This is a genomic window from Aeromonas sp. CA23, assembly GCF_002587065.1.
In the GTDB taxonomy this organism is placed as follows: Bacteria; Pseudomonadota; Gammaproteobacteria; order Enterobacterales; family Aeromonadaceae; genus Aeromonas; species Aeromonas bestiarum.
In genome coordinates this window covers 670,836-726,824 of sequence record NZ_CP023818.1, presented here as the reverse complement: position 1 = coordinate 726,824, position 55,989 = coordinate 670,836, and the positions used below count along the sequence as shown (strand labels likewise).

General features: G+C 62.0%; 54 protein-coding genes (1 of these 54 cut by a window edge). 37 read left to right on the top strand and 17 right to left on the bottom strand.

Translation table 11 applies throughout. From position 1 onward, the window contains the following. Positions 1-581: 581 nt before the first annotated feature. The 5 genes from CK910_RS03350 to CK910_RS03330 form a co-directional block, all read right to left on the bottom strand. A complete protein-coding gene (locus tag CK910_RS03350; RefSeq protein WP_042868514.1) occupies positions 582-1,568 on the bottom strand; it encodes a helix-turn-helix transcriptional regulator in 987 nt (328 codons plus the stop codon). Between the two features lie 296 nt (positions 1,569-1,864). Continuing rightward, positions 1,865-2,251, bottom strand: coding sequence for a SirB2 family protein (locus tag CK910_RS03345; RefSeq protein ID WP_098981012.1), 387 nt, complete (start codon positions 2,249-2,251; stop codon positions 1,865-1,867). Beyond that, positions 2,248-4,104, bottom strand: coding sequence for a monovalent cation:proton antiporter-2 (CPA2) family protein (locus CK910_RS03340; RefSeq protein WP_098984975.1), 1,857 nt, complete (start codon positions 4,102-4,104; stop codon positions 2,248-2,250). The genes CK910_RS03345 and CK910_RS03340 overlap by 4 nt, the downstream gene beginning before the upstream one ends. 64 nt (positions 4,105-4,168) lie before the next feature. Then, the gene (kefF, locus tag CK910_RS03335) at positions 4,169-4,768 is read right to left on the bottom strand and encodes a glutathione-regulated potassium-efflux system oxidoreductase KefF (protein ID WP_098981011.1); all 600 of its coding nucleotides are present in this window, start codon (positions 4,766-4,768) and stop codon (positions 4,169-4,171) included. Positions 4,769-4,832: 64 nt separating this feature from the next. Then, complete coding sequence (locus tag CK910_RS03330; protein ID WP_172955229.1) at positions 4,833-5,675, bottom strand: LysR family transcriptional regulator; 843 nt, start codon at positions 5,673-5,675, stop codon at positions 4,833-4,835. A 142-nt stretch (positions 5,676-5,817) separates the two neighbouring features. Here CK910_RS03330 and CK910_RS03325 point away from each other — a divergent pair, with 142 nt between their 5' ends. The 6 genes from CK910_RS03325 (at position 5,818) to CK910_RS03300 (ending at position 13,862) form a co-directional block, all read left to right on the top strand. Further along, on the top strand, positions 5,818-6,540 hold the full coding sequence (locus CK910_RS03325) for an SDR family oxidoreductase (RefSeq protein ID WP_098981009.1): 723 nt from the start codon (positions 5,818-5,820) through the stop codon (positions 6,538-6,540). An 84-nt stretch (positions 6,541-6,624) separates the two neighbouring features. Next, positions 6,625-6,948: a hypothetical protein gene (locus CK910_RS03320; RefSeq protein ID WP_042868525.1), complete on the top strand. Its 324-nt coding sequence runs from the start codon at positions 6,625-6,627 to the stop codon at positions 6,946-6,948. A gap of 49 nt (positions 6,949-6,997) precedes the next feature. After that, entirely contained in the window at positions 6,998-7,429 is a 432-nt protein-coding gene (locus CK910_RS03315; RefSeq protein WP_098981008.1) for a DUF411 domain-containing protein, read from the top strand. Positions 7,430-7,665: 236 nt separating this feature from the next. Beyond that, complete coding sequence (locus CK910_RS03310) at positions 7,666-9,822, top strand: S9 family peptidase (protein ID WP_172955228.1); 2,157 nt, start codon at positions 7,666-7,668, stop codon at positions 9,820-9,822. 415 nt (positions 9,823-10,237) lie between these two features. Further along, positions 10,238-11,209 (top strand): TAXI family TRAP transporter solute-binding subunit, encoded by a 972-nt coding sequence (locus CK910_RS03305; RefSeq protein ID WP_172955227.1) that lies wholly within the window; start codon positions 10,238-10,240, stop codon positions 11,207-11,209. 100 nt (positions 11,210-11,309) lie between these two features. Then, positions 11,310-13,862, top strand: coding sequence for a TRAP transporter permease (locus CK910_RS03300; protein ID WP_098981005.1), 2,553 nt, complete (start codon positions 11,310-11,312; stop codon positions 13,860-13,862). 189 nt (positions 13,863-14,051) lie between these two features. On the opposite strand, the gene CK910_RS03290 is transcribed toward CK910_RS03300, so the two are convergent. Next, positions 14,052-14,204 carry a hypothetical protein gene (locus CK910_RS03290; RefSeq protein WP_098981004.1) on the bottom strand — a complete coding sequence of 51 codons (153 nt, stop codon included), beginning with the start codon at positions 14,202-14,204 and terminating at the stop codon, positions 14,052-14,054. A gap of 176 nt (positions 14,205-14,380) precedes the next feature. On the opposite strand from CK910_RS03290, the gene CK910_RS03285 reads away from it, so the two are divergent. Then, positions 14,381-15,007, top strand: coding sequence for a lysoplasmalogenase (locus CK910_RS03285; RefSeq protein ID WP_098981003.1), 627 nt, complete (start codon positions 14,381-14,383; stop codon positions 15,005-15,007). 120 nt (positions 15,008-15,127) lie between these two features. On the opposite strand, the gene CK910_RS03280 is transcribed toward CK910_RS03285, so the two are convergent. Both CK910_RS03280 and CK910_RS03275 read right to left on the bottom strand, forming a co-directional pair. Further along, positions 15,128-16,681, bottom strand: coding sequence for a DHA2 family efflux MFS transporter permease subunit (locus CK910_RS03280; protein ID WP_098981002.1), 1,554 nt, complete (start codon positions 16,679-16,681; stop codon positions 15,128-15,130). Further along, positions 16,681-17,733 (bottom strand): HlyD family secretion protein, encoded by a 1,053-nt coding sequence (locus CK910_RS03275; protein WP_043141368.1) that lies wholly within the window; start codon positions 17,731-17,733, stop codon positions 16,681-16,683. Before CK910_RS03275 ends, CK910_RS03280 begins: the two co-directional genes overlap by 1 nt. Positions 17,734-17,831: 98 nt before the next feature. On the opposite strand from CK910_RS03275, the gene CK910_RS03270 reads away from it, so the two are divergent. Next, the gene (locus tag CK910_RS03270; RefSeq protein ID WP_043557051.1) at positions 17,832-18,734 is read left to right on the top strand and encodes a LysR family transcriptional regulator; all 903 of its coding nucleotides are present in this window, start codon (positions 17,832-17,834) and stop codon (positions 18,732-18,734) included. A gap of 118 nt (positions 18,735-18,852) precedes the next feature. Beyond that, positions 18,853-19,167 (top strand): putative signal transducing protein, encoded by a 315-nt coding sequence (locus tag CK910_RS03265; RefSeq protein WP_043557072.1) that lies wholly within the window; start codon positions 18,853-18,855, stop codon positions 19,165-19,167. 14 nt (positions 19,168-19,181) lie between these two features. On the opposite strand, the gene CK910_RS03260 is transcribed toward CK910_RS03265, so the two are convergent. Beyond that, positions 19,182-20,465, bottom strand: coding sequence for a dicarboxylate/amino acid:cation symporter (locus CK910_RS03260; protein ID WP_172955226.1), 1,284 nt, complete (start codon positions 20,463-20,465; stop codon positions 19,182-19,184). Positions 20,466-20,673: 208 nt separating this feature from the next. Here CK910_RS03260 and CK910_RS23605 point away from each other — a divergent pair, with 208 nt between their 5' ends. The 3 genes from CK910_RS23605 to CK910_RS23600 all read left to right on the top strand — a co-directional run bounded on the left by CK910_RS23605 (position 20,674) and on the right by CK910_RS23600 (position 22,502). Beyond that, entirely contained in the window at positions 20,674-20,919 is a 246-nt protein-coding gene (locus CK910_RS23605) for a YecH family metal-binding protein (RefSeq protein WP_043141360.1), read from the top strand. 101 nt (positions 20,920-21,020) lie between these two features. Further along, positions 21,021-21,620 carry a YhgN family NAAT transporter gene (locus tag CK910_RS03250; RefSeq protein ID WP_042868544.1) on the top strand — a complete coding sequence of 200 codons (600 nt, stop codon included), beginning with the start codon at positions 21,021-21,023 and terminating at the stop codon, positions 21,618-21,620. 117 nt (positions 21,621-21,737) lie between these two features. Next, on the top strand, positions 21,738-22,502 hold the full coding sequence (locus tag CK910_RS23600; protein WP_157774590.1) for a hypothetical protein: 765 nt from the start codon (positions 21,738-21,740) through the stop codon (positions 22,500-22,502). On the opposite strand, the gene CK910_RS03240 is transcribed toward CK910_RS23600, so the two are convergent. Continuing rightward, positions 22,403-23,371: a LysR substrate-binding domain-containing protein gene (locus CK910_RS03240; protein ID WP_098980998.1), complete on the bottom strand. Its 969-nt coding sequence runs from the start codon at positions 23,369-23,371 to the stop codon at positions 22,403-22,405. The genes CK910_RS23600 and CK910_RS03240 overlap by 100 nt on opposite strands. Positions 23,372-23,644: 273 nt before the next feature. Between CK910_RS03240 and tatA the strand changes: the two genes are divergently transcribed. From tatA to CK910_RS03225, 3 genes are all read left to right on the top strand, one after another. Further along, a complete protein-coding gene (gene tatA, locus CK910_RS03235; RefSeq protein WP_043141356.1) occupies positions 23,645-23,806 on the top strand; it encodes a twin-arginine translocase TatA/TatE family subunit in 162 nt (53 codons plus the stop codon). A 14-nt stretch (positions 23,807-23,820) separates the two neighbouring features. After that, complete coding sequence (locus CK910_RS03230; protein WP_098980997.1) at positions 23,821-24,123, top strand: YfcZ/YiiS family protein; 303 nt, start codon at positions 23,821-23,823, stop codon at positions 24,121-24,123. 127 nt (positions 24,124-24,250) lie between these two features. Beyond that, positions 24,251-25,675: a lytic transglycosylase F gene (locus CK910_RS03225; RefSeq protein ID WP_098980996.1), complete on the top strand. Its 1,425-nt coding sequence runs from the start codon at positions 24,251-24,253 to the stop codon at positions 25,673-25,675. A 15-nt stretch (positions 25,676-25,690) separates the two neighbouring features. Here CK910_RS03225 and CK910_RS24020 read toward each other — a convergent pair whose 3' ends face one another. Beyond that, positions 25,691-25,837, bottom strand: coding sequence for a hypothetical protein (locus CK910_RS24020; RefSeq protein ID WP_167336115.1), 147 nt, complete (start codon positions 25,835-25,837; stop codon positions 25,691-25,693). Between the two features lie 78 nt (positions 25,838-25,915). On the opposite strand from CK910_RS24020, the gene CK910_RS03220 reads away from it, so the two are divergent. Beyond that, positions 25,916-27,169: a phospholipase D family protein gene (locus tag CK910_RS03220; protein WP_043557048.1), complete on the top strand. Its 1,254-nt coding sequence runs from the start codon at positions 25,916-25,918 to the stop codon at positions 27,167-27,169. Between the two features lie 483 nt (positions 27,170-27,652). Here the strand turns inward: CK910_RS03220 and CK910_RS03215 are convergent, their stop codons facing one another. After that, positions 27,653-28,771: a fatty acid desaturase gene (locus CK910_RS03215; protein ID WP_043557047.1), complete on the bottom strand. Its 1,119-nt coding sequence runs from the start codon at positions 28,769-28,771 to the stop codon at positions 27,653-27,655. 149 nt (positions 28,772-28,920) lie between these two features. Between CK910_RS03215 and fabR the strand changes: the two genes are divergently transcribed. Then, entirely contained in the window at positions 28,921-29,541 is a 621-nt protein-coding gene (gene fabR, locus CK910_RS03210; protein ID WP_042868558.1) for an HTH-type transcriptional repressor FabR, read from the top strand. Positions 29,542-29,560: 19 nt separating this feature from the next. Further along, the gene (locus CK910_RS03205) at positions 29,561-29,926 is read left to right on the top strand and encodes a YijD family membrane protein (protein WP_156140203.1); all 366 of its coding nucleotides are present in this window, start codon (positions 29,561-29,563) and stop codon (positions 29,924-29,926) included. Between the two features lie 38 nt (positions 29,927-29,964). Here CK910_RS03205 and CK910_RS03200 read toward each other — a convergent pair whose 3' ends face one another. Together CK910_RS03200 and rsmD are read right to left on the bottom strand one after the other, a co-directional pair. Next, positions 29,965-30,276 carry a DUF1145 domain-containing protein gene (locus CK910_RS03200; RefSeq protein WP_065401883.1) on the bottom strand — a complete coding sequence of 104 codons (312 nt, stop codon included), beginning with the start codon at positions 30,274-30,276 and terminating at the stop codon, positions 29,965-29,967. Positions 30,277-30,386: 110 nt separating this feature from the next. Further along, positions 30,387-31,016: a 16S rRNA (guanine(966)-N(2))-methyltransferase RsmD gene (rsmD, locus tag CK910_RS03195; RefSeq protein ID WP_098980995.1), complete on the bottom strand. Its 630-nt coding sequence runs from the start codon at positions 31,014-31,016 to the stop codon at positions 30,387-30,389. Between the two features lie 111 nt (positions 31,017-31,127). On the opposite strand from rsmD, the gene ftsY reads away from it, so the two are divergent. The 10 genes from ftsY to hutH all read left to right on the top strand — a co-directional run bounded on the left by ftsY (position 31,128) and on the right by hutH (position 43,125). Further along, on the top strand, positions 31,128-32,891 hold the full coding sequence (gene ftsY, locus CK910_RS03190; RefSeq protein ID WP_098980994.1) for a signal recognition particle-docking protein FtsY: 1,764 nt from the start codon (positions 31,128-31,130) through the stop codon (positions 32,889-32,891). A 69-nt stretch (positions 32,892-32,960) separates the two neighbouring features. Further along, positions 32,961-33,629: a cell division ATP-binding protein FtsE gene (gene ftsE / locus CK910_RS03185; protein WP_042868566.1), complete on the top strand. Its 669-nt coding sequence runs from the start codon at positions 32,961-32,963 to the stop codon at positions 33,627-33,629. Between the two features lie 109 nt (positions 33,630-33,738). Then, positions 33,739-34,692, top strand: a complete 954-nt coding sequence (gene ftsX, locus CK910_RS03180) for a permease-like cell division protein FtsX (protein WP_042868569.1) — start codon at positions 33,739-33,741, stop codon at positions 34,690-34,692. Between the two features lie 455 nt (positions 34,693-35,147). Continuing rightward, on the top strand, positions 35,148-36,002 hold the full coding sequence (gene rpoH, locus CK910_RS03175; RefSeq protein ID WP_011899178.1) for an RNA polymerase sigma factor RpoH: 855 nt from the start codon (positions 35,148-35,150) through the stop codon (positions 36,000-36,002). A 125-nt stretch (positions 36,003-36,127) separates the two neighbouring features. Further along, the gene (can, locus tag CK910_RS03170; protein WP_042868573.1) at positions 36,128-36,787 is read left to right on the top strand and encodes a carbonate dehydratase; all 660 of its coding nucleotides are present in this window, start codon (positions 36,128-36,130) and stop codon (positions 36,785-36,787) included. 11 nt (positions 36,788-36,798) lie between these two features. Next, complete coding sequence (gene hutC, locus CK910_RS03165) at positions 36,799-37,503, top strand: histidine utilization repressor (protein ID WP_098980993.1); 705 nt, start codon at positions 36,799-36,801, stop codon at positions 37,501-37,503. Positions 37,504-37,659: 156 nt separating this feature from the next. Beyond that, the gene (gene hutI / locus CK910_RS03160) at positions 37,660-38,895 is read left to right on the top strand and encodes an imidazolonepropionase (RefSeq protein WP_172955225.1); all 1,236 of its coding nucleotides are present in this window, start codon (positions 37,660-37,662) and stop codon (positions 38,893-38,895) included. Continuing rightward, the gene (hutG, locus tag CK910_RS03155) at positions 38,888-39,832 is read left to right on the top strand and encodes a formimidoylglutamase (RefSeq protein ID WP_098980991.1); all 945 of its coding nucleotides are present in this window, start codon (positions 38,888-38,890) and stop codon (positions 39,830-39,832) included. Before hutI ends, hutG begins: the two co-directional genes overlap by 8 nt. Before the next feature lie 55 nt (positions 39,833-39,887). Next, on the top strand, positions 39,888-41,591 hold the full coding sequence (gene hutU, locus CK910_RS03150) for a urocanate hydratase (protein ID WP_098980990.1): 1,704 nt from the start codon (positions 39,888-39,890) through the stop codon (positions 41,589-41,591). 1 nt (position 41,592) lies between these two features. After that, positions 41,593-43,125: a histidine ammonia-lyase gene (hutH, locus tag CK910_RS03145; protein WP_098980989.1), complete on the top strand. Its 1,533-nt coding sequence runs from the start codon at positions 41,593-41,595 to the stop codon at positions 43,123-43,125. Positions 43,126-43,195: 70 nt separating this feature from the next. On the opposite strand, the gene CK910_RS03140 is transcribed toward hutH, so the two are convergent. Beyond that, positions 43,196-44,293 carry a calcium:proton antiporter gene (locus tag CK910_RS03140; protein ID WP_043139740.1) on the bottom strand — a complete coding sequence of 366 codons (1,098 nt, stop codon included), beginning with the start codon at positions 44,291-44,293 and terminating at the stop codon, positions 43,196-43,198. A gap of 264 nt (positions 44,294-44,557) precedes the next feature. Between CK910_RS03140 and CK910_RS03135 the strand changes: the two genes are divergently transcribed. Further along, positions 44,558-45,208 (top strand): class I SAM-dependent methyltransferase, encoded by a 651-nt coding sequence (locus tag CK910_RS03135; RefSeq protein WP_098980988.1) that lies wholly within the window; start codon positions 44,558-44,560, stop codon positions 45,206-45,208. A gap of 15 nt (positions 45,209-45,223) precedes the next feature. Here the strand turns inward: CK910_RS03135 and CK910_RS03130 are convergent, their stop codons facing one another. Beyond that, positions 45,224-46,756 carry an EAL domain-containing protein gene (locus tag CK910_RS03130; RefSeq protein WP_172955224.1) on the bottom strand — a complete coding sequence of 511 codons (1,533 nt, stop codon included), beginning with the start codon at positions 46,754-46,756 and terminating at the stop codon, positions 45,224-45,226. Between the two features lie 544 nt (positions 46,757-47,300). Between CK910_RS03130 and CK910_RS03125 the strand changes: the two genes are divergently transcribed. Beyond that, complete coding sequence (locus CK910_RS03125; RefSeq protein WP_172955223.1) at positions 47,301-49,229, top strand: EAL domain-containing protein; 1,929 nt, start codon at positions 47,301-47,303, stop codon at positions 49,227-49,229. Positions 49,230-49,251: 22 nt separating this feature from the next. On the opposite strand, the gene CK910_RS03120 is transcribed toward CK910_RS03125, so the two are convergent. Further along, the gene (locus CK910_RS03120; protein WP_098980986.1) at positions 49,252-50,199 is read right to left on the bottom strand and encodes a 1-aminocyclopropane-1-carboxylate deaminase/D-cysteine desulfhydrase; all 948 of its coding nucleotides are present in this window, start codon (positions 50,197-50,199) and stop codon (positions 49,252-49,254) included. Between the two features lie 69 nt (positions 50,200-50,268). On the opposite strand from CK910_RS03120, the gene CK910_RS03115 reads away from it, so the two are divergent. The 7 genes from CK910_RS03115 to CK910_RS03085 form a co-directional block, all read left to right on the top strand. Further along, entirely contained in the window at positions 50,269-51,132 is an 864-nt protein-coding gene (locus CK910_RS03115; RefSeq protein WP_098980985.1) for an MSHA biogenesis protein MshI, read from the top strand. Then, positions 51,132-51,725, top strand: coding sequence for a PilN domain-containing protein (locus CK910_RS03110; protein ID WP_043139728.1), 594 nt, complete (start codon positions 51,132-51,134; stop codon positions 51,723-51,725). The genes CK910_RS03115 and CK910_RS03110 overlap by 1 nt, the downstream gene beginning before the upstream one ends. After that, a complete protein-coding gene (locus CK910_RS03105; protein ID WP_098980984.1) occupies positions 51,725-52,372 on the top strand; it encodes an MSHA biogenesis protein MshJ in 648 nt (215 codons plus the stop codon). The genes CK910_RS03110 and CK910_RS03105 overlap by 1 nt, the downstream gene beginning before the upstream one ends. Then, positions 52,365-52,685: a SctD/MshK family protein gene (locus CK910_RS03100; RefSeq protein ID WP_098980983.1), complete on the top strand. Its 321-nt coding sequence runs from the start codon at positions 52,365-52,367 to the stop codon at positions 52,683-52,685. The genes CK910_RS03105 and CK910_RS03100 overlap by 8 nt, the downstream gene beginning before the upstream one ends. 70 nt (positions 52,686-52,755) lie before the next feature. Then, on the top strand, positions 52,756-54,435 hold the full coding sequence (gene mshL / locus CK910_RS03095; protein ID WP_098980982.1) for a pilus (MSHA type) biogenesis protein MshL: 1,680 nt from the start codon (positions 52,756-52,758) through the stop codon (positions 54,433-54,435). 83 nt (positions 54,436-54,518) lie between these two features. After that, positions 54,519-55,412 (top strand): ExeA family protein, encoded by an 894-nt coding sequence (locus CK910_RS03090; protein ID WP_098980981.1) that lies wholly within the window; start codon positions 54,519-54,521, stop codon positions 55,410-55,412. A gap of 100 nt (positions 55,413-55,512) precedes the next feature. Beyond that, positions 55,513-55,989, top strand: partial view of a tetratricopeptide repeat protein gene (locus CK910_RS03085; RefSeq protein WP_172955221.1) — the start only. The gene runs 609 nt beyond the window's last position; the window shows 477 of its 1,086 coding nt (coding positions 1-477); its start codon is at positions 55,513-55,515; its stop codon lies off the right edge, out of view.

The window sequence follows — 55,989 nt, the reverse complement described above, 5'->3', positions numbered from 1 at the left end:
CTTCATCCTGAAGCTGTCCTACTCGCATCCGGCGAGGTCCTGTTCTTCCTGAAGAGCCGCAATCCGTACCGCTCTGCCTCATCCCGAGGTGTCCACAACCACATCCTGTGGCGTCCTGTTCAATCCGTTTGATAACCTTCCTGGCTACCTGCCTCATCCTGAGGTGTCCCTGACCACGTCCTGTGGATTATTCCCTGCTTATGCGCTGTTCCTGCATCCTGCCGGACCAGCTCCGTCCTTGTGAGACCCATATTAAGGGAACCGCATCGCGGAACAAGGGAGGTTGGGCGGTTATCGGCATGACCCGGCTTGGTTAAACCCAGCCATTAACAAGATAAACCCATACTAATCATCAGCTTAGTTTGTTTCATCGGAAAGCACATGGATTCAAAGATGGCTTCGCGTACGGCTCGACACAGTGGCCTCTTACAGCGGCTATGGCGGATCTCTCACACGCAAAAACAGGGGGAAAACGATGGTACAACGCGGCTCAATTAAGCGGGCAAGAGTTAAAAATTAGTTGAATAAATATGCTCAAAAAGAATACAAAAAAGCCGAGGTTGGGCTCGGCTTTTTTGGGATTAGCTGACTCGGCTGCCAGGCGTGGGATATGCCTTGCGCAACGACTCTGGCGCCAACACTTCCAGGTTGCCGCTCATGTTGTTCAACCAGGTGCGAAATTCAGGGGTGTCCTGTACCTCGGTCTCCACGACTACGCTGCGCTTATCGTAGCGGGTCATGCGCGGGTTGTGGCCCGGGATCTGTCCATCGACCAGAGTCGGGCAGTTGGCATCTATGCGACCGACGAAGCGGATCGGGCCGCTGACGTCCTGGTAGCCCTGATCGCGGATCAGCTTCTGGATATTGAAATCCTTCGGCTGGGTCGCGCTGAAGTTGGTCAGCTCCACGCCCTTGATGTGATCGAACGGTATGCCGTACACCTTGGGATCCAGCTCTGACAGGGTACAGAGCAGGGTCGGACCATCGGCCTGATTCAGGATACCGAGGGGATTGATGCGGTCATAGCAGAGCCATACGGTACGTTCCTTGATGACACGCTGAATCTCGGCACTGAACTTGCGACCGCGCCAGAGGGCATCGCGGATCAGGGTGCTGCGACGGATCTCAGGGTTGCCGGCAAACGGACGCGGTGACTGATGCACGCTTTCGAGCCAGCGTTCGGCCAGTTCACTCTGGCTGTCGCGGATCACCTGGCTGGCTTTGTCGACCAGCGGGTTCAATTCGGTCAGCACACTTGCCGGTAGCAGTTGGCTTGCCTGATCACTCCAGGTTTTCAGGGCCACTGCCAGCGATAGCGGCATTATGTTGGCGAAGTCGTTTAGGCCATGGCGCTCAAAGCACCAGCCGTGGGGTTTGCTGCGTTCATCCGAAGTGAGGTCGAACAACCCCATGCCGGACATCTCCTCCAGGTCCCGTTGCACGGTACGCAGACTGACGTGTATGCCTTCCTCTTCCAGTTTTACCTGGAGTTGGCTGGCGGTCAGCTTGTAAGGGCGGTGCGGGATGCAACGCGCCAAGGTCAGTTGTCGTAACAGCTTCTTACTCATGGTGCATGCCTTCACTGGTTTAGCGTTGAGTGTATCCTAGCCATGACATGCGACAGTCTATGTCGCAAGTTTTGCTGCGACAACTGTCGCCATTTTCATACAAACTGGTTTAACTGCATGATATTAAAGCTAATACATGTTTTAGTGGGCAGCAATCGAGGCTTTTAATTGATGAAAAAATCGCAAATGAACGTGCTGTCTTGCGGTTTTTGGGGAGAGGAAAAAATAAAAATAGCAGGAAGAGGCAGAAGATGATGTGGAGGGGCGCGGCCCCTCCACCAGATGGCGACCTGTTATCAGGCCAGCCAGGACCAGGCTGACTTGGTGATGGCGGCTCCCACCATATAGCCGAATACCGCCAGGGCAGCGAAGCCGGCCACCAGTTTCTGGTTGCGAGCAGGGCGCTTGAGCGCCATGACGCCGAGGCCTATGTAGACCACCAGTGCGATCAGCTTGGCCATCAGCCAGGGTTGTTGGCCCGGGCTCATCTGCAACGTGACCGCCAACAGCACCCCGAGCAGCAGCAAAAAGGTGTCGTTGACGTGGGGCGCTATCTTCAGCCAGCGCTGTTGCAGACGCGGGCTGCCATTGAGAGAGAGCATCCAGCGATAGACGAACAGCAGCAGGCTGACGATGGCCAGGGTCATGTGCAGATGTTTGAGCATGGGGTAATAGGCAATCATATTGCTTCCTTGTCGTTGTCGGGCAGACCGCTGTTCCAGTTGTGAGCGTGAATGCGCTCCTGTCCTTCCTGATCGTCTTGCAACAGATCGGAGAGGATATCCCGGTATTGCAGGCTCTTGTTGATATAGGTGTGTTCGTCGTCCAGGTAGTTGACCTGCTCCCGCAGCAACCAGTTGTCGTGCTGCTTGAAGGTCTGTCCCGCCCGCCAGGCCTGGTTGGCCCGAAATCCCAGCTGGGTCAGGGCTTCCACCCCCAGATCCACGGCAGAACCCAGGGTTTCCCGATACACGCTGCCCACGCCCTGGCGCAGGATCTCGTGAGCGTGAGGTCTGTCCTGGGCTCGCGCCAGTATCTTAAGGTGCGGGAAGTGTTTCTTCACCATTTCAATCACTTCGAGCGAGGTGGCCGGATCGTTGATGGAGAGCACCAGCAGCTTGGCCTTGTGGGCGCCGGCGGCATGCAACAGGTCGAGCCTACTGGCATCGCCGTAGAACACCTGGTAGCCGTACTTGCGCAGCATTTCGATCTGGCTGGCATCCTGCTCGAGTATGGTGGTGCCTATGCCGTGGCCGTGCAGCAGACGTCCCACTATCTGGCCGAAGCGGCCGAAGCCGGCGATGATCACCGGGTGTTCCACCAGCTCCGGCTGTTCGTGCTGCGGTGCATCGCTGTGGGTGCGGTAATCGAACCAGGGCTGGATCACCCGATCGTTGAGGATCAGCAAGAGCGGCGTCAGCGCCATGGAGAGGGCCACCACCAGAGTGAGCAGCGAGATGGTGTCGCCGGGCAGCACCTTGTTCTGGGTGGCGAACGAGAACAGCACGAAGGCAAACTCCCCCCCTTGCGCCAGCGCCAGCCCGAAGGTCCAGCGTTGGCTCGGCGAGATGCGAATCACAAAGCCGAGCGCCATCAGCACCAGCCACTTGAGCGCCATCAGGCCGACCACCAGGGTCGGGATGAGCAAGGGGTGTTCGGCAAACAGGCTGAAGTTGATGCCGGCACCCACCGACATGAAGAAGAGGCCGAGCAGCAAGCCCTTGAACGGCTCTATGTCCGCCTCCAGCTCGTGGCGATACTCGCTGTCGGCCAGCACCACGCCGGCGAGGAAGGAGCCAAGGGCGGGGGAGAGCCCCACCGACTCCATCAGCACTGCGATGGCGATCACCAGCAGCAGGGCGGCAGCGACGAAGATCTCCCGCATGTGGGATTGGGCTATGGCCCGAAACACGGGGCGCATCAGGTAGTGGCCACCCAGCACTATGCCGGAGATGGCCGCCACCACCAGCAGTCCGTGCTGCCAGCCGGCCAGCTCGGAGCCGCCATTGCTGGCCACCGGTGCTATGGCGAGCAGTGGCAGGATCGCCAGTATGGGAATGACGGCGATATCCTGGAACAGCAGCACCGCAAAGGCGGGGCGGCCGCTCTCGCTCTGCATCAGCTTGCGCTCCTGCAGGCTCTGCAGAACGATTGCCGTGGACGATAGCGCCAGAATGAGACCTATGGCCAGCCCCTGTTGCCAGGGCAGGCCGATGAGATGAGCGACCCCGGTCAGGGCCCCCGTGGTGAGCAGCACTTGCAGGCCGCCGGTGCCGAGTATGGGCCCCTTCAGTTGCCACAGCAGGGCAGGGCGCAGCTCCAGCCCGACCAGAAACAGCATCAGCACCACCCCGAACTCGGCGAAGTGCATCACATCCTTCTGCTCTCCCACCAGCCCCAGCAGGAAGGGACCTATGATGATGCCCGCCAGCAGGTAGCCGAGCACGGAACCCAGCCCCCAGCGCTTGGCCAGCGGCACGGCGATCACCGCCGCCGAGAGGTAGATAAGCGCATCAAACAGTAATCCGTGACCCATCAGCTGGCCCTCCGCTCGCATGTCTGGCCCGACTCACAGGGTCGGCCAAATGACTGACAGTGTTTCATGAGAGCACCTCCAGCAGATCCCGCAGATAGGGGCTGCCGCCGAGCTGGGCCGGGGTCAGCTGCTCGTCGCGCAGGGCACACAACAGCTGGCGATAATCCTGGCCACAGCGGCGCAGCGCCTCCGGATCCTTGATCTTGTGAAAGGAGTGCAGCACGAACGGCGGCAGCCAGCTCATGCCGCACAGCTGCGCCGTTTGCTGGAACGGCAGCAGGAAGTCGAGCAGCGGGCGGCGGTTGTAGCCTTCGCTGCAATAGGAGTCGGGGGCGCCCCCCGTGGTGATGGCACTCAGCCACTGCTTGCCGTTGAGGGCGTGGGCTTCCGGACCGTAGGCGTAGCCATACTCCAGCACCAGATCCATCCACTCCTTCATGATGGCGGGGCAGGAGTACCAGTAGAAGGGGTGCTGAAAGACGATGATGTCGTGTTCCGACAGCAGGGCCTGCTCCCGCTTCACGTTGATGAACATGTCAGGGTAGTGCTGGTAGAGGTCGTGCACCGTGACCCCCTCCAGATCGGAGACGGCCTGCAGCAGCTGCTTGTTGGCCCGGGAGCTCTGCAGGGCCGGGTGTGAAAAGAGAACCAGAATGCGTTTCATGAAGTCATAACCTGAAGATGGGCCTGATACCGGTGAAAAGAAGATGCATTGAGCTGCGACGTTATCAAGAAGCGCAATAGCCCGCCAGTTCCGGGATCAGATCGCGCAGCGCCGGATTCAGGGTCTGATGGGCGGGATAGCAGAGTCCGATGCGCCGAAACATCCGCGGCCCGCTTACCGCGATCGTGCACAGGCCGGGTTCGTCGCCCACCAGGCCGTCGGGCAGGAAGCTGATGCCGACGCCCGCCAGCACCAGCGCCATCACCAGCCCCTTGCTTTCGGCCTTGGCCACCAGGTTGAGGGTGAGCCGGTCGCAGGCCAGTAGCCCTATGGTCTGCTGATGGGCCTCACAGGGCGGGCACTCAATAAAATCATAATGCTGCAGCTCAGTCAGCGCGATACGGGCGCGGCTGGCGAGGGGGTGGTCGGTGCGCACGCACAGCACATAGTCCTCTTCCCATAGGGGCAGGAAGATCTCGTCCTCCCGGCGCAGCGCATCCAGGGTCAGCCGACAGTCGGCGGGACTGCCGTAGTCGGAGAGGGTGAGATCCAGCTCGGGCAGCACGCCCTGCACCCGCTGCAGCAAGCCGGCCAGCCGGTGGCGGCTCAGATCCGGCATGATGGCCATGTTGAGTCGTGCGCGCGTCGCCTTCTGGCGAAACAGCTCCGGCAGGCGGCGTGCCTCTTCCACCAGCTTGACCGCATGGGGATAGAGGTAATGGGCCGGATCCTTTGCCTCAACCCCCTTCTTGCCACGGGTGAACAGGCTGTCGCCGAGCGCCTCTTCCAGCTGGCGCAGGCCGGCCGAGAGGGAGGGTTGGCTGACGTGGCAGCGCAGTGCCGCCGCCGTGATGTTTTTCTCTTCATAGATGGCGATGAAGAAGCGCAGCAATCTCAGATCCAGCATGAGCCCAACCATAGTTTTTTCAGATGATAACCAGCGGAAAACAATATTTATCACTGATGGATGCAGCGACTATAGTGACTGAGTTCCGTGCTGGCCAGCCGCTTGTGTGATCCCGTTTCTCATCGAATCAAAAGGAAATACCATGTCCAAGTCCCTCGTCGTGATCACCGGTGCTTCAGCCGGGATCGGTGCCGCCATCGCCCGCGCCTTCTCGGCCGCTGGTCATCCACTCTTGCTGCTGGCTCGCCGGGTCGAGCCCATGCAGGCGCTGGGTCTGCCCAACGCCTTGTGTGTCAGCGTCGATGTCACCGACACGGCCGCCATGCAGGCCGCTGTCCAGCAGGCAGAGAACCGGTTCGGCCCTGTGGGTTGCCTGGTCAACAATGCCGGCGTCATGTTGCTGGGGCAGGCCGACGTGCAGGATCCTGCCGAGTGGCAGCAGATGCTCAACATCAATGTGATGGGGGTGCTGAACGGCGTTCATGCCGTGCTGGCCGGGATGAAGGCTCGCCGCAGCGGCACCATAGTCAACATCAGCTCCATCGCCGGTCGCAAGACCTTCCCGAACCATGCGGCCTATTGCGCCACCAAGTTCGCGGTGCACGCCCTGACCGAAAATATCCGTGAAGAGGTGGCCGACGTCGGCGTGCGCATGGTGACCATAGCCCCGGGTGCGGTCGAGACCGACCTGCTCAGTCACACCACGGACGAGAACATCAAGGCCGGCTATCACGACTGGAAGGATCAGATGGGTGGCGTGATCGCGCCCGAGGTGATCGCCGAGGCCGTGCTCTATGCCTGGCATCAGCCCGCCAACGTCTGCGTACGCGAAATCGTGCTGGCGGCCACCCGTCAGCAACCCTGATCCGGACTGGCCATGAGGGGAGGGCTTGACCCTCCCCCTGGGCCAAGGGTTACCATAGGGCTCCTCCGATCAATGAGTCATGTCATGGTTCTGACCCGTCGCCAACTCGCTCGCGCCCGCCGCTGGCTCCCCCTGTGGAGTCTGCTGATGGTGCTGATGTCGTTTGGCAGCCGGGCGGCGACCGATCTCTGTACTCTGACGCCCCATTGCAGCCAGAGCGAGCGCACCCTGGAGAAGGCCATGCCATGCGGCAGCTTCACCTCGGCACTGGCCATGACGGTGCTCACCAGCGACAGCCTGACGGTGGCCGTGCTGGAACCCGATAGCCCGCAGTTTGTTTCTCCCTCCCTGTTCACGCCGGACGCGCCGTTCGAACGGCTCGAGCGTCCTCCCCGTCATCCAGATTGAGTCGAGTTCCCCTGTTTTTTTGGGTATTTCTTCTTATCTGAGGTGAATTATGTACAAGTCCCTGTTACTGGCCCTGCTGGCCGGTACCGTCAGCTTCTCCGCCCTCGCGGCCGAGCAGATGACCGTCTACAAGTCCCAGTATTGCGGCTGTTGCAAGACCTGGATCAAGCACATGGAAGAGAACGGCTTTGAGGTCAAGGTCGTCGAAACCGAGCAGCTCGATCCCATCAAGCAGCAGTACGGCATCACACCTCAGTTGGCCTCCTGCCACACGGGCGTGGTGAATGGCTATGTGGTGGAGGGGCATGTACCCGCCGCCGACGTGCAGAAGCTGCTCAAGGAAAAACCGGCGATCCGCGGTCTGACCATTCCGGGCATGCCCCAGAGTGCGCCAGGCATGGATATTCCGGGTCAGCCCTACCAGGTGCTGAGCATCAGCAACGAGGGCGCGACCAGAGTCTGGTCGAGCTACCCCGGCTGACGCAAACTGGCCATGAGCAGGCACGACTCCATCATGTGAGGCACACCTGAGCGAACCTGTGTCGCTCATGGTCAGGTTTGAGGGCCGCTATCGCGAGATAGCGGCCCTTTTACCTGTTCTTGCAGGTTTTGCAGGGTGATAACTTGCAACTGGGGGCGACAAGGGGCAGATTGATCCCCTATCCAAGGAGCCAAGGCTCAGGTCTGCTAACCCTTTTAAAGCGCAAAGGATGCGACATGTTCACCTTTCCCCGAGGGCTTCTGCTGCTGGCTTGCCTGGTTGCCGTTCCCTGTTCATATGCCAATGATGAGTCCGCCATGCCCACAAGCGACACCCTTATCCAGCCTCCCGTGGCCACCAAACACCCTCACACCATCAAGAAACACGGCGACGTCCGGGTCGACAACTACTACTGGCTGCGCGATGACGAGCGCCAGAAACCCGAGGTACTGGCCTACCTGGAGGCGGAGAACGCCTATACCGAGGCCATGCTCAAGCCGACCCGGCCGCTGCGTGACCAGCTCTACCAGGAGATGGTGGCCCGCATTCCCCAGCAGGATGAGTCCGTCCCCTATGTGAAGAACGGCTACCGTTACCAGACCCGCTATGAGCCGGGCAAGGAGTACGGCATCTACTCCCGCAGCAAGGTGGACGGGCCGCAGGAGCCCGAGCCGATGCTGGACAGCAACCAGCGCGCAGAGGGGCACGAGTTCTATTCCCTTGGCGCCCTGGAGGTGAGCCGCAACAATCGCTGGCTGGCGGTGGCAGAAGATTTCCTCTCGCGCCGTCAGTACCAGATCCAGTTCCTCGATCTGGAGAGCGGCAAGTGGGCCGCAGACAAGCTCGAGAACACCTCGGGCAACCTGGTGTGGGCCAACGACAGCAAGACGGTGTTCTACGTGCGCAAGCACCCCAAGACACTGTTGCCCTATCAGGTCTATCGCCACGAGCTTGGCTCGGATCCGGCAAAAGATACCCTGGTGTATGAGGAGAAGGACGACACCTTCTACGTCAGCCTCTATGCCACCACCTCGGAAGATTTCATCGTCATTGCCCTCTCAAGCACCACCACGGGCGAGGCGCGCCTCATCGACGCCAACGTGCCGACTCAGGCACCGCGGCTGTTCCTGCCCCGTCAGGTGGATCACGAATACAGCCTGGATCACTACCGTGGTCGCTTCTATGTGCGCTCCAACAAGGACGGCAAGAACTTCGGCCTGTACGAGACCAAGGAGAGCCCGGTCGAGCGCTGGAAGGCGGTGATCGCCCCCAATCCGGACGTGTTGCTGGAGAGCTATGCCCTGTTCAAGGAGTGGCTGGTGCTGGAGGAGCGCAACCAGGGGCTGACCCGGCTGCGCCAGATCAACTGGCAGAGCGGTGACGAGAAGGAGATCGCCTTCGACGATCCCGCCTATGTCACCTGGCTCGCCTACAATCCGGAGCCGGAGACCAGCCAGCTGCGCTACGGCTACTCCTCCATGACCACCCCCTCGTCCACCTATGAGCTGGATATGGCGAGCGGCAAGCGCACCCTGCTCAAGCAGCAGGCGGTGGCGGGCTTCAAGCCGGAGCTGTACGCCAGCGAGCGGCTCTGGGTGACCGCCCGTGATGGTGTGGCCGTGCCTGTGTCCCTGGTCTATCGCAAGGATCTGTTCAAGAAAGAGAGTGCCGGGTCGCCAAAAAATCCGCTGCTGGTCTACGGCTATGGCTCCTACGGCGCCAGCATGGATCCCGATTTCAGCACGGCTCGCCTGAGCCTGCTGGACCGGGGCTTCGTCTATGCCATCGCCCATATCCGGGGTGGCGAGGAGCTGGGCCGCCACTGGTATGAAGATGGCAAGCTGCTGAAAAAGCAGAATACCTTCAACGACTTCATCGACGTGACCGAGGCGCTGGTGGCGCAGGGGTATGGCGCCAGGGATCAGGTCTACGCCATGGGAGGCAGCGCCGGCGGCCTGCTGATGGGGGCCGTCATCAATCAGGCGCCCCAGCTCTATCGTGGCGTGGTGGCCCAGGTGCCCTTCGTCGACGTGGTCACCACCATGCTGGACGAGTCCATCCCCCTCACCACCGGGGAGTACGACGAGTGGGGCAACCCGAACCAGAAGCGCTACTACGACTACATGAAGGCCTACAGCCCCTACGACCAGGTCAAGGCGCAGGCCTACCCGAACATGCTGGTGACCACAGGGCTGCATGACTCCCAGGTACAGTATTGGGAGCCCGCCAAGTGGGTGGCCAAGCTGCGCGAGCTGAAGACGGATGATAACAAGTTGTTGCTGAATACCGACATGGATGCCGGCCACGGCGGCAAGTCGGGTCGCTTCAAGGCTTACGAGGATATCGCGCTGGAGTTTGCGTTTATCCTGGATCTGGCCAAGCCGAAAGCATAAGTCACCAAGGTTGCAGCCCTTGCCAGTCAAGGGCTGCAAAAGAATCTCGTCTATATCCCCCGCCTGCCAACCGGTAGCACACTCCAATTAATCCCTGATCAGTAAATTGATGATCGGCTTCAAATTTCTCGTCATCCATATCCATCATTTTGTGTTTTTGTTTGATTTATGTTGGCGCCATGTGCTTAATCGAAGCCGTTATGACGCTTTGATTGGTCCCTTCCGGGCCAATTATCTTCGGTTGGCATGAAGCCGACTGTCTCACCACAGGATGCTGGTGGCTTTTTGGGGAACGCTCGCCGTTCACCCGATTCCTCATATCGAGGTCATGGATGACCACCGACGCAGAACGGTGGTTTGTCCGGCATTCGCCCGTGGAACGGGCGAGCTGAATCAATCAAAAAGGATGAACAACATGAAAGGATTATCCCTGGCGTGTGCCTTGTCGGCTGCCCTGGTCGGTGTCTCGTTTGGTGGTCCGCTGCAGGCGCAGGAGCGCTTCGTGACCATAGGCACAGGCGGTCAGACCGGCGTCTACTACGTGGCGGGCCAGTCCATCTGCCGCTTCCTCAATCGCGGCGCCGCCGATCACCAGATCAAGTGCAACGCCCCGGCCAGCGGTGGCGGTGTGGCCAACGTCAACGGCATCCGCAGCGGTGAATTCAACTTCGGCATCATGCAGTCCGACCATCAGTACAAGGCGATGAAGGGGCTGCCGCCGTTCCAGACCGAGGGGGCCATGGCTGACATGCGCGCCGTCTTCTCCCTGCAGAGCGAGGTGTTCACCATACTGGCGCGCCGCGATGCCAAGATCGCCAGCTTCGACGACATGAAGGGCAAGCGCGTCAACATCGGCAACCCGGGCTCGGGCCAGCGCGACACCATGGAAGAGATAATGGCGGTCAAGGGTTGGAAGAAGGGTGACTTCGGTCTGGTCTCCGAGCTCAAACCGGCCGAGCAGGCCTCCGCCCTTGGCGACAACAACATAGACGCCATGAGCTACTTCGTTGGCCACCCGAATGGCGCCATCCAGGAGGCCTCCACCACCACAGACGCCGTGCTGGTACCTGTGACCGGTGCCGACATCGACAAGCTGCTGGCAGAGAAGAGCTACTACACCAAGGCCGAGATCCCGGGCGGCATCTACAAGGGCAGCGATCAGCCGACCCCGTCCATCGGTGGCAAGGCGGTGCTCTCCACCAGTGCCAAGGCCGATCCGGAAGTGGTCTATCAGCTGGTCAAATCCGTTTTCGACAACCTGGATCGCTTCAAGCGCCTGCACCCGGCTTTCGCCGAGCTGAAAGAGGCCGACATGATCAAGGTGGGGCTCTCGGCGCCGCTGCATGAAGGGGCCGCCCGCTATTACAAAGAGCGCGGCTGGCTCTGACTGACGGCCCAAGGGCCCAGGTCACTCTCTTCGACACCCGTCAGCCGCTGCCCGGTTGCGGGTGTCGCTCTTGTTGTACTCGTTGGCACAAGTTAACCCTATGCAAGATAAACAACTCTCTACCGAGGAACTGATCGCCCAGGACGTGGGCGCTCGTCTGCCGTTCGGCCTCATGGGCGGGCTCATCACCACACTGGCGCTGGCCTGGTCCCTGTTCCAGCTCTGGATCGCCTCGCCGCTGCCCTTCATGCTGGGCTTTGGCGTGCTCAATGACACCGAGACCCGTGCCATTCACCTCACCTTCGCCCTGCTGCTGGCCTATCTGGTGTTTCCGGCGTTTCGTTCATCGCCACGGGATCGGGTGCCGCTCGGCGACATCGCCTTGGGGCTCATCGCCGCCGGTGCCGCCAGCTACCTGTTCGTGATGTACCAGGCGCTGGCCCTGCGGCCGGGCAGCCTGACTACGGAGGATCTGATCACCGCCTGCATCGGCATCCCGCTGCTGCTGGAAGCGGCGCGCCGCGCCCTGGGGCCGGCGCTGGCGGTCATCGCCCTGCTGTTTCTCGCCTATAGCCTGGCGGGGCCCTGGATGCCGGGCCTGCTGGCCCACCGCGGGGTGAGCTTCACCGCGCTGGCCAACCACCAGTGGATCACCACGGAAGGGGTGTTCGGCATTGCCCTCGGCGTCTCCACCAGCTTCGTGTTCCTGTTCGTGCTGTTCGGTGCCCTGCTGGAGCGGGCCGGTGCCGGCCACTACTTCATCCAGCTCGCCTTCAGCCTGCTTGGTCACCTGCGCGGCGGCCCGGCCAAGGCGGCTGTGGTGGCCTCCGGCCTGACCGGCCTCATCTCCGGCTCCTCCATCGCCAACGTGGTCACCACCGGCACTTTCACCATTCCCATGATGAAGAAGGTGGGCTTCAGCTCGGAGAAGGCGGGGGCGGTGGAAGTGGCCTCCTCGGTCAACGGCCAGATCATGCCGCCTGTGATGGGGGCAGCGGCCTTTTTGATGGTGGAGTACGTGGGCATTCCCTACGTCGAGATCATCAAGCACGCCTTCCTGCCGGCGACCATCTCCTACATAGCGCTGCTCTACATAGTGCATCTGGAGGCGCTCAAGCTCGGCATGCAGCCCATAGGTGGTCATCAGCCCAAGCCCTGGCTGCGCCGGTTGACCGGCTTCGCCTTCGGCGCTGCCCTCATCAGCGGGCTGTCGATGGCGGTCTACTATGGCCTGGGCTGGCTCAAGCCGGCGCTGGGTGAGTACGCCCTGCCAGGCATTGCCCTGCTGCTGGCCATCACCTATCTGGGTTTGCTGAAAATAGCGGCCAGCCATGAGCCGCTGGCGGCGGAGGATCCGGACAAGCCGCTGCTTGAGCTGCCCAACACCCGCGCCGTGCTGCTCTCCGGCCTGCACTTCCTGCTGCCGGTGGTGGTGCTGGTGTGGTGCCTGATGGTGGAGCGGCTCTCGCCCGGGCTGTCGGCCTTCTGGGGGACCGTCATGCTGGTGATCATACTGCTGACCCAGCGGCCGCTGCTCAACTGGCTGCGCAGCGATGGCAAGCACGACTACGGCACCTTCAACGATGGCATGGTCGATCTGCGCGAGGGGCTGGTGGCCGGTGCCCGCAACATGATCGGCATCGGCATTGCGACCGCCACGGCGGGGATCATAGTGGGTGCCGTCTCCCAGACCGGGGTCGGTCTGGTGCTGGCGGATCTGGTGGAGATGCTCTCCATGGGCAACCTGCTGCTGATGCTGTTGCTTACCGCCCTGCTCAGCCTGATCCTCGGCATGGGGCTGCCGACCACAGCCAACTACATAGTGGTCTCCAGCCTGCTGGCGCCCGTTGTGGTGACGCTCGGGCAGCAGAACGGCCTGATAGTGCCGCTCATCGCTGTGCACCTGTTCGTCTTCTATTTCGGCATCATGGCGGACGTGACGCCGCCGGTGGGGCTGGCTTCGTTTGCGGCGGCGGCTGTCTCCAAGGGCGATCCCATCAAGACCGGTATCACAGCCTTCTACTACAGCCTGCGCACCGCGGCGTTGCCCTTCCTGTTCATCTTCAACACGGATCTGCTGCTGATCGACGTGGACTTCGCCCACGGGGTGCTGATCTTCATGGTGGCCACCGTTGCCATGCTGATCTTCGCCGCCGCGACCCAGGGCCATTTCCTGGTGAAGAGTCGCTGGTACGAGAGCGTGCTGCTGCTGCTGGTGGCCTTCACCCTGTTCCGCCCCGGTTTCTGGATGGACATGGTGCACGATCCCTATCGTGACACTGCGCCGGCCCAGCTGGCCCGGACCCTGGGCGAGGTGGAGGCGGAGAGCACACTGCGGCTGCGCGTCCAGGGTGAAGATGCGGTGGGCAAGTTGCGTCAGTCGACCGTGCTGCTGGCGGTGCCGGCAGGAGAGGATGGGGAGGCCCGCCTCGCCAGCCTGGGGCTGGCCCTGTATGAACAGGATGGCAAGACCCTGATCGACAGCGTCACCTTCGGCAGCCCGGCCGCCGCGGCCGGCATGGAGTTCGATCAGGAGATCCTGGTGGTCAAGGCGCCCACCGAGCGCTGGCACAAGGAGTTGATGTGGCTGCCGGGCTTCCTGCTGTTTGCGCTGATCGTCGGGCTGCAACGGCGACGGGCGGTGCGAGCCTGACAAGGGTCAATAAAAACGGCGCCATCGAGGCGCCGTTTTCATCTCCCCGGTCGGGGCTTATTCTTGCGGATCCTGTTCCTGCAGCAGGCCCAGGGTCTGTTGTTCCACCGGGCTCAGGCCCAGCTGTTCGCAGGCTTGCTCGAAGCTGATGCCAAGGTGGCACATCATGATATCCATAACCGGGAGGGCTTATTCTTGCGGATCCTGCTCCTGCAGCAGGCTCAGGGTCTGTTGTTCCACCGGGCTCAGGCCCAGCTGTTCGCAGGCTTGCTCGAAGCTGATGCCAAGGTGGCACATCATGATATCGATGGCGGGCAGATAGTTTTTCATTGCTTCTTCCATGGTGATCCTCCAGACCCGTTCCTTATGCCCGAGCCTCGAAGGCGGGGCAATTAGACTTTAGGCGTAGGCTGCTCATTTGCTGAGCGCCCCTGCCACTGGGCGGGGGAATTTGTTACTCTGCTTGTCAGCAAGAAGATGTTGCCGTATGACTGCGAGCAACACGTGAGGAGCAGGGCATGTTATTGAGTTTCTTGATCATCGCATCGGGCTGGTGGCACATTCGTGCGGCCTATGGCTCAGACTCCCGTCAGTTCTACATCAGCAAGCCGCTGACCATGCTGCTCATCATAGCGCTGGCTTTCAGCTATCAGAGCTATGACCACGACGGCTCCCACGCCTGGATCCTGCTCGGCCTCTGCCTGTCGCTGGCCGGTGACGTGCTGCTGATGTTGCCAAGCGATCGTTTCATTCAGGGGCTGGCGGCATTTTTTGTCGCGCACCTCTGCTACATAGTCGGTTTCGCCCAGGGGCCGCTGGTGCTGAACCTGGTGGATGGCCTGCTGTTGCTGCTGGTGGCTGGCATGGTATTCGGCTTGTTGTGGGGCAAGCTCGGGGAGATGAAGATCCCCGTGCTCTGCTACATGCTGGTGATCATCGGCATGGCCTGGGTGGCCGCCGGCGCCTGGCACGCCTCCTTGACCGCAGGCAGTGCCGCCGCCCTGGTGGGGGCGCTGATGTTCCTCTTCTCCGACAGCATGCTGGCGCTGGACCGCTTTCGTCGCCCCTTCCCCCATGCCACGGCCTGGGTGATGAGCAGCTACTTTGCCGCCCAGTTCCTGATCGCCGCCTCGCTGGCGGGGTGAAGAGGCGCCGCTCTCTTTCATCGCGCGGACCTGGATCCTGAACTGCGCCGGAGGGTGAAGGTCCGCGACAATAAAAAATGGGCCTGTTGGCCCATTTTTATGTCTGCTTTCAGCGCCTTGCTATGCCTCGAGCGGCTCGGCATCGGCAGCCCTGGAAGCCGGCTGCTTGAGCAGCAGCATCAGGGCGCTGGCGATCAGCAGGAAGATGCCCATCACGTAGAACACCTGGTTGTAGGCCATGATGGCCGCCTCGCGGCTGATGGTGTTCGACAGCATGGCCTGGGCCTGCTGCTGGGCCAGCTCGGGACCCGAGCCTTGCGCCATCATGGTCTGGGCCAGCTGCAGCAGGTAGCTTTGCCCCTCTATGCTGCTGGCGGCCAGGGTGCTGCTGATCTGGCTGACATGGACGCGGGTGTCGTTGTCGATCAGGGTCGCTATGATGGCGATGCCGAAGGCCCCCCCCAGATTGCGCAGCACGTTGAGCAGGGTCGAGGAGGAGGGGATCTCGTCATGGGTCAGGCTGGCGGTCGCCACCAGGGAGAGCGGCACCATGATGAAGGGCTGGCCCAGCGCCCGCACTATCAGCGACTGGATCAACTGGGGGCCGGCGTAGTCGGCACTCATGTTCATGTTCATGAAACAGCTGATGGCAAACACCAGGAAGCCGAAACTCACCAGATAGCGCGGATCTATCTTGTGGGTCAGTTTGGGCACCAGCGGCAACACCAGCAGCTGTGGCAGCCCCATCCACATCAGCACTTCACCGATCTCCAGCGCGTTGTAGTTGTGGATCTGCGCCATGTAGAGCGGCAGCACATAGATGGAGCCCATCAGCGCCATGCCGAGCACCAGATAGGCGAAGCAGGCCAGCGCGAAGCGCGGGTTGTGCAGCAGCCGCAGGTTGACCAGCGGGTGGCGTCTGAGCAGCTGGCTGATGACGAAGAACACCAGGGCCACCACAGAGATGACGGTGAGCCGCACTATGAAGCTGGAACCGAACCAGTCCTCCCGGTTGCCCTCTTCCAGCACTACCTCCAGCAGGCCCAGCCCCATCGCCATGGTGACTATGCCGATGAGATCCACCCGCTTGATCACCTCCCAGTCCACCGGCTTCTTGTCCAGCCCGTGGGCCAGCATGGCCATCACCAGCAGTCCCGGTGGCACGTTCAGATAGAAGATGTAGTGCCAGGAGAGCTGCTCCGTCAGCCAGCCGCCCAGGGTCGGGCCTATGGCGGGGGCGAAGGTGGCGCACAGGCCGAACAGCGCCATGCCGGTGGCCCGCTTGTGCAGCGGCAGCAGGCTGACGATGAGGGAGAAGGCCATGGGAATGAGCGCGCCGCCGGTGAAGCCCTGCAACGCCCGGAAGACGATCATGCTGGTGAGGTTCCAGCTGAACGAGCAGAGCACGGAGGCGATGATGAAGGCCCCCGTGGTCCACAGCAGGTAACGGCGCACGCTCAGGCCCCGGCTGAGCCAGCCGCTCAGCGGGATGGCGATCATCTCCGCCACCAGATAGGAGGTGGAGATCCAGGAGCTCTCGCTCAGGGTAGCCGACAGGGCCCCCTGAATGTCCTTCAGGGAGGCGTTGGTGATCTGGATGTCGAGGATGGCCATGAAGGCGCCGATGAGGCCCCCCATGACCGCGATCCAGTTGCGGCGTGGAATGGGTTCCATCAGTGGGCGGCGACCAGAGGTTCAGGATCCCGGGTATCCACTATCACTTCGGTGGAGAGGCCAGGCAGTAGCTTGCCGGCCAGGGTGCCCGGCTCGGGGATGCGGATCTTGACCGGTACCCGCTGCACTATCTTGGTGAAGTTGCCGGTGGCGTTCTCCGGTGGCAGCAGGGCGAATCTGGCGCCGGTGGCGGGGGCCAGGCTGTCGATGATCCCCTCGACCGGTTGATCCGGATAGGCATCCAGGATCACCTTCACCTTCTGGCCAGGCTGCATGTGCAGCAGCTGGGTTTCCTTGAAGTTGGCCTCGACCCACACCTGTTGCAGCGGCACCAGGCTGGCGACCTGCATGCCGGACTGGACGTAGAGCCCGGCCCGCAGGCTGCGCTTGCCGATGATGCCGTCGGCCGGTGCCCGCAACTCGGTATAGGTCAGCTCAAGTTTGGCCTGCTCCAGCTGGGCGGCGCTCAATGCCAGCCTGGCCTGGTTCTGCTTGGCTTCGGCGTCCAGCACCAGCAGCCGTTCACGGGCGGCTTGCAGGGCGGCTTTGGTCTCCTGCTCCTGTGCCAGATTGACCTGCAGTCCGGCCCGCACCTCGTCCAGACTGTCCTGCGAGCTGTAGTGGCGCTGGTTGAGCTGGCTGACGCGCTGCACCTGTTGCCGGGCGCGTACCTGCTCGGCGTTGGCAGAGCTGACCTTGGCCTCGGCCTGACGGATCAGGCTCAACTGCTGGGTGCGGGTCGCGGCCAGATTCTCCGCCGTCGCCTGATTGAGGCGCAGGTCGGCTTCGGCCTCGGCCACCTTGGTCTTGTACTCCCGATCGTCCAGCCGGGCGATCAGCTGGCCGGCCTTCACCGCCTGGTTGTCGGTGACCAGCACCTCGCTGATGTAGCCCGGCAGCTTGGAGCCGATCCCGGTCACCTCGCTCTGCAGGTAGGCGTTGTCGGTACTCTCGAAATAGCGGCCATGCAGATACCAGTAACCGGCGAACAGCAGACCGAGCAGGGCCAGCACCATGGCGGCCAGCAGGGGGATCTTCTTGTGTTGACTCATTTTTGGGGGATTCCTGAACTTAAGAGACGCAGGCTAACACCGGCCAACTGTTTCGATTAGTATCCATTTATGAGATATACAGTTTCACTGGTGCAACAATGGATCTGAACGCTGCATTGATTTTAGTGCGGATCGTCGACAAGGGCTCCTTCACCGCGGCCGCCCAGGAGCTGGGCATGACCAAGGCGACCGTGAGTCGCCGCATTGCCGAGCTGGAGCAGCGTCTCGGCGTGCGGCTGCTCTACCGCTCCACCCGGCAGCTCACCCTGACCGAGGCCGGCGAGCAATATTATCTGCGCTGCAGCAAGGCGGTGGACGAGCTGGCTCAGGCCGAGCTGATGGTGAGTGCCAGCCAGCAGGAGGTGACAGGTACCCTCAAGCTGGCGGTGCCTATCGAGACGGGGCAACTGGTGGTCGGCCGGCTGGTGGCCAAATTCTTGCAGGTCTATCCGGGCCTGCAGGTGGAGCTGGAGCTGACCAATCGCATCGTGGATCCCATCAACGAGGGACTGGATGCGATCGTGCGCATCGGCGACATGAGCGACTCCAACCTGGCGGCGCGGCGGCTGTGGAGCACGGAGCGGCTGCTGTGTGCCAGCCCGGATTACTTGGCGCGCAGCCCGGCCATTACGCGGCCGGAAGATCTGCTTTTACACGAGCGGGTGGCGGTGAGCAGCGGTTTTCTGGCCTCTCACTGGTGTTTCGAGCGCGAGGGCAGAGAGGTGCTGGTTGACCCTCCCTCCCGCTTTCGGGTTAATAATATAACCTGCGCCAGGGAGGCGGCGAAGGCGGGGCTGGGGCTGGCCTCTCTGCCAGCCATGCTCTGCCATGAGGAGCTGGCTAGCGGGGCGCTGGTGACCCTGCTGCCCGAGTGGCAGCAGCCCAAGGTACCGATTTATCTGCTTTTTCCGGAGCGGCGACTGATGCCGCGCAAGTTGCGGACCTTTATCGATTTCATGGTGGCGCAGGGGGCCGATTACGGCATCGACAATCTGTTGTGATAGATGGATAGGAAAAGGGGGAGGTCTGGATCACGGGATCCAGGTTTGATCCATAGGATGGAAGAGGGGCATGGTGCCGGTTACAGGTGGCATCGACAACCGGTTGCAGGGGGAAGGCATGGATCAATGGATCAATCTTTATCGGGCTTCCCATTCGCTGGAGGCCCATGCCCTGAAGGGGGCACTGGAAGTGGAAGGGGTACTGGTACGGCTCAACGGGGAGGCGCTGTCCGGCGCCCTGGGTGAGCTGCCGGTGGATCTGTTGCAGGTGACCCTGATGGTGCGCGAGCAGGATCGCAGCAAGGCGGGGCGCGTCATAGAGCGTTATCAGCAGCGCCAAGGCAATGGCTGGCTGTGCGGTCAATGCGGGGAGGAGAACGGCGCCAACTTCGAGGTCTGCTGGCGCTGTCATCACGATCCCCACGATAATTAATCGCTCGCCCTGCCTCAGCGCAGGGTGAAGTCGATATCCTCCCCCGCGCTGGCGTCGTGATAGGTCGCCAGATCCAGCTCTTTCTCGCTGCGGGCAATCAGCACGGACACCAGAATATCGCCGGAGACGTTGACCGTGGTGCGCGCCATGTCGAGGATCCGGTCGATCCCGGCGATGAGCGCCACCCCTTCCAGCGGCAATCCCACCGCGGTCAGCGTCAGCGTCAGCAGCATCAATCCGGTGCCCGGTGTGCCCGCCGTGCCGATACTGGCCAGGGTGGCGATGCTGATGATGGTCAGGTAATCCACCATGTGCAGATCCACCCCGAAGGCCTGCGCCACGAACAGGGCCGTCACCCCCTGATAGAGGGCGGTGCCGTCCATGTTGATGGTGGCGCCTATGGGTAGCACCTTGGCGGTGATGGCGGGGGAGACCCCGAGCCGGCGCTCGGCGCAGGCCAGGCTGATGGGCAGTGTGCTGCTGCTGGAGCTGCTGGTGAAGGCCACGGCCTGGGCATCGACGATGCTCTTGAAGTAGTGCAGCGGGTTGAGCCGGGCCAGCAGGATCAGCAGACTGCTGTAAACGCCGAGCACGTGCAGCAGGCAGCCGAGATAGACGGCGCCGATCACCTTGAGCAGCGGCAGCAGCAGGCTCACCCCGTATTTGCCCGTCATCCAGGCCATCAGGGCACAGACGCCGTAGGGGGCCAGCGCCATCACCATCTGGGTCAGCTTGAACATCCCTTCCGCCAGCGAGGTGAAGAAGAGGATGGCGGGGCGGCCGCGCCGGCCGGTGGCGTTGAGGGCGAGGGCGAGGGCGACCGCGAACACGATCACCTGCAGTATCTTGCCATCCACCATGGCCTGCACCGGGTTGCGCGGTACCAGATGGCTCAGCACGCTGGCCAGGGTAGGCTGTTCCAGCATGCCGACGCGCTCATAGGGCCCCATGTTGGCGCCCATGCCGGGTTCCAGCAGCCAGCCCATCATCAGGCCGATGCAGATGGCGATGGCGGTGGAAAAGAGATAGAGGCCTATGGCCTTGCTGCCGATCCGATCCAGGCTCTTGCCCTTGAGCAATGAGGTGAGGCCGGCGATGACCGAGCAGAAGATGAGGGGCACCATCAGCATCTGTATGGTGTTGACGAACAGGACGCCAATGGGTTTGAGCTGCAACGCCTGGTCACTGAAACCGAGTCCCAGTCCGATCCCGGTCAGCATGCCGATCAGGGTCTTCAACCAGAGGGGACGGCGGGTCCAGATCCGCCAGGGCTTGAAAGCCAATCCATGGAACAGCATGACGCCAATGTCCTTATATTCGGTCTGCGATGGCAAAAAGGGGCGTTAGTGTAGCCATCCCCTTGTCAGGTTGCCACATTATCGGCAAAGCACGCCTCACAACCAGCAGGTCCTGCAGGAAATCGGCAATTTATTGGCCTATATCAAGGTCGTCAGCGGCGGTGCGGGATTTAATGGACATCAAATATGTCTATTCAAGAGGTTTGCAATGACTCAATCGGTACACGGTCACGAGGTGATGGAGATGATGCTGGCACAGGGTGGCCAATTTACCCGGGCCAGCCTCAAGCAGGCGATCGATGCGCGCTTCGGTGCCGACGCCCGTTTCCATACCTGCAGCGCCAGCGAGATGGATGCAGATGCGCTGATCGCCTTCCTGGCCCAGCGCGGCAAATTCATCGAGTCGGAGCAGGGTTTCCAGACCCACGCCGACAAGATCTGCAACCACGGGTGATCCCCTGCGGCGAGCGGCCTGTGACGCTCGCCGAATCCCGTCGCCTTTGTTATATTTCGCCCTCTTTCCCCTCCTTGTTGAAGGCTTAGCCTGGGCGTTGTATGGACACTTTCTCCGCTGCCGTCATGTTGTTTCTGATCATGGATCCGCTGGGCAACCTGCCGGTCTTCCTGTCGATCCTGCGTCATATCGATCCCAAGCGGCGGCGCAAGGTGATGATGCGGGAGCTGTTGTTCTCCCTGGCCATCATGATGGCCTTCCTGTTCGCCGGTCAGCAGATCCTCAATTTCCTCAATCTGCGCCAGGAGGCGGTCAGCATAGCGGGCGGCATCATATTGTTCCTCATCGCCATCAAGATGATCTTCCCGAGTGAAGGCGGGGTGACCGGGCTGGCGGCGGGCGAGGAGCCCTTCCTGGTGCCCATGGCCATCCCCATGATCGCCGGCCCTTCCATTCTCGCCTCCCTCTTGCTGCTGGCCAACCAGGAGCCGACCCGGATGGCGGACTGGTCGCTGGCCCTGCTGATGGCCTGGGGCGCCAGCGCCGTGATCCTGATGTTCTACGAGGTATTCAACAAGCTGCTGGGTGAGCGAGGACTCACGGCGGTAGAGCGGCTGATGGGCATGCTGCTGGTGATGATCTCGGTACAGATGCTGCTGGACGGGGTGCACCACTATCTGGCGGTGACCGGCCAGGGCTAGCTGTCAGGGCAGTCTGCCAGCTCCGGCTTCCAGCTCGCTGATGCCGAGGATGGAGCGTGTCTCCGCAGCCAGCCGCATGATCAGGCTTGTTCTGCGGTGGAAGACACCGGCTTGCTGATGCCGAAGATGAAGATCGTCTCCCGCAGCCAGCCGCATGATCAGGCTTGTTCTGCAGTGGGAGACTCCGGCTTGCGGATGCCGAAGATGAAGCGCGTCTCCCGCAGCCAGCCGCATGATCAGGCTTGTTCTGCGGTGGAAGACTCCGGCTTGCTGATGCCGAAGATGAAGATCGTCTCCCGCCGCCAGCCGCATGATCAGGCTTGTTCTGCGGTGGAAGACACCGGCTTGCTGATGCCGAAGATGAAGCGCGTCTCCCGCAGCCAGCCGCATGATCAGGCTTGTTCTGCGGTGGAAGACTCCGGCTTGCTGATGCCGAAGATGAAGCGTGTCTCCCGCAGCCAGCAGCATGATCAGGCTTGTTCTGCGGTGGAAGACTCCGGCTTGCTGATGCCGAAGATGAAGCGCGTCTCCCGCAGCCAGCCGCATGATCAGGCTTGTTCTGCGGTGGAAGACACCGGCTTGCTGATGCCGAAGATGAAGATCGTCTCCCGCAGCCAGCCGCATGATCAGGCTTGTTCTGCGGTGGAAGACACCGGCTTGCTGATGCCGAAGATGAAGCGCGTCTCCCGCAGCCAGCCGCATGATCAGGCTTGTTCTGCGGTGGAAGACACCGGCTTGCTGATGCCGAAGATGAAGCGCGTCTCCCGCAGCCAGCCGCATGATCAGGCTTGTTCTATGGTGGAGGGTTCCAGCTTGCTCATGATGAGGGCGAGCAGAGTTTCCCGCAGCCAGCGGTGGCCCGGATCCTCTTCGTGGCGCTGATGCCAGATCAGCAGGTGGGAGATGCTGTCGAGCGCTATGGGCAGCGGCAGCGGCACCAGCGGATAGACCTGGGTGGCGTGACGGGCGTAGAGCCTGGACAGGGTCACTATCATGTCCGAGTGCATGCCCATTCGCAGCGCCGCCTCGAACGAGGGCACGGTCGCCTCGATCCGGCGGTATAGATCCATCCCCGCCAGCTTGTGATCCAGCATCCAGCGGTCCCGCCCCTCGCAGTAGGTCTGCACATGGGGATAGGCCAGGTAACGGGCGAGATCCCACTCGGGCTCGTGCAGGGCCGGGTGATCGTGCTGCACCAGACAGGTGAGGTCATCAATGGCGAGTAGTCTCTGGCAGATGGCGTTGGGCAGGGTGTCGAGCCGAAAATCCGAGCTGATGCAGTTCTCCCGCACAGTGAAGGCGATGTCCACCTGGCCCTGGCTCATCTCGGTCAGGCTGTTCTCGGTCCACTCCTCGTAGCGCAGCCGTATGCCAGGCGCCTGCCGTTTCAGTTCGCTCAGGTAGAGCGGGGCGAACAGGGTGAAGGCGCTGTCCATGCTGGCGATGACGAACTCCCGCTCGGTATTGGCCGGATCGAAATCCGGCGGCTGGATCAGGTTGTCCAGCGACAGCAGTATGGGCTGCAACTGCTGCTGCAGCGTCAGGGCGCGGGCGGTGGGCTCCAGCCCGTAGGCGGAGCGCACGAACAGGGGGTCATCGAAGGTTTCCCGCAGGCGGCCAAGGGCCTTGCTGACGGCAGACTGGCTCAGGTGCAGGCGGCGGGCCGCCCGGCTGCCGTTCCGCTCTTCCAGCAAAACTTGCAGGATAATCAATAAATTGAGGTCGATACGCCCCAGCTGTTCCAGCAACATGATATGAATCTCCTTCAATTCTTAGATGAATTTATACCATTTGTTTTCATATCTTGGCGAACCTATGCTCGAACTGTCTCTCGCCTTCGATGGCGGCTGGTACAGGATGTAGTGGTTGAGGGGACAAGTAGCATCAAGTGATACGGCGACCCTGGGTCGCCGTATTTTTTGCGTGATTTATTTGCAAACTTGCACCTGCCTTGATTTTGCCCAACAATCTTTGCGCCTTCTTTTGATACAAACAATCGGTATCTATCAGTCAGGAGCATCCCTATGGGACTCGGTGGAATTCATATCTGGCATTTGTTGATCCTGCTCGTGGTCGTGGTCGTGGTGTTTGGCAGCAAACGCCTGGCCGGCGCCGGTGAGGATCTGGGCACCGCCATCAAGGATTTTCGTAAAGCCTTGCGTGACGATGAAGTACAGCCGAAATAAGTGGGAGTTGAGTGATGTCTGAAGACGAGAAAGTCGAATTGAATGAAACCTGTGACAGCTGCGGCTGTTTCGCCGAGATCGGCACCATCATAGGTGAAGGTGACGATGTAATGGATCTGGTGATCGAAGCAGCGGCAGAAGCCGATGCCCGTACCAAGCTGGCCGCTTATGAGGCGCTGGCCAAACAGGTGACCGCCGAAGCCAGCATCAGCAGCGAGCTGAGCCAGGGCGCCAACGGCGTGATCCTGAAAGCCCGCCTGCAATTCACCTGCACCGCCGAAAAATTGATTTTCGAGATGCGTGCCCGCTCTATCTGAGCCCAGTGATGACACGGCGGGTTCGCCTGCCGTGTTGACCCTTCTGCTGTGGGTCTGCGTTCTATAGTTAGTTATCCCACAGACGGCTTTGCCCGACGCGAGTCGGCCAACAGAAGGCGACCACATAATGAGGCTGCGATGGATCTGGGGCCTGCTGGCCCTCTGGTGTCTTCCTCTGCTGGCGGCGGATCTCAAGCCACAGCGCCTGCCCCAACCCGGGGACCTCGAACATATACTGCAAAAGAAAGAACTCAGGGCCCTGGTGGTCTATGAGCGGGGCTTCTTTTTCCTCGACAAGGGAACCCAGCACGGCATCCTGGTCAATCAGCTGCAGGGGTTCGAGCGCTGGCTGAACCAGACCTATCTCGCCAAGGAGAAGATCAAGCTCAAGATCATCTACATACCGGTGCGTCAGGACAAGCTGCTGGACTACCTCAGCGAGGGGCGCGGCGATCTGGTGGCGGCCAACATGACGGTGACGCCGACCCGGCGCGAGCAGGTGACCTTCTCGGATCCGGTGATCGCCCCCATCGAAGAGTGGCTGGTGAGCCAGCATTCCCTGCCGACCTTCAACCGCATCACCCAGCTCTCCGGTCGGCGGGTCTGGGTGCGGGCCAGCTCCAGCTATTACGAGAGCCTGCGCCAGCTCAACTGGCTGTTTCGCGAGCTGGGGTTGCCGCCCATCTACATAGAGACGGTCCCCGAATACCTGCAGGACGGGGATCTGCTGGAGATGGTGGCGGCCGGCATCATACCGCTCACGGTAACCGACAGCTTCAAGGGGCGCATCTGGCTCGGCATGATCAGCGGCCTGAGAGCCCACAAGCTGATCCCGCTGCGGGACAAGGGCCGCAGTGCCTGGGCCCTACGTAACAACAGTCCCGAGCTGCTCAAGGCGGTCAACGCTTATCTGGCCGATGCGGGCAAGCGCACCCTCTACAGCGACATGACCCTGCGCCGTCTGCTGGCCCGCAGCGATCAGATGAGCAATATTCTGGCGCCGGATCCTCTGGGGCGGCTGTCGACCATACGCCAGGTGCTGGAGCAGCAGGCCGACAAGTACCGGCTGGACTGGCTGATGCTGGCGGCGCTGGCCTACAAGGAGTCGGGCCTCAATGCCGGCGTGCGCTCAGAGCGGGGGGCTGTGGGGATCATGCAGCTGTTGCCGAGCACCGGGGGTGAGGTGGGCATTCGCGGTGCCAGGCTCGCCAGCCTGGAGGGCAATGTGGAGGCGGCCTGCCGCTACATGCGGCTGATCCTGGATACCTACTTCAACGATCCCGGGCTGGATGTGCTCAATCGCCACCTGTTTGCGCTGGCGGCCTACAATGCAGGCCCGAATCGGGTGCAGGCGATCAGGGCCAAGGCGGAGGCCGCCGGGCTGGATCCGAACGTCTGGTTTGGCAACGTGGAGCAGCTGGTGGCCAACGAGGTCGGCCAGGGGCCCATCAACTACGTCAGCACCATCTACAAGTACTACGTGGCCTATCGCTTCAGCCTGCCGCAGCTGGAGGGCAAGGCGGCCGCCATCGAGGCGGTGGCCCAGCCCTGATATTTCCTGGCCCGTCTAGACAGGCTGGGCGGGTGGCGCAAAGGGTTCCCAACCCTGATCCCTGTGCTGCAGATACCAGGGGGCCAGCTGGCCGGTCGGCGAGGGATCCGGCTGACTGGCTTGCGGTCGATGGCTGATGGCGGGGCGATCCGTGAGTTCCATGGTAAATTCCTTCATCCACATTCCAACGAGGCCTGTAGCCAGCGTTATGCCATTTCCCCATGACAGGCAGATGACGCCATGATTCCCGGCGAATTTGCACTGATTGATCAACCCGAGCTGGCGCTCAAGGTGCGCTGCCAGCTGATCCGCAGCGCCCGCTGCCGGATCCAGGCCCAATACTACAGCTGGGAAGAGGACAGCAGCGGCAAGCTGCTGTTGTCCGAGTTGCTGCATGCGGCCCGGCGCGGAGTACGGGTACAACTGCTCATCGACGACCTCTATGCCGGCGACAACCGCTTCCTGGAGATGGTGGCCCATCAGCCCGGCATAGAGGTGAGACTGTTCAACCCCTTCTGGCTGCGGGGTTGGCGTCCGCTGACGCTGCTGCTGGAGGGGATGTTCAGCTTTCGCCGGATCAATCACCGCATGCACAACAAGCTGCTGCTGGTGGATGGCAGCCAGGCGGTGATCGGCGGCCGCAACATAGGTGACCGCTACTTCGGGCTGGGCGGTACGCCCCGATTCGTCGATCTGGATCTCGCCTGCCGTGGCCCGCTCTGCCAGCAGGCTGAGCAGGGCTTCGATCAATTCTGGCGCAGCCGCTGGAGTCACCCGATCCGCCGTCTGCTGCGTCGCCCCTTGCTGCGGGCCGAGGTGACGGCGGTGAACGACTTTCTGCTCACCCTGACCGAGCCGCAGGTGGCGGCCGTCTATGATCTGCCCGCCAGCCTGTTTGACGCCGAGCCTGTTGCCCTGAACTGGCATCCGGGAGAGGCCGAGGTGTGGTTCGACCGGCCCGGCAAGGGGCTGGTGTCGAGGCCGACCACGGCGCCCCTGCTCTGGCGCAAGCTGGCCGACAACCTGGGGAGCCTGAAGTTGGTGAGCCCTTACCTGATCCTGACCCGGGGGCTGCGCCGTCGACTGAGGCAACAGCGCCAGGCGGGGGTGAACATAGAGATTCTTACCAACTCCCTGGCCAGCACGGATGTGCCCCTGGTGTATGGCGCCTACCGGCGTCATCGCCCCTGGCTGATACGGCAGGGCATCGCCCTGTCGGAGCTGGAGGGGGAGGCGCTCAGCCTGCACGCCAAGCTGATCCTGATCGGGGAAGAAGAGGCGCTGCTCGGCAGCTTCAATCTGGATCCCCGCTCCCTGATGCTCAACACCGAGCTGATGCTGCACCTGGCGTGCCCCGCGCTCTGCGCCGAGTTGCAGCTGTGGCTGGCGGGATGGCAGCAGCGGTCGTCCCATTCCGTTGCCGCGCCACAGTCGACCCTGCGTCGACTGCTGGCCAGGGTGAGCGACTGGCTGCCGCTGCAGCGCTGGTTGTGAGCGGGTCATTTCTTGTGCGAGATCTCGCAAAGCCTTGTGCGCCTTCGAGGATAACGTTTGCCATCCAAAGGCGATGAATTTCTTTATCGTATTGTTTTTAATCAGTTTGTTCAGATGCAGGAATCCTGGGATCGCCCAGCCACTTGCATACTCCACTGAATAAAACGGTTTTTTATTTTATTTAACTGCGTAATATTTCAGTTGCAAGGACAAACACGGTGGCTTGTCTGCCGTGCGGAAGAGGGTCGTGAAGGGTACTGGCCGGTTGGATTGCTCCAGCAGGCGCCTGCTTCGGATGGGTAGCGGAAACTCAGGAAACAGGACAGGCACCCGACAGGACCGGATTCCAATATGGAACATGCTATTTGCGAGGGGGTGACATGGAAATGTCACCCCATTTTTTATGGCCCGCTGGCTGAGTGGCACCCAGAAAAAGACCGCCGGTTGGCGGTCTTTTTCTCTGTTCAGCCCAACGGCTCATGGTCAGGCGATGCCCGCCAGCAGCCGGCTCCAGTTGCGCTTGCTGGCAACGAAGCCATCGTGCAGGTTGCGATATTCCAGCTGCAGCTTCAACTTGTCATAGCGGGCCAGCGCCTTGCGCTTGCGTTGTTCCAGCAGGCGTTTGCGGCTGGCGTAGTAGTGCTGCAACTGCTGGCTCAGCTTGTCGTACTCCTCCTGCAACAGCGCCTGCCACAACTCCCTGTCCTCCTGCTTGCGCAACTTGGCCTGCGCCCGCTTGAGCTGCATTTCCAGTCTGGCCTGTTCGATCAGCTCTTCCGGACAGGATCTCAGATCCCGGGTCAGCCCGCACCAGGAGGCGCTGCGGATCAGCCACTTGGTGGGATCGAACTGCCACCAGTGGATGCCGTTGCGATAGTCGTTTTCGAACAGGTGGTGGAAGTTGTGATAGCCCTCGCCGAAGGTGAAGAAGGCCAGGATGCCGTTGTCCCGCGCCGTGTTGCGGTCGGTAAACGGCTGGCTGCCCCAGATGTGGGCCAGGGAGTTGATGAAGAAGGTGGTGTGGTGGGTCATCACCATGCGCAGCACCCCGGCCAGCAGCAGCATGCCGAGCAGATCGCCGTGGACGAGACCCAGCAGCAGCGGGATGCCAATGTTGGTAGCCAGGGTCAGCGCCAGATAGTGTTTGTGCTGGAAGACGACGACGGGGTTGTTCTGCAGATCCCGCACGTTGCTGTAATCGTTGTAGATATCACGCTGGTACTCGCGCAGCATCCAGCCGATGTGGGAGTACCAGAAGCCGCGACCCGCGCTGTAGGGATCCTTCAGGTTGTCGTCCACATGGCGATGGTGGCGACGGTGATCGGAAGACCAGTGCTGGGCTGAGTTTTGCAGGGCGAGGGCCCCGCCAATGGCGAAGATCCACTGCAGGATCGGGTGGGCCTTGTAGGCCTTGTGCGACCAGAGGCGGTGGTAGCCGGCGGTGATGGAGATGCCGCTGTAACAGAACAGCAGCAGGAAGCAGCTCCACTGCCAGAGGTCATAGCCATGGGTCATGCCGTACCAGGGCACGGCTATCAGTGCGGTCAGCCCGGAGAGGGCAAACAGCAGGGTATTGGTCATGATGATCGGTGGGCGTTCCATCTCACTCGGTTCCTTTCAGCGAACAGCTGTGCGCCATTCTCCACGCAGCCAGAATTCGGGTCAATGGTAAAAAAGTAGGAGACAAACCTGATCCCGGCTCGGCCTTCGGGTTATCATTTGGCCTCGATAACCTGAAGGTGACTGTTTTCGTGGGTATTCGCGCGCAACAAAAAGAAAAAACCCGGCGTACTCTGATCGATGCGGCGTTCAGCCAACTGTGCGCCAATCGCAGCTTTTCCAACCTCAGCCTGCGGGAAGTGGCGCGGGAGGCGGGCATAGCGCCGACCTCTTTCTATCGTCACTTTCGCGACATGGAGGAGCTGGGGCTGACTCTGGTGGATGAAGGGGGCCTGACCCTGCGCCAGCTGATGCGCCAGGCGCGTCAGCGCATCGCCGGCGGCGGCAGCGTCATCAGCACCTCGGTGCAGACCTTCATGGAGTTCGTCGAGAACAACCCGAACATCTTCCGGCTGCTGCTGCGTGAGCGTTCCGGTACCTCGGCGGCATTTCGGCAGGCGGTGGCGCGGGAGATACAGCACTTCATCGCCGAGCTGACCGATTACCTCGAAGCCACCACGGGGGCGCCGAGGGAAGAGGCCTACATTCAGGCCGAAGCCATGGTAACCATCGTTTTCAGCGCGGGTGCCGATGCCCTCGACATGACCAGCGAAGAGTGCCGGGCCCTGTCCGAGCGCACCATAAGCCAGCTGCGCATGATCGCCATGGGCGCCGAGGTTCAGAACCAGAAGCGCCGCCAACCTCTTTCTTAAATCAAGGATGGACACTTCCATGCATGATCAGAATCCGATCCCGAAGAAACCCCTGCTGCTGGCCCTGCTCATCGGCATCTGTGGGGATGCCTCCCTGACGGTGTTGTCAGAGTCGGTGGTGCCCTTCTCCTTCTTCCCGATGATCGCCTTCGTGCTGGCAGCCTATCAGCTCTACCAGCACTACCGTCACGTCTCGCTGGAGGGCAATACACCGCTCTGCATGCTGCTGTGCCTCTTCATCGGCGGCTTTGGCCACTCGGCGCTGGTCAAGGTGCAGTACCCCGAGCTTGGCAGCAACTTCTTCTCGCTCATCATGATGTTGCTGCTGCTGGCCGTGCTGTCGATCAAGCTGGGCATCAGCGTGGGGAAAAAAGAGAAGGAGTGACGCGCACTCCTTCCTGATAAATCATGACAGGGCCGGGTTCACCCGGCTTTGTTGTCTGTGCCGCGCTGCTTGGCGTCCACTATGGCCTGCAGTCGAGCCCGGATCTCCACCATGCCGAACACGCCGAACACCAGCACCTGGACGAATTCGATCCGGCTCACCGCGAAGTAGGGTTTGCAGGCGGCCTTGACCATGCTGGCCTGTACCCAGTGCATCAGGATCACGATCACGCCGCAGACCGGCAGAAAACCGTTCAATTTGCCTGGCAGGGGGGCGAGCAGACTGACCAGCACGCCGAACCAGAAGAACAGGATCAGCCCCATCGCCAACAGATTAAATACCCGCTTCATCGTTTACCTCTCGCAGATAGAGTTGATAGCAGACCTGACCGGCTTGCTTGTCGTTGAGCCGTTGCCCAAATTGACGGGGAGGGGCACAGCACCCATCTCCCACCCGGCATTTAAACCGCAGCGTCATTCTTGGTATCCCGCAGATAGAGTTGGTAGCAGACCTGACCGGCTTGTTTGTCTTTGAGCAGCTGCCAGCTGGCAGGGAGTGCCAGATCGGCCATCTCCTTCTCCCTTTCCAGATAGATGAGGGCATCCGGTGCCAGCCAGCCGCGCTGCTCCAGCAGCTCGCATACCTGGGGCAGCAGCTCGCGCCGAAACGGCGGATCGAGGAACACCAGATCGAAGGGAGTGACAGGGCCTTGCAGCCAGCTGACGGCATCGGACTGGATAACCTGGCCTTGGCTGCTGCCGAGGGCGGCCAGATTCTTTTTGATCTGGTCGGCGGCACCCTTGTCCATCTCGATCAGGGTCACCTGTTCGGCATAGCGCGACAGCGCCTCCAGCCCCAGGCCGCCGCTGCCGGCGAACAGATCCAGACAGCGGGTGCCACGGACATGGGGGGCCAGCCAGTTGAAGATGGTCTCCTTGACGCGATCCGTGGTGGGTCTGAGCCCCTCCACATCCTTGACCGGCAATTTGCGGCCCTTCCACTGGCCGCTGATGATTCTGACAAAGCCCGATTTCCCCTGCGGGGCCGGGCTCTTGTTCGGGATGTTACGGCTGGGTTTCACTCTGGGCATCGCGTTTCGTCGTCAGAAAATAAAGTGGTAGTATAAGGCGGTTCATTTTTATGCCGACCCGCCGAGGGACGGCTATCTTAGCAGTCAGCCAACGAAGTGAGTATTTTTTAGATGGCAAAAGGTTTGTTTTCCTGGCTGGGTTTCGGCCGCAAGAAAGAAGAGGCTGAGGCTGTCCAACCACAGACACCCCAAGCCACCCCCATTATCGTTGAGCCTGAGGTCGTCGCTCACCCCGCTCCCGTTTCCGATACTACGCCGGTTGTGCCCCCTGAATTGCCCGTCAGCGCACAGAATGATCTCCTGCCCGCTGGCGCTGCGCACGATGACGATTGCTGCGCCCCCACCGATCTGGACGTGGGTCCGCTGGTGGTGGAAGAGTGTGCCTCCGAGCTGGAGCCCGTCATCGTCAATGAACTGCTGATCGAGCAGGAGAGTGCCGAGGCGCAGGCTGCGGAAGTCGCTCGCATCGCCGCCGAGGCAGAGGTTGCCGAAGCTGCTCGCATCGCTGCCGAGGCACAAGCTGCAGAAGCCGCCCGTATTGCTGCCGAAGCGCAGGCCGCCGAAGCCGCCCGTATCGCCGCCGAGGCACAGGCTGCGGAAGCTGCTCGTATTGCTGCCGAGGCACAAGCTGCGGAAGCTGCTTGCATCGCCGCCGAGGCTCAGGCTGCGGAAGCTGCTCGTATTGCTGCCGAGGCGCAGGCTGCGGAAGCTGTTCGTATTGCTGCCGAGGCGCAGGCTGCCGAAGCTGCCCGTATCGCTGCCGAGGCTCAGGCTGCCGAAGCCGCCCGTATCACCGCCGAAGCGCAGGCTGCCGAAGAGGCTCGTATCGCCAAAGAGGCCCAGAGAGCGGAAGATCTTCGCCTGGTTGCCGAGATGGAAGCTGAAGCCGCCGCATTGGCTGCCTTGCCGCTGGCCGCCAAGGTGGACGATGATACCCAGGACAAGCCGCAGCGGGAGGGCTTCTTTGCCCGCCTCAAGCGCAGTCTGGTGCGCACCAAGGAGAATATTGGCTCCGGTTTCTTCGGCCTGTTCAGTGGCAAGAAGATCGACGATGAGCTGTTTGAAGAGCTGGAGACCCAGCTGCTGACCGCCGATCTGGGCGTCGATACCACACGCCGCATCATAGATGGTCTGGTGCAGCATGCGGATCGCAGGCAGCTCAAGGATGCCGAGGCGCTCTACGGCCTGCTCAAGCAGGACATGGGTGCCATGCTGGCCCAGGTCGAGCAGCCGCTGGTGATCGACACCAGCAAGAAACCCTACGTGATCCTGATGGTTGGCGTGAATGGCGTTGGCAAGACCACCACCATCGGCAAGCTGGCCAAGCAGTTCCAGGCCGAAGGCAAGAGCGTCATGCTGGCCGCCGGCGACACCTTCCGCGCCGCTGCGGTCGAGCAGCTGCAGGTATGGGGTCAGCGCAACAACATCCCCGTGATCGCCCAGCATACCGGCGCCGACTCCGCCTCCGTCATCTATGACGCCATCGAGGCCGCCCGCTCGCGCGGTGCCGACGTGCTGATCGCCGACACCGCCGGCCGCCTGCAAAACAAGAGCAACCTGATGGAAGAGCTCAAGAAAGTGGTGCGGGTGATGAAGAAGCTGGATGAAGAGGCGCCCCACGAGGTCATGCTGACCCTGGATGCGGGCACAGGCCAGAACGCCCTCAGCCAGGCCAAGCTGTTCAGCGAAGCTGTGGGGCTGGACGGTATCGTCCTCACCAAGCTGGACGGGACCGCCAAGGGCGGCGTCATCTTCGCGGTGGCCGACAAGTTCCAGATCCCGATCCGCTATATCGGGGTGGGCGAGGGGATCGACGATCTGCGCCCCTTCGTCGCCAACGACTTTATCGAGGCACTGTTCAGTCGCGATGAGTAAGCTCAGGCGCCACGGTAAGCGCCACATGCCCCGACTCAGGTCGGGGCTTGTCACTGTCAGGGATCCGTTATGATTCGTTTCGATAAGGTCAGCAAGGTATACAGCGGCGGCCATCAGGCGTTGCAGAAGGTCAGCTTTCACCTGCGCAAGGGAGAGATGGCCTTCCTGACCGGACACTCGGGGGCGGGCAAGAGTACCCTCTTGAAGCTTATTAGTGTGATGGAGCGGCCGACCGACGGGCGTGTCTTCTTTCACGGCGACGACGTCAGTCATATCAGGCGGGGCGATATCCCCTATGTGCGCCGCCAGATCGGCATGATCTTTCAGGATCACCGGCTGCTGATGGACAGAACCGTATTCGACAACGTGGCGCTGCCGCTGGTGATCGACGGCTACAGCCATGCCGACATCAACAAGCGGGTGGCAGCGGCGCTGGACAAGGTAGGGCTGCTCGGCAAGGAGCGCTACCAGCCGCGCATGCTCTCCGGTGGTGAACAACAGCGGGTCGGCATCGCCCGCGCCATCGTCAACAAGCCACCGCTGCTGCTGGCGGATGAACCGACCGGCAACCTGGATCCTCAGCTCTCCATGGACATAATGCGGCTGTTCGAGGAGTTCAACCGCTTCGGCGTTTCCGTGCTGATTGCCACCCACGATCTGGGGCTGATCGCCCGCATGCGCTATCGCACCCTGACCCTCAAGGCGGGGCGCATGTATTCGGCAGGGGAGGAGCTCTGATGGCTATTTTCCGTCACAAGCAGCCACCACAGTGCCGCTTCATGCTGGCGTGGGTTGAGGATCCGGCCCGCTCTTTGCTCGCCAGACACTTGCCAGGGGAGATGTTCTGATGGCTATTGTTCGTCATAAACAACCGCCGCTGCGCCGGTTCATGATGTACTGGGTCGACCATGCCCGTCAGGCTTTCTCCAGCCTGGGCGAGCTGTGGCGCAATCCGCTCGCCTCCCTGATGACGCTGGCGGTGCTTGGCGTCAGCCTGGCGCTGCCCTCCTGCTTCCACGTGCTGCTGAAAAATGCCGAGGTGGTGGAAGGGAGCTGGCAGACCAGTTCCCAGATCTCCCTCTATCTGCGCAAGGATCTGCCCGAGCAGAGCATTCTCGACATGAAGCAGCGGATCCTGCTCTATCCCGAGGTGGAGTCCGTCACCTACATGAGCCGGGATGAGGCGCTCAAGGAGTTTCGCGAGATCTCAGGTTTCGGCGATGCGCTCGATTACCTCGACAGCAACCCGCTGCCGCCTGTGCTGAGCGTCATTCCCGATCCCCGCTGGCAGAATCCGGAAGGGGCAGCCGAGCTGCTCAACAAGCTGAACAACGAGGATGGCGTCGAACAGGGCAAGCTGGATCTGCAGTGGCTGACCCGCTTGCAGGGGATCATGAACCTGCTGCGCCACACCATCACCGGCATAGCCGTGCTGCTGCTTTCCGCCGTGCTGCTGATCGTCGGCAATACCCTGCGCCTGAACATCCTCAACCAGCGATCCGAGATCGAAGTGCTCAAGCTGGTGGGGGCGACCGACGCCTTCATTCACCGTCCCTTCCTTTATACCGGCATCTGGTTCGGGGTAATCGGCGGCATGCTGGCCTGGTGGCTGACCGAGGTGATGGTGATCTGGAGCGAGGGTGTGGTGAAGGAGTTGGCCGGGCTCTACAACAGCAATTTCCGGCTGGTCGGCATGGGGGCGGTGGATGGGATTAATCTGATTCTGCTAGGGGCTCTACTGGGGCTGATCGCCTCCTGGTTCTCGGTCCATCGCCACATTCGTGACATAGAACCATCCTGATTGATTTATCAGCGTTTTAAAGCGCTGGATTTTGAGACACGGATCAAGTAAAAGAGGGGCCGTTTCTGGCACGGCCAGCGTTCAGAGAGTAATCTGAACGATACTGATCTTCGGGATCTTCTCTGGATCCTGTGAACCTTCTGATTTATAAGCAGTCTACAAGTGCTGAAGAACTTATACGGGTGTGGCCCCTCTGCCTTGCTCGTCTGACTTGGCAAGCATGTGAAGGTTGCGAGCTCCGCAACAATGGACTTAGCATGCTACTTTTCGGGGGTCCTTGATTGTGACCCCCTTTTTTTGACTGTTCATTCATGATTCATCCTGCCGGCCTAAGATAACCCCGGTTCAGACATGCTCACTATGATGTTTGATGCAGGCCGCAGAATGGCGTCCGGTCAGTAGACAGACCCTCTCAGGGTGTTAGACTGATTCGATTGAAAAGAAAGAGGTAGAACATGGGAACTTCATTGCAGCGCACTATGGCTCTGATTCCGCAAGGTAGTCTGGAAGGCTATATCCAGGCAGTTAACTCGATTCCTGTGCTGACCGCAGAGGAAGAGCGTGAGCTGGCTGAGCGTTTGCAGCAGGGCGGCGATCTCGAGGCTGCCCGTCAGCTGGTCATGTCGCATCTGCGTTTTGTCGTTCACGTCGCCAAGAGTTATGCCGGTTACGGTCTGCCCCAGGCTGACCTGGTTCAGGAAGGCAATATCGGCCTGATGAAGGCCGTCAAGCGCTTCGACCCGACCGTCGGGGTGCGACTCGTCTCCTTCGCCGTGCACTGGATCAAGGCCGAGATCCACGAATATGTCCTGCGCAACTGGCGCATGGTCAAGGTGGCGACCACCAAGGCCCAGCGCAAGCTGTTCTTCAACCTGCGCAAATCCAAGAAGCGTCTGGGCTGGTTCAGCCACGATGAAGTGCAGGCCGTCGCCGCCGAGTTGGGGGTCTCCCCGACCGATGTGACCGAGATGGAAGCACGCATGAGCAACTACGATCAGGCGTTCGATCTGGTCGGTGATGATGAAGATGAAGGTGGCTTCGCCCCGGTTCATTATCTGGAAGACAAATCGTCCGATCTGGCGGCCACCATAGAGAATGACAACTGGGATGACCATGCGACCCGTCGCCTGAGCTCGGCCCTTGCCACTCTGGATGAGCGCAGCCAGCACATCATCCGCGCCCGCTGGCTCGATGATGACAGCAAGACCACCCTGCAGGAGCTGGCCGACACCTACGGTGTCTCTGCCGAGCGGGTGCGTCAGCTTGAGAAAAACGCACTCAAGAAGCTGAAAGACGCCATGGAGGCCTGATGCCTCCCTCACAAAAACAGGGCCTGATGGCCCTGTTTTTGTTTCACGAGCATCTGGTCGGCCTTGCCTTGGTTACCCTTGTCTATGTTATGTTGCCGCCACTGCCACAGTAGGGAGAGCAGATAGTGAAACTGTTGAACGACCTGTTTACCAACAACCGCGAGTGGGCGGAACGGATCAAGGCCGAGGACCCGAATTTCTTCGCTACCCTCTCCGCCCAGCAGGCCCCCGAATACCTCTGGATCGGTTGCTCCGACAGCCGGGTTCCCGCCAACCAGCTGATGGGCTTGCTGCCGGGGGATGTGTTCGTCCACCGCAACGTCGCCAACCTGGTGGTGCACACCGATTTCAACTGCCTCTCGGTGCTGCAATACGCGGTCGAGGTGCTCAAGGTGAAGCACATCATCATCTGCGGCCACTATGGCTGCGGTGGCGTCAAGGCAGCGATGCAGAACCAGGAGCTGGGGCTCATCGACAACTGGCTGCGCAACATCAAGGATGTCTACTTCAAGTATCGCGAACAGCTGGATGCCATCGAAGATGAGCACGAGCGTTTTGATTACCTGTGCGAGCTGAACGTGGCCGAGCAGGTGGCCAACGTCTGCCACACCACCATCATCCAGAATGCCTGGCGCAAGGGGCAGGAGCTGGCGGTGCACGGCTGGATCTATGGCATCAAGGACGGTCTGCTGCACGATCTGGATCTCTGCATCAGCGGGCCGGATCAGATCCCCGATGTTTACCGCGCCTGGCCGGACATGCGTCCGCCCCACCGCCGTCGCTGAGGAACCTGCCGTTGGCGCCAGCCCTCTATCTTCAGATCAAGCAGCACATCCTGGACGGGATCCGCGAACGCCACTATCAGGCGGGGGACAGGATCCCGACCGAGGCCGCCCTGTGCGAGCTGTTCACCGTGAGCCGGATGACGGTCAACAAGGCGCTGCGTGAGCTGGTGGCCGAGGGCTGGCTGGTGCGTACCGCCGGTTCCGGCAGCTTCGTGGCGGACAGGCGCACCGAGTCGCCGCTGTTGGCCATTCGCAACATAGCCGACGAGATCGCCGAGCGCGGCAGCGAGTACAGCGCCCGGGTGATCCGGCTGCAACGCCAGGCCGCCGACGAGAAGGTGGCGGTCCAGCTCGGGTTGCGGGTCGGCGCCCCCATCTTCCACAGCCTCATCGTCCATCAGGCCGATGGGGAGCCGCTGCAGCTGGAGGAGCGCTTCGTCGATGCCGAGCGCCTGCCGGACTACGGCGGGCAGGACTTCACCCAGCAGACGCCGAACCGCTACCTGATGGAGGTCTGTCCTCTCTCCGAGATGGAGCACGTGGTGGAAGCCGTGCTGCCGAGCGCCGGTGAGGCCGGTCTACTACAGGTGCGGGTCGATACCCCCTGCCTGTTGCTGCACCGCCGTACCTGGTCGGAAGGTTATCTGGTCTCCTACGCCCGCCTGCTCTCGCCAGGTTCCCGCTACAAGCTGAGTTCCAAGACCAGCCTCAGCTGATTGTATATACATATTGTTTTTAACAGAGCCCACCTCATGGTGGGCTTTTTTGTGCTTAAACTCTAATCACAGCGCTGTTATCAAGATGTGAATTTGATCCTTTCTTTCCTGCCAGAGATCGGATATAAATTAATGTATATACATTTAGAGGTCGGTATGAACAAGGAACTGTTGAACTGCGAGCGGGTCTGGCTCAACGTGACACCCGCCACCCTGCGCCCCGATCTGGCCGACTACGGTCTGCTGGAGCCCCACGCCCTCGGCGTTCATGAAGGCAAGATCCACGCCCTGGTGCCCATGCAGGATCTCAAGGGCCCTTATCCCGCCCACTGGCAGGAGATGAAGGGCAAGCTGGTGACCCCCGGCCTCATCGACTGTCACACTCATCTGATCTTCGCCGGCAGCCGGGCCGAAGAGTTTGAACTGCGCCAGAAAGGGGTGCCCTATGCCGAGATCGCCCGCAAGGGTGGCGGCATTCTCAGCACGGTAAGGGCCACCCGTGCCGCCAGCGAGGAGCAGCTGTTTGAGCTGGCACTGCCGCGGCTCAAATCCCTGATCCGGGAAGGGGTCACCACTGTGGAGATCAAGTCCGGCTACGGCCTCACGCTGGCGGATGAGCTCAAGATGTTGCGGGTTGCCCGCAGGCTTGGAGAGGCGCTGCCGATCCGGGTCAAGACCACCCTGCTGGCGGCCCATGCGGTGCCGCCCGAATATCGCGATGATCCCGACTCCTGGGTCGAGACCATCTGCCAGGAGATCATTCCGGCGGCCGCCGAGGCGGGTCTGGCGGATGCGGTGGACGTCTTCTGCGAGCACATCGGCTTCTCGCTGGCCCAGACCGAGCAGGTCTATCTGGCGGCGGATCAATACGGTCTGGCGGTGAAGGGCCACATGGAACAGCTCTCCAACCTGGGGGGCAGTGCGCTCGCCGCCAACTTTGGTGCCCTCTCTGTGGATCATCTGGAACATCTGGATCAGGAAGGGATCCAGGCGCTGGCCCACCGTGGCGTGGTCGCCACCCTGCTGCCCACCGCCTTCTATTTCCTGAAAGAGACCAGGCTGCCCCCGGTCGCCGCCCTGCGCAAGGCCCATGTGCCCATGGCGGTCTCCTCCGACATCAACCCGGGCACTGCCCCCATAGTGTCGCTGCGTATGGCCATGAACATGGCCTGTACCCTGTTCGGTCTGACCCCGGTCGAGGCCATGGTCGGGGTGACCCGCAACGCCGCCCGCGCGCTCGGCGAGCAGGAGCGTTTGGGGCAGTTGAGAGTGGGCATGCTGGCGGACTTCCTGGTCTGGAACTGCGGGCACCCGGCCGAGCTCAGTTACCTCATCGGCGTCGATCAGCTGGTGAGCCGTATCGTCAACGGCGAGGAGACGCTGCATGGATAAGTTCAGCCTGCCCCATATGTCGGTCTGGCAGGGGCGCCAGGATCCGGAAGATGGCGAGCTTGCCCTGCGCTGGCACGACAAGGTGCAGGCCTGGCCGCTGATCGGGGCAGCCGAACCCGGCGTCGCCCTGGTGGGCTTTGCCTGCGACGAGGGGGTGCGCCGCAACAAGGGGCGCGTGGGGGCGGCCGGCGCACCGCTGGCGATCCGCAAGCTGTTGGCCAACAGTGCCTGGCATCTGACCCGTCCCGTCTTTGATAGCGGCGATCTGTGCTGCGACGACGGCGATCTCGATGCCGCCCATGGCCGGTTGGCCGAGCGGGTGGCTAGCCTGCTGGATGACGGCCACTTCCCGCTGGTGCTGGGGGGCGGTCACGAGGTGGCGTTCGGCAGCTGGAGCGGCCTCAACCGCCATCTGGCTGGTCAGGGTCGGGTCGGCATCATCAACTTCGATGCCCACTTCGATCTGCGTCGCAAGGTGGAGCAGGCCAGCTCGGGCACCCCCTTCTTCCAGATCGCCGAGCAGTGCGCCGCCCAGGGCACACAGTTTCATTACGCCTGCCTCGGGGTGGCCGAGACAGCCAATACCCAGGCGCTGTTTGCCCGCGCCGATGAACTGGGGGTCTGGTATGCGCTGGACGAGGCCATGACCCAGGCCGAGCTGCCCGAGCTTCTGAACGGACTGGATGCCTTTATCGCCCGTTGTGATCACCTCTATCTGACGATCGATCTCGACGTGCTGCCCGGCGCCGTCATGCCGGGGGTGAGCGCCCCCGCCGCCCGCGGCGTCGAGCTGGCGGTCATCGAACCCCTGATTGCCCATATCCGGGCCAGCGGCAAGCTGCGGCTCGCCGATCTGGCCGAGTACAACCCGAACCTGGATCAGGATAACCGCAGCGCCCGCGTGGCCGCCCGGCTGGTCCATCAGTTAACCAAGTAGCGCTCTGCCGAGGGCAGGTCGCCATGCTGCTGCATTGATAAAACAAGGAGTGTGTATGTCTGAGCAACACCTGGATCCCCGTCAGGATCCGAGCCGGGTCATCCGTGCCCCCCGTGGTACCGCGCTGACCGCGAAAAGCTGGCTCACAGAGGCGCCGCTGCGGATGCTGATGAACAACCTGGATCCGGAAGTGGCCGAGCATCCCCAATCCCTGGTGGTGTATGGCGGCATCGGTCGCGCCGCCCGCAACTGGGCCTGCTACGACAAGATTGTCGAGGTGCTGACCCGGCTCGAGGAAGACGAGACCCTGCTGGTGCAATCCGGCAAGCCGGTCGGCGTGTTCCAGACCCACAAGGATGCGCCTCGGGTGCTGATCGCCAACTCCAACCTGGTACCGCACTGGGCCAACTGGGAACACTTCAACGAGCTGGATAAGAAAGGCCTCATGATGTACGGCCAGATGACGGCCGGCTCCTGGATCTACATAGGCACTCAGGGGATAGTGCAGGGCACTTATGAAACCTTCTTCGCGGTGGCCAACCAGCACTTCAACGGCGAGCCTGCGGGCCGCTGGATCCTGACCGGCGGTCTGGGCGGCATGGGCGGCGCCCAGCCGCTGGCCGCCACCATGGCCGGCTTCTCGATGATCGCCGTCGAGTGCGACGAGACCCGCATCGATTTCCGTCTCAAGACCCGCTACGTCGACAAGAAGGCCCATAGCCTGGATGAGGCGCTGGCCATGGTCGAGGAAGCCAAACGCAGCAGCACCGCCGTCTCCGTCGGCCTGCTCGGCAACGCCGCCGATGTCTTTGCCGAACTGGTGGCCCGCGGCATCACGCCGGACGTGGTGACCGACCAGACCTCGGCCCACGACCCTATCCATGGCTACCTGCCCCAGGGCTGGAGCGTCGCCCAGTGGCGCGCGCTGCAAAAATCCGCGCCCCAGGAGGTGAACCAGGCCGCTCGTCACTCCATGGCCCGCCAGGTGGAAGCCATGTTGACCCTGCAATCCCGTGGCGCTGCCACGCTGGATTACGGCAACAACATCCGCCAGATGGCGCTGGAGGAGGGGGTCAAGAATGCGTTCGACTTCCCCGGCTTCGTGCCCGCCTATATCCGCCCGCTGTTCTGCGAGGGAATTGGCCCCTTCCGCTGGGTGGCGCTGTCCGGCGATCCGGAAGACATCTACAAGACGGATCAGAAGGTCAAGGAGTTGATCCCGGACGATCCCCACCTGCACAACTGGCTCGACATGGCCCGCGAGCGCATCGCCTTCCAGGGCCTGCCGGCGCGGATCTGCTGGGTCGGGGTCAAGGATCGGGTTCGCCTGGGCCTGGCTTTCAACGAGATGGTGAAAAATGGCGAGCTGAAGGCGCCCGTGGTCATAGGTCGCGATCACCTGGACTCCGGCTCTGTGGCCAGCCCGAACCGCGAGACAGAGTCGATGATGGATGGTTCCGATGCCGTCTCCGACTGGCCGCTGCTCAACGCCCTGCTCAACACCGCCGGCGGCGCGACCTGGGTGTCGCTGCACCACGGCGGCGGTGTGGGCATGGGCTTCTCCCAGCACTCGGGTGTGGTGATCGTCTGTGACGGCTCCGATGACGCCGCCAGACGCGTCGGCCGCGTGCTGCGCAACGACCCGGCCACCGGTGTGATGCGTCACGCCGACGCAGGCTACGAGATTGCCATCAACTGCGCCCATGAGGCGAAACTGGATCTGCCGATGCTGACCGCAACGGGCAAAGGGGTTAAATAAGATGTTTGAACTCAATCTGTTACCGGGCAAGCTCTGCCTCAATACCCTGCGCCGCGTCAGCCGCGAGCCGGTTCATATCAGCCTGGATCCGGCCGCGCTGCCGGGGATCCACGCCTCCGCTGCCGTGGTCACCAAGGTAATCGAGCAGAATCGCGTGGTGTACGGCATCAACACCGGCTTTGGCCTGCTGGCCAATACCCGCATCCCGGTGGAGCAACTGGACGAATTGCAGCGCTCCATCGTGCTCTCCCACGCGGCCGGCATCGGCACCTACATGGATGACGCCACAGTGCGGCTGATGATGGTGCTCAAGGTCAACTCGCTGGCGCGGGGCTTCTCCGGCATCCGCTTGACTGTGCTTGAGGCGCTGATGACCCTGATCAATGCCGAAGTCTATCCTGTGGTGCCGAAGAAGGGCTCCGTCGGTGCCTCCGGCGATCTGGCGCCGCTGGCCCATATGAGCTGTTTATTGATTGGTGAAGGCAAGGCGCGCCACAAGGGCGAGCTGATGGACGCTGCCACGGCGCTGAAGATCGCGGGTCTCGAGCCCATCTCTCTGGCACCGAAGGAGGGACTGGCCCTGCTCAACGGCACCCAGGCCAGCACGGCGTTTGCGCTGGAAGGCCTGTTCCACGCCGAGGATCTGTTCGCCGGCGCCATCACCATAGGTGCCATGAGCGTGGAGGCGGCGCTGGGCAGTCGTCGTCCGTTCGATGCCCGCATCCATGAGGTGCGCGGTCAGCTCGGCCAGATTGATGCCGCCGCTTGCTACCGCCAGCTGCTGGTGGATGGCAGCGAGATCGGCATGTCTCACCACAATTGCGAGAAGGTGCAGGATCCCTACTCGTTGCGCTGCCAGCCCCAGGTGATGGGGGCCTGCCTGACCCAGATCCGTCAGTCTGCCGAGGTGCTGGTATGCGAGGCCAATGCTGTCTCCGACAACCCGCTGGTGTTTGCCGAGGATGAGGAGATCCTCTCCGGCGGCAACTTCCACGCCGAGCCGGTGGCCTTCGCCGCCGACAACCTGGCACTGGCCATCGCCGAAATCGGGTCGCTGTCCGAGCGTCGCATGGCGCTGCTGATCGATTCGCGCATGTCGGGTCTGCCCGCCTTCCTGGTCAACAACGGTGGGGTGAATTCCGGCTTCATGATCGCCCAGGTCACCTCGGCGGCGCTCGCCTCCGAGAACAAGAGCCTGGCCCACCCGGCCTCGGTGGACAGCCTGCCCACCTCCGCCAACCAGGAGGATCACGTCTCCATGGCTACCTTCGCCGCGCGCCGACTGGCGGACATGGCGGAGAACACCCGTGGCATACTGGCGGTCGAGCTGCTGGCGGCGGCGCAGGGGCTGGATTTCCGTGCTCCGCTGCGCACCACTGAGCTGCTTGAGCTGGCCAAGGGTCGGCTGCGCAGCAAGGTCAGCTTCTACGACAAGGACAGGTACTTCTCGCCGGACATCGAAGCGGCTGCCGAGCTGCTGGCTCAGGCGAGCTACAACGACCTGATCCCGGCAGGTGTGCTGCCCAGCCTCTAAGCCCCATTCGCTCCATAGCAAAAGACCGCCCTCAGGGGCGGTCTTTTCGTTGCTGCGGTAGCGTGATCCGTTATTCGTGCTCGAACATCAGGAACAGGTAGACCACGAACAGCACCAGGTGGGTAGCACCGTGCAGCACATTGGTGCGGCCGCTGCTGAAGGTCACCTTGCAGACCATGAGGGTGGTGACGAGCAGCACCATGTCGGCGGCGGAGAGGCCGAGGCGCACCTCCTGGCCCAGCATGGCACCGATAAACAGCACGGCGGGCACTGTCAGGGCTATGGTGGCCAGCACAGAGCCGAAGTAGAGGTTCATGGCGCGCTGCAACTGGTTGTTGAAGGCAGCCTTGATGGCGCCCACGGCTTCCGGTGCGAGCACGATACAGGCCACGATGAAGCCACCCAGCGCAGGCGGCGCAGCCATCACCTTGACCCCGTAGTTGATGGGGATCGCCAGCGTCTTGGCCAGCAGGATCACCACCACCAGATAGGCGAGCAGCAAGAGGGTGTGGTAGAGGTTGCTCTGCAGCGGGCCGTGGTGCTCTTCGTAATCCTCGTGGTCGCTGTCGACGAAGAAGTGGCTGTGGCTGCGGGTCTGGATCAGCAGGAAGATACCGTAGAGCAGGATGGAGATGATGATCAGCATCCAGGACATGGGGCTCGACATGCTGCCAATGGTGCCGCCCCGGGTGAAGTTGGGCAGCACCAGACAGAGCAGGGCCAGCGGTATGATGGCGACCAGGTAGGATTTGACCCCATCCAGATTGAAGCTCTGGGTGTGGTAGCGCCAGCCGCCGAACAGCAGGGTGAAGCCCACCAGGCCGTTGGTGACCAGCATCACCACGGCGAACATGGTGTCACGGGCCATCACGGGATTGGGGTCGCCGGTCAGCATGACGGAGGAGATCATCACCACTTCCAGCGAGATGACGGAGAGCGTCAGGATAAGGGTGCCGAAGGGTTCACCCAGCTTGATGGCGAGGGCATCCGAGTGGCGTACCACAGAGAAGATGGCCCAGGTGACGATGGCAAGCAGCGCCGCCGAGACAGGAAGATAAATCGCAAGCGGAGTGGCCTCTGTCAGCAGGTCGCTGCCCAGCGTCTTGAAAAACAGCAGGGTCAGCAGGCCAATGGACAGGGCAATCTCTTGCCGGATAAATGACTTCATAGGCAATGGTTCTCATCTCGGGGCGGCCGGGGCCGACGGGGTATGGAGGCAAAACGGCGCCGCTACGGGTGTGGCGGGCCTGCTAATGATAAAGGGAGTTGTACCGCCAGGGGAAAATCATTTTGTTGCAGGATGTAATCTGCCGCAACTGCCCCGTCGGGTCGGGATATAGATAGGTATCTGCCCGCTTACTGCGTAGCATGGGGGCATGCCGGTCGAATTCATGCTTCCGTGGATCTGGCGGCATCCTGACCAGGGACTCCCATGTCTGTTGTGCGTCTGCGTTATCACACCATAGAGTTTGGCGAACTCGACATCCACCTGCGCACGTTGCGTGACAACCAGCAGTTCTCCGATGACGAGGGAGAGGCGGAAGCGCTCGGCATCTCCTCGGCGTTCTGGCCGCTGTTTGGCATCGTCTGGGACTCCGGCAATGTGCTGGCCCACCTGATGGTGGAGCACGAGGTGGCGGATCTGCGGATCCTGGAGGTGGGGTGCGGCATAGCCCTGGCGAGTCTGGTGCTCAACCACAGGCTGGCGGACATCACGGCCACCGATTATCACCCGGAGGCGGGGGCCTTTCTGGCGGCCAACGTGCTGCTCAACAAGGGGGCGCTCATCCCCTTCATCCGTACCGGTTGGGAAGATGCCGTCACCGAGCTGGGCCGCTTCGATCTCATCATAGGCAGCGATCTGCTCTACGAGCGCGGCCAGGTCGAGACCCTGGCCGGTTTTATCGAGCAGCACGCCAAGTCGCACTGCGAGGTGATCCTGGTGGATCCGGGGCGTGGCCAGCAGGGTCGCTTCAGCAAGTTGATGACGAGCCTGGGCTATGCGCACAGTCAGCACAAGCCGCTGGACGTGAGCTATCTGAGCCAGCCCTTTCGCGGTCAGATACTGCAATACCGGCGTTGACCTTTCTCACCGGTGTCAGCCTTCTCCGGCATGGTTTTGTCGCCATGCCAACAGCCAGATCTGCAGCCGGGCCAGGGCCATGGGCCTGGCGTACACATAGCCCTGGATCAGATGCACGCCGTGCTGGCGCAGATAGTCGACCTGTTCCCCGGTTTCGACCCCCTCGGCGATCATCTCCATGCCGGATTCGTGACCGAAGGCGATGATGGAGTCCAGCAGCGTCCGCTTGAGGTCGTCCGTGCCTATGGTGTCGACGAACATCTTGTCGATCTTGATCTGGCGGATGCCGAGTCGCTGCAGGTAGGCGAAGCCGCCATAGCCGGTGCCGAAATCATCCAGCTTGAAGTGATAGCCCAGCTGCTGCAGCGCCGTGATCTCGCCGATCGCCGCCTTGATATCTGTGATCGGCTTGCGCTCGGTCAGCTCGAAGGTGAGCCGGGTCGGTGAGGGCCAGCCGTGCCGCTGCAACAGGGTGCGCAGATGGGGTTGCTCCAGGTGGGTGGCCACTATGTTGACGCTGACCCACTGCGCCGGCGCCAGCCGGGGAAGATCCGTCATGATCCGCTCCAGCAGTTGCTCCGTCATCGGCAGGATCAGCCCCTGCTCCTCCGCGTAGTCGATGAAGGCGCCGGGCGGCACCAGCTCGCGCCCCCGCTGCCAGCGCAGCAGCGCCTCGAAGCCAACCACCTGCTGGCTGCGGTTATCCACTATGGGTTGATAGAAGGGGACAAACTCCCGCCTGGCCAGCCCGGTTTGCAGCAACCCCTTGAGAGAGCGACGATAGTTGCGCAGCCCCCAGTAGGCGGCGACCAGCAGGGCTCCCAAGGCTCCGCCATACCAGAGCCCATGGTGCCGTGCCTGTTGCCGGGCATAGCGCTCCAGCGCCTTGCCCGCCCATAGCGTCTGCCTGATCTGTTCATCGGGATCGCGGAAGCTCAGACCTATGCTCTGGCTGCCGACCTCCTGCTTGATGCTGCTGTCGCCGCGGGGAAAGGTCTGGCTCGATGTCCCCGGTTGCTGGTCGAGTTCCAGATAGAAACAGTCGGTGCAAGGATATTGCAGCAGAGAATGGCTCCAGCTGTTGCTCAGCACCCAGTAGACGATGTTGCCGCCGGTGCGGTAGTAGGCGACCAGCTCCTGCTCTGTGTGGAAGCGGGACTGGGTGGCGGCGATCCCGAACGGCTCCTGGTTGGCGTAGGGGGGCAGCTCGATCGGGGTGAAGGGCAGGTCAACCCCCAGACTGGAACAGCCACCGCCGCTAGCGAGCAGGATCCCCTGAATGCGGATATGGCCGTTGTAGAAGCGGGGATCCCGCAGCAGCGCCATGTCCTGCTCGCCGCAATCGAGCCGAAACTGGGTCAGCTGGCTACGGACGTTGTTGTCCAGCAGACGGTGACGTTCCGCCAGCGCGGTCTCGATCCCTTCCTTCTTCTCCTGCAACAGCTGGTGGGCCAACGGGCCGCCGAGCAGCTGACTGAGAGGCAGGCTGGCCAGCAGGGGCAGGCAGAACAGCAACAGGCTGAGCCAGAGGGGGGGGATGGGTCGCATGGTGCACCTGCCTGGTGTGCGGATGGGATGCATATGGGTGGCATCATCATAGTGCATTAGCTGAATCGATTTGAGCGGGGCTGATCACACTTGTAGCGCGAATTTATAATGTGCTGATAAATAATGGTTTTATAAAATGAGCTGTTGAAGATTCAATCGCTGACCTGTCATAAATGACAATTGTCCAGCTTATCTGAAGTGGCTAGAGTAGCGGTGCGGTTTGACTCACCGTGTGTTCAATACTCCTGTATCTGTTTTTTTGTCAGTAGCACAGAGTGTTAGTTTTGATATGAGTGTTTCTTTCGGTCCCCTTAGTGGGACCATTTTTCTGCCTGAAATTCCCTGATCCCGTCGCCCATCTCCCGTTTCCTGCCCCCGTGGCCATTTTTCATGGCCGGCTTGCCGTCAGGCTTGGTGTTCAGGTGCCCATTTGGTTATGCTCGCCCGCTTAATTCCAGAAGCGGGATCTTCGTCCATAGGCGCGCTTCGGCGTTGGCTGATACGATGAGGCCACATGGATGTTGTCGGGCATACGGAAAGGCACATGAAACTGACCACTCAGCTTGTCTCGTTTATTACCCTGTGCGTGATCGCCGCCATGGCCATGGTGCTGCTCGGCGGGGTATTCAGCTTTCGCGAGCTGGGCATGGAGCTGCAGCAGAAGAAGGTCAACTCCCTGGTCGAGATCATCGACAAGCAGCTGGAGGTGGCCGACGACCACCAGGATCTCACCCGCTGGCTGCCGACCCTGCTGCGTTCGGCCCATGTGGTGGAGCTGGAGATCCGTCAGGGCAAGCAGCGGGTCTACTGGTTTCGCGACGTGCAGCAGCAGACCGACGAGAGCCTGCTGATCCCCTATAGCCAGCCCATCTCCCATCAGGCCGGCATGCAGGCCGACTTCAAACTGGAGCGGCCGTTCAAGGAGTTTGAATACTCCATGCGGGCCATGTCCGGCATCTCCCTCGGCGTCTTCATCGTCATCTTCGGACTCTGGTACTCCATTCGCTGGCTGCGCCTGCAACTGCGGGGCGCCGAGCTGCTGGCCGAGCGCGCCCAGCTGATCCTCGACAACAAGCTCACCAAGCTGGCCCACGATCCGGCTGATGAGTGGCCCGTCTCCGCCAGCCAGGCCCTCGACTATCTGCTGGCCGAGCTGGCGGATGCCCGCAAGGAGCGCAGCCGTTTCGACAACTTCATCCGCAGCAACGCCTTCGTCGACAAGATGACCGGCATAGGCAACCGGCTGTTCTTCGACAACCGGCTGGAGAGCGCCATCATGGAGGCGAGCGTGATGAGCGGCGGCGTGCTGCTGATCGAGCTGGCCGGGCTGGAGGACCTGGATCCCGAGCTGAGCGGGCGCCAGAGCCAGGATCTGCTGATGGAGGCGAGCGCCTCCATCACCGCCTTCGTGCGCAAGCACAACGGTGCCCTGCAGGCCCGCTACGCCGGCCAGGTGTTCGCCGTGCTGCTGCCCAACATGTCCGAGAGCGAGATGGTGGACGGTGCGGGTCAGCTGCACAAGAGCCTGCAACGGCTGCACTGGCCCGAGGCGGTCAACGTCGAGACAGCCGTCTACCTCGGTGCCGTCTGCTATCAGGCGCAGGATTCCCTGCTCAAGGTGCAGGAAGAGGCCGAGCTGGCGCTCAAGAGCGCGCGGCTGCAGGGTCACACCGGCTGGTTCCTCTACGAGAAGCAGCTGGATGAGGAGCAGAGCAGCAAGGGCACGGTACGCTGGCGCACCCTGATCGGCCGCCGCATCGAGGAGCACGGCATCGACTTCTACGTCCAGCCGGTGCAGCAGGAGCGGGATCAGGTGGTATTGCAGCAGGACTTGTTGATCCGCATTCACGACGAGCAGGGGCGGGAGTTGCAGGCCGGTGTCTTCATGCCGATGGCCGAGAAGGCGGGGCTGCTGTTGCCGCTGGATCGGCTGGTGGCGGAGCAGACCCTGCGATTGCTTCGTCAGCGCTCAGAGCAGAGCTGCCCCATCAGCCTGACCCTCTGCGCCCAGAGCCTGCTGCACCGCGAGTTCCAGCGCTGGCTCTTCTTCGATCTGTTCCAGTTGCCGCGCAGCACCAACGAGCGGCTGGTCCTGCAACTGTCGGAGGCCCAGGTGACCCGCCACTACGAGGCACTCAAGCGGCCGCTGCGGGCGCTGCGCATGCTGGGTTGCCAGCTGGCCATCGATCATGCCGGTCAGGATGTGGTGAGCACCCAATACATCAAGGAGTTCGAGATCAACTTCCTCAAGCTTCACCCCAGTCTGGTGCGGGAGATCCACACCCGTCAGGTCAACCAGATGGCGGTGCGCAGCCTGGTGGGGGGTTGTGCCAACACCCGCACCCGGGTCATAGCCGTGGGGGTGGAGAGCGGCGACGAGTGGAAGATGCTGCGCCACCTCGGCGTCCATGCCGGGCAGGGGCCCTGGTTCGCCGAACCGGAGCGGCTGGTGATGGAACCGGCCGGCGCCTGATCCTGCGACCGCAGGGCCGCCTTCAGATCCGGCCCTGTTCTTGCAAACCCGCGAGTCCCTGCATGCCACCGGTATGGATGAAGACTATCTTGCTGCCGCGGGGGATGCGCCCGGCGGCCAGTTCGCGAAACAGGCCCCACATGGCCTTGCCGCTGTAGATGGGCTCCAGCGGCAGGCCTGTCTGCGCACTGAAGGCTTGCACCCACTGCCAGAGCGCCGGGCTGAATTTGGCATAGCCGCCATCATGGTGATCCAGCGCTATCTCCCAGCCGGGGGTGGTGGCCGCGGCCGGGTGAAGGCGGCACACCTCGTCGGCGATGAAGCTTGCGCCTTTCAGTACCGCGATGGCGAGGATCCGCTCCTGCTCCCGCTTGCCGGCGATCAGGCCGGCCAGGGTGCCGCCGCTGGCGCAGGGCAGCACCCAGAGATCCGGCGAGAAGGGCACCTCGTCGACCAGCTCGGCCACCCCGGGAAGGGCGAGCGGGCTGCTGCCCCCTTCCGGCACTATCAGGGTATCGGGTGCCGCGAACTGGGCCAGCCACTCCGGATCCTGCCGCCGCCGGTAACTCTGGCGATCGACAAAAATGAGATCCATGCCCCAGCCTTTTGCCGCGCTCAGGGTGGAATTGCTGGCAGCCTCCGGCTCACCGCGTATGATGCCGGTAGTGTTAAGGCCGGATTGGCACCCTGCCGCCGCCAGTGCATGTATGTGGTTGGAGTAGGCACCACCAAAGGAGATCAGGTGCTTTATGCCCTGCGCCCGGGCGTGTTGCAGCTGGTACTTGAGCTTGCGCCACTTGTTGCCCGAGATGGTCGGGTGGATCAGGTCATCCCGCTTGCACCAGAGCATTACGCCATGCTCGGTCAGCAGAGGGTGCGAGATGGCCTGGAGCGGCGAGGGAAGCCGGGTCGGCTGCAGGGCAAACACCTGCGAGCGGGTCGAGTTGGGTTGCAATGAGTGATCCATCATTTATCTGGAGGCTAATACCCTGTTTATGCTAAGGTTTAATCCGTTTTATGCAGCCAGGTGCGGGTTTCAATGAAACAACTTTTCAGACGTTCGACCCCGAGCCGTCAGGTAGGGATCCTGCTGGCCAGCGATCGTATCATGCTGGCCTCGCTGGGGCCCCAGCCAGTGTTCGCTACCCGCGCCATCAATGGCCCGCAGGAGTGGTTGCTTGCCATGAGCGAGCTGTTCAGCCGCCATGGCCTCGCCAAGTCTAAGGTGCGGGTCGCCCTCGCCGCCAGCCTTTATCAGCAAGTCCAGATCGACAAGCCCGCCGTGCCCGAGGCCGAAATGGCCGGTGCCCTGCCCTGGGCGGTCAAGGATTACGTCAATGAACCCGTGTTGCAGCTCGCCATGGACTACGTGGATTTGCCCACGCCGCCGGCCGGCCGGCCACGCATCAGCGTGATCTGCGTGCCCAAGGCGCGGGTACAGCAGCTGGCGGATGCGGTCAACAGCATTGCCAGCCTGGATGCCATCGTCAGCGACGAGCTGGCCATGACGGCGCTCTATGAGGCCGACAACACGGTGCGCATGCTGCTGTGGCAGCCCAGGGGGCAGGATCTGCAGTTGCTGGTATTTCATCAGGGCGGCCTCTGCTTCTCCCGCCAGCTGCGTGGCTTCACCGCCCTCACCGGCGAGCATGAGCCGGACAGCATGCTGCTCGACTCCCTGGCGCTGGAGATCCAGCGCTCTCTCGATTACCTGGTGGGCCAGCTCAAGCTACCGGAGCTGGGTCAGATGCAGCTCGCCATCGCCTCCTCCTTCATCGGCACCCTGGTGCGCCACATGGAGCAGACCTTCGGCTTCGCCGTCTCCGCCATGGCCAACAAGGCGATCCTCTCTGGCGTTGAATATCTCTCGGCCTATGCCGCCGCCCTCGGGGAGGATGCCTGATGAAACGTCAGATCAACCTCTATGGCGCCGAATTTCGCCCCAGACGCCAGTGGGCCAGCCTCAACCAGATGGCGCTGGTGTGGGGTGGCTGCGTGGCATTGCTGCTCTGCATGGCCGCCTTCTACGGCTGGCAGCAACAAGGGGTCGGCCGCGAGCTGGCGCAGGTGCGCGCGGCGCTGGAGGTCAAGCGGGGCGAGGCCCAGCGGCTGGATGCCGAGTTGACCCGTCACCAGGCCAATACCCTGCTGCAACAGCAGCTTGCCACCCGGCAAGAGGAGCTGACCGCCAAGCAGGGGCTGATGCGCCAGCTGGGCAGTTTGGCGTTGCAAAAATCCCAGGGCTACGCCGGTCTGATGGCCGATCTCTCCCGCATTCGGGACAGGCAGCTCTCCTTGCAGCGGATCGAGATCGCCGAGGGGCGGATCAATCTGTCCGGCTTTGCCGGCCGCAGCCAGGATGTGCCCGCCTGGGTAAACCGTTTCAAGCAGACCCCGTCGCTGGCGGGCAAGCAGTTTGGTGAATTGACCCTGAGCCGCGACAAGGAGGGCCGGCTGGCCTTCCAGCTCAGCGGCATCGAGCGGGAGAAGCCCTGATGAGCCTGAAAGCACAATGGCAGGCATGGGCGGACAAGATTGCCGTCCTCAGCCAGCGCGAGCGGGTATTGATCCTGTTGACCGGTCTGGTGCTGGTCTGTGCCGGCGCCATCTATGGCTGGCTGGATGGCGCTGCCCTGCGGCTGGAGCAGGACAGGGTGGCCTTGACCACGGCCCAGCGGGATCTGGAGATCATGGATCTCGAGAACCTGGGCAAGCAGGCCAGGCTGGCGCGGGATCCCGATCAGAACGTGCGCGAGCAGCTGGTGCGGGTCGAGGGGGATATCGGCAAGCTGGATGCCGAGCTCAAGGCCCAGACGGTGGACCTGATCCAGGCCCACGAGATGCCAGCCGTGCTGGAGGCCCTGTTGTCACGCTCCGCCAATCTGCACATGCTGGCGCTGACCTCCCTCGCCCCTCAGCCGCTGATGGCGGGGGATCAGCGCATCAACCTGTTCAAGCACGGTATTCGCCTCAAGCTGGAGGGCGGCTATTTTGATGTCTATCAGTACCTGAAGGCGCTGGAGGCGCTGCCCCGCCACTTCTACTGGAAGCAGTTTGACTACCAGGTGCAGGAGCATCCCAAGGCCGTGGTGGAGATGGAAATCTACACCCTGAGCACCAGCAAGGAGTTTATTCGTGGTTAGATGGCTGACGCTATTGTGTTGTCTGCTGGGCCCGGTGGCCCAGGCCGAGGTGCTGCAGGATCCCACGGAACCGCTGGACGGGATGAACAGTCAGGCGGGGGCTACTGCCAGCCAGAGCGCAGGTTTGCCAACATTGCAGAGCGTGATGCTGGGCAATGGCCCGGCACTGGCGGTGCTCAACGGGAAAAGTTACCGGGTGGGCCAGCAGGTCGATGGATATCGACTGGTGGCCATCAGTGCAGATGCCGTGGTACTGGAGAAGGGAGGCAAGCGCCAGTCGCTGACCCTGTTCGCCAGCAAGGTCCGCATCTGAACGCGCCCCGCCCGGGATGGGTGGGGCAAGGTTTGTCGAGTTTAATTGCAAGTCAGGGTGCACTCATTACATGAAAAAAAATCATCTCTGCCTGATCTCTGTGGCCGTGCTGGCGGCAGGCTGTACCAGCTACCGGCACCCCGAACCCGTGCAGGCCAAGGACGCACTGAAACACGCCATGACCGAGCAGAACAAGGTCGGGGCACTGGCGACCGTGCCCAAGTCGGTACAGAGCGAACTGCTGCAGATGAACCGGCCGCCCCAGGCCCTCAGCATGCCGGAACAGCGGCTGCGCATCGCCGCCCACGATGTGGATGCGGTGGAGTTCTTCGGTTCCCTGTTCAAGGGTTCCCGCTACAGCGTGGCCGTGCATCCCGGCGTGGCCGGCCAGATCTCCGTCGAGCTCAAGGACGTGACCCTGCCCGAGGTGCTGGCGGTGGTGGGTGACATGTATGGCTTCGATGTGCAGCGCAAGGGCAACGTGTTCCACGTCTATCCGGCTGGGCTGCGCACCGAAACCATACCGGTCAACTACCTGATGATGTCCCGTCGTGGCCTGTCCCGTACCTCGGTCAGCACGGGCGGGGTGACCTCTAACGACAGCAACAACAGCAATAACAGCAGCTTCGACAACGCCAACGGCGGCAGTAACAACAGCAGTAGCAGCAATGCCTCCAACGGCAATGCCGGTTCCAATAACAGCAACGGCACCCGCATAGAGACAGACACCAACAGCGACTACTGGACCGATCTGCGCACCTCGCTGGAGATGCTGATCGGCAGTGGCGATGGCCGTGCCGTCATCACCAGCCCGCAGGCGGGTCTGGTCACCATCCGCGCCTATCCGAAAGAGCTCAAGGCGGTGCGTGAATTCCTCAATCAATCCGAGAGCCACCTCAAACGTCAGGTGGTGCTGGAGGCGCGGATCATCGAAGTCGCCCTCAACGAAGGGTACGAGCAGGGGGTGGACTGGAGCGGCCTCTCCGCCAGCTGGGATGGCGGCAAGGGGATCACCGGCGGCGGTTCGCTGGCCGGCACTCAGTTGCCAACCACCCCCAACCAGATCTTCAGTGCGCTGGGTGGCGGCGCCGGTTTCAAGATCTCTGACGGCAACTTCAACGTGGCGGTCAACCTGCTCAAGACCCAGGGGGATGTGAATACCCTCTCCAGCCCGAGGGTCACTGCGACCAACAACCAGAAGGCGGTGATCAAGGTGGGCACGGACGAGTACTTCGTCACCAACGCCTCGACCACCACCGTGACGTCGACCGGCACGGCCGAACCTATCGTGACCCCCAATGTGGAGCTGACTCCCTTCTTCTCGGGTATTGCGCTGGATGTGACGCCGCAGATCGATGAAGAGGGTCGGGTGCTGCTGCATATCCACCCCTCGGTTATCGATACCGAAGAGCAGAAAAAGATCATCAACGTCGGCACCGCCAAACCGCTGGAGCTGCCCCTCGCCAAGAGCTCGATCCGAGAGTCCGATACAGTGGTGCAGGCCAATAACGGCGACATCATAGTCATCGGCGGTCTGATGAAAACCGACAAGCAGGAGATCGTCAGCAAGGTGCCGCTGCTGGGGGATATTCCCTGGGTGGGCGAAGCCTTTACCAACCGCCGCGAGAGCACCAAGAAGGTGGAGCTGGTGATCCTGCTCAAACCGACCGTGGTGGAGAAGGACACCTGGCAAAACGAACTGCAGCGCTCCTCCGATCTGCTCGACAAGTGGTATCCGCCCAAGGGCTAAGCCATGACACAGCACGCGGTTGGCCTTGTTCCATGCGGCCTGTGGCTCTGTGCCACGGCAGGCCCCCAGGCCGGTGACGACTCATGTACCTGAACCACTTCGGTTTGCAGGAGGCGCCATTCGGCCTCACTCCCAACACGGGTTTCTACTACGGGTTACCTCCCCATGAGGAGGCGCTGCAGGTTCTTAATTGGGCCTTGATGCAGGGGGAGGGCTTTATCAAGGTGACCGGCGAGGTCGGCACCGGCAAGACGCTGCTCTGTCGCAAGCTGCTGAGCGAGCTGGGCTCGGAGGCCTGTCCTGTGCGTCTGGCCTGGCTGCCCAACCCGCACCTCAGCCCGGCCGAGCTGCGCACCGCGCTGGCCCTGGAGCTGGGGTTGTCGGTGCGCGAAGGCAACGAGCTGGATCTGACGGATCGCATTCATCGCCACCTCATAGGCCTGCATCAGCAGGGCAGCCGGGTGGTGGTGCTGATCGATGAGGCGCAGGCCCTGCCGGACGAGACTCTGGAGGCGATCCGGTTGTTCGGCAATCTGGAGACCGAATCGAGCAAGCTGTTGCAGATAGTGCTGTTCGGTCAGCCCGAGCTGGACACCCGGCTGGCGAAACCCCATCTGCGCCAGTTGCGCCAGCGGATCGGTTTCTCCTACTGCCTGCGGCCGTTGCGCTTTGACGAGACCCGCGCCTATCTGGAGCACAGATTGCAGGTCTCGGGTTATCGCGGGGCCCCGCTGTTCGGTGGCCGCGCCATGCGCCTGCTGTGGCGCGCCTCCCGTGGCATACCGCGACTCATCAACATATTGGCGCAGAAGTGCCTGATGCTGGCCTATGGCCGGGGTGAGCGCCAGATTGATGCCGGTCTGGTGCACCTCGCCATTCGCGATACCGATGATGCCAGCCGCCCCGGTCGAGGGCGCTGGTGGCCACTGTTACTACTGCTGGGGTGTGCCCTGGCCTATGGAGTCTGGCCATCATGAACGAGATCAACCAGATGCTCGGGGATATGAGAGCGCCCCAGCTGCGTTGTGCGTCAACATGGGGCTGGCGGATACCTATGCCGGCCTATGGAGTCTGGCCATGAGCGTGATCAACCAGATGCTCAAGGATCTGGAACAGCGTCAGCAGGGGGGCGAGGGGGCCGTCTATGTGCCTCCCGTGCGGCAGCAGGGCTGGTGGATGCTGGTGCTGACCCTGATCTGCGGCCTGGCCCTCGGCATTCTCGGCTGGCGGACCTGGATCTACTGGCAGCAGAGCCAGCGGGTCGCACCGCAGAGTCTGGTGCAGGCGGCCAGCGAACCCGGGCCTGATGCGGTTGCCCGCGCCGTGCCCATCACGCCGACGGACGAGGAGCAGGAGCCGGTGGATCTGGTGGTGGCCTTGCCCACCCCGGGCGCCAGGTCCGAGCCCCACGCTGCCGCCGACCCCGAGCCGGCGGCGGAAGATCAGGACGAAACCGGTTATGACGCTCTGCCCCCGAGCGATGAGGCGCTGCAGCCCGATCTCTATGCCGAGCTGGAAGCGGAACAAGAGGCGGTGGCCCCGCCGCCGCGCAAA

Bases quoted from the DNA above. Each gene is read 5' to 3' on its own strand.
- CK910_RS03350 (WP_042868514.1), bottom strand. From the start codon at position 1,568: ATGAGTAAGAAGCTGTTACGACAACTGACCTTGGCGCGTTGCATCCCG.
- CK910_RS03345 (WP_098981012.1), bottom strand. From the start codon at position 2,251: ATGATTGCCTATTACCCCATGCTCAAACATCTGCACATGACCCTGGCC.
- CK910_RS03340 (WP_098984975.1), bottom strand. From the start codon at position 4,104: ATGGGTCACGGATTACTGTTTGATGCGCTTATCTACCTCTCGGCGGCG.
- kefF (WP_098981011.1), bottom strand. From the start codon at position 4,768: ATGAAACGCATTCTGGTTCTCTTTTCACACCCGGCCCTGCAGAGCTCC.
- CK910_RS03330 (WP_172955229.1), bottom strand. From the start codon at position 5,675: ATGCTGGATCTGAGATTGCTGCGCTTCTTCATCGCCATCTATGAAGAG.
- CK910_RS03325 (WP_098981009.1), top strand. From the start codon at position 5,818: ATGTCCAAGTCCCTCGTCGTGATCACCGGTGCTTCAGCCGGGATCGGT.
- CK910_RS03320 (WP_042868525.1), top strand. From the start codon at position 6,625: ATGGTTCTGACCCGTCGCCAACTCGCTCGCGCCCGCCGCTGGCTCCCC.
- CK910_RS03315 (WP_098981008.1), top strand. From the start codon at position 6,998: ATGTACAAGTCCCTGTTACTGGCCCTGCTGGCCGGTACCGTCAGCTTC.
- CK910_RS03310 (WP_172955228.1), top strand. From the start codon at position 7,666: ATGTTCACCTTTCCCCGAGGGCTTCTGCTGCTGGCTTGCCTGGTTGCC.
- CK910_RS03305 (WP_172955227.1), top strand. From the start codon at position 10,238: ATGAAAGGATTATCCCTGGCGTGTGCCTTGTCGGCTGCCCTGGTCGGT.
- CK910_RS03300 (WP_098981005.1), top strand. From the start codon at position 11,310: ATGCAAGATAAACAACTCTCTACCGAGGAACTGATCGCCCAGGACGTG.
- CK910_RS03290 (WP_098981004.1), bottom strand. From the start codon at position 14,204: ATGGAAGAAGCAATGAAAAACTATCTGCCCGCCATCGATATCATGATG.
- CK910_RS03285 (WP_098981003.1), top strand. From the start codon at position 14,381: ATGTTATTGAGTTTCTTGATCATCGCATCGGGCTGGTGGCACATTCGT.
- CK910_RS03280 (WP_098981002.1), bottom strand. From the start codon at position 16,681: ATGGAACCCATTCCACGCCGCAACTGGATCGCGGTCATGGGGGGCCTC.
- CK910_RS03275 (WP_043141368.1), bottom strand. From the start codon at position 17,733: ATGAGTCAACACAAGAAGATCCCCCTGCTGGCCGCCATGGTGCTGGCC.
- CK910_RS03270 (WP_043557051.1), top strand. From the start codon at position 17,832: ATGGATCTGAACGCTGCATTGATTTTAGTGCGGATCGTCGACAAGGGC.
- CK910_RS03265 (WP_043557072.1), top strand. From the start codon at position 18,853: ATGGATCAATGGATCAATCTTTATCGGGCTTCCCATTCGCTGGAGGCC.
- CK910_RS03260 (WP_172955226.1), bottom strand. From the start codon at position 20,465: ATGCTGTTCCATGGATTGGCTTTCAAGCCCTGGCGGATCTGGACCCGC.
- CK910_RS23605 (WP_043141360.1), top strand. From the start codon at position 20,674: ATGACTCAATCGGTACACGGTCACGAGGTGATGGAGATGATGCTGGCA.
- CK910_RS03250 (WP_042868544.1), top strand. From the start codon at position 21,021: ATGGACACTTTCTCCGCTGCCGTCATGTTGTTTCTGATCATGGATCCG.
- CK910_RS23600 (WP_157774590.1), top strand. From the start codon at position 21,738: ATGCCGAAGATGAAGATCGTCTCCCGCAGCCAGCCGCATGATCAGGCT.
- CK910_RS03240 (WP_098980998.1), bottom strand. From the start codon at position 23,371: ATGTTGCTGGAACAGCTGGGGCGTATCGACCTCAATTTATTGATTATC.
- tatA (WP_043141356.1), top strand. From the start codon at position 23,645: ATGGGACTCGGTGGAATTCATATCTGGCATTTGTTGATCCTGCTCGTG.
- CK910_RS03230 (WP_098980997.1), top strand. From the start codon at position 23,821: ATGTCTGAAGACGAGAAAGTCGAATTGAATGAAACCTGTGACAGCTGC.
- CK910_RS03225 (WP_098980996.1), top strand. From the start codon at position 24,251: ATGAGGCTGCGATGGATCTGGGGCCTGCTGGCCCTCTGGTGTCTTCCT.
- CK910_RS24020 (WP_167336115.1), bottom strand. From the start codon at position 25,837: ATGGAACTCACGGATCGCCCCGCCATCAGCCATCGACCGCAAGCCAGT.
- CK910_RS03220 (WP_043557048.1), top strand. From the start codon at position 25,916: ATGATTCCCGGCGAATTTGCACTGATTGATCAACCCGAGCTGGCGCTC.
- CK910_RS03215 (WP_043557047.1), bottom strand. From the start codon at position 28,771: ATGGAACGCCCACCGATCATCATGACCAATACCCTGCTGTTTGCCCTC.
- CK910_RS03205 (WP_156140203.1), top strand. From the start codon at position 29,561: ATGCATGATCAGAATCCGATCCCGAAGAAACCCCTGCTGCTGGCCCTG.
- CK910_RS03200 (WP_065401883.1), bottom strand. From the start codon at position 30,276: ATGAAGCGGGTATTTAATCTGTTGGCGATGGGGCTGATCCTGTTCTTC.
- rsmD (WP_098980995.1), bottom strand. From the start codon at position 31,016: ATGCCCAGAGTGAAACCCAGCCGTAACATCCCGAACAAGAGCCCGGCC.
- ftsY (WP_098980994.1), top strand. From the start codon at position 31,128: ATGGCAAAAGGTTTGTTTTCCTGGCTGGGTTTCGGCCGCAAGAAAGAA.
- ftsE (WP_042868566.1), top strand. From the start codon at position 32,961: ATGATTCGTTTCGATAAGGTCAGCAAGGTATACAGCGGCGGCCATCAG.
- ftsX (WP_042868569.1), top strand. From the start codon at position 33,739: ATGGCTATTGTTCGTCATAAACAACCGCCGCTGCGCCGGTTCATGATG.
- rpoH (WP_011899178.1), top strand. From the start codon at position 35,148: ATGGGAACTTCATTGCAGCGCACTATGGCTCTGATTCCGCAAGGTAGT.
- hutI (WP_172955225.1), top strand. From the start codon at position 37,660: ATGAACAAGGAACTGTTGAACTGCGAGCGGGTCTGGCTCAACGTGACA.
- hutG (WP_098980991.1), top strand. From the start codon at position 38,888: ATGGATAAGTTCAGCCTGCCCCATATGTCGGTCTGGCAGGGGCGCCAG.
- hutU (WP_098980990.1), top strand. From the start codon at position 39,888: ATGTCTGAGCAACACCTGGATCCCCGTCAGGATCCGAGCCGGGTCATC.
- hutH (WP_098980989.1), top strand. From the start codon at position 41,593: ATGTTTGAACTCAATCTGTTACCGGGCAAGCTCTGCCTCAATACCCTG.
- CK910_RS03140 (WP_043139740.1), bottom strand. From the start codon at position 44,293: ATGAAGTCATTTATCCGGCAAGAGATTGCCCTGTCCATTGGCCTGCTG.
- CK910_RS03135 (WP_098980988.1), top strand. From the start codon at position 44,558: ATGTCTGTTGTGCGTCTGCGTTATCACACCATAGAGTTTGGCGAACTC.
- CK910_RS03130 (WP_172955224.1), bottom strand. From the start codon at position 46,756: ATGCGACCCATCCCCCCCCTCTGGCTCAGCCTGTTGCTGTTCTGCCTG.
- CK910_RS03125 (WP_172955223.1), top strand. From the start codon at position 47,301: ATGAAACTGACCACTCAGCTTGTCTCGTTTATTACCCTGTGCGTGATC.
- CK910_RS03120 (WP_098980986.1), bottom strand. From the start codon at position 50,199: ATGATGGATCACTCATTGCAACCCAACTCGACCCGCTCGCAGGTGTTT.
- CK910_RS03115 (WP_098980985.1), top strand. From the start codon at position 50,269: ATGAAACAACTTTTCAGACGTTCGACCCCGAGCCGTCAGGTAGGGATC.
- CK910_RS03110 (WP_043139728.1), top strand. From the start codon at position 51,132: ATGAAACGTCAGATCAACCTCTATGGCGCCGAATTTCGCCCCAGACGC.
- CK910_RS03105 (WP_098980984.1), top strand. From the start codon at position 51,725: ATGAGCCTGAAAGCACAATGGCAGGCATGGGCGGACAAGATTGCCGTC.
- mshL (WP_098980982.1), top strand. From the start codon at position 52,756: ATGAAAAAAAATCATCTCTGCCTGATCTCTGTGGCCGTGCTGGCGGCA.
- CK910_RS03090 (WP_098980981.1), top strand. From the start codon at position 54,519: ATGTACCTGAACCACTTCGGTTTGCAGGAGGCGCCATTCGGCCTCACT.